The 57,671-nt window shown below is 58.9% G+C and carries 44 protein-coding genes and 2 pseudogenes (1 of these 46 running past the window's edge); 21 read left to right on the forward strand and 25 right to left on the reverse strand.

From position 1 onward, the window contains the following. The 3 genes from HY298_05270 to HY298_05280 all read right to left on the reverse strand — a co-directional run. Window positions 1-1,494 (reverse strand): hypothetical protein (locus HY298_05270; protein ID MBI3849687.1); only part of this gene is annotated, 1,494 nt, incomplete at its 3' end. Window positions 1,495-1,527: 33 nt separating this feature from the next. Further along, window positions 1,528-2,286 carry a prepilin-type N-terminal cleavage/methylation domain-containing protein gene (locus tag HY298_05275; GenBank protein MBI3849688.1) on the reverse strand — a complete coding sequence of 253 codons (759 nt, stop codon included), beginning with the start codon at window positions 2,284-2,286 and terminating at the stop codon, window positions 1,528-1,530. Window positions 2,287-2,540: 254 nt separating this feature from the next. Then, the gene (locus tag HY298_05280; GenBank protein ID MBI3849689.1) at window positions 2,541-4,568 is read right to left on the reverse strand and encodes an Ig-like domain-containing protein; all 2,028 of its coding nucleotides are present in this window, start codon (window positions 4,566-4,568) and stop codon (window positions 2,541-2,543) included. Window positions 4,569-4,845: 277 nt separating this feature from the next. On the opposite strand from HY298_05280, the gene HY298_05285 reads away from it, so the two are divergent. Further along, window positions 4,846-5,814 carry an AraC family transcriptional regulator gene (locus HY298_05285; protein ID MBI3849690.1) on the forward strand — a complete coding sequence of 323 codons (969 nt, stop codon included), beginning with the start codon at window positions 4,846-4,848 and terminating at the stop codon, window positions 5,812-5,814. Here HY298_05285 and HY298_05290 read toward each other — a convergent pair. Together HY298_05290 and HY298_05295 are read right to left on the reverse strand one after the other, a co-directional pair. Next, the gene (locus tag HY298_05290; GenBank protein ID MBI3849691.1) at window positions 5,811-7,091 is read right to left on the reverse strand and encodes a sugar isomerase; all 1,281 of its coding nucleotides are present in this window, start codon (window positions 7,089-7,091) and stop codon (window positions 5,811-5,813) included. The two genes, HY298_05285 and HY298_05290, sit on opposite strands and share 4 nt — an antisense overlap. A 30-nt stretch (window positions 7,092-7,121) precedes the next feature. Next, window positions 7,122-8,168 carry a substrate-binding domain-containing protein gene (locus HY298_05295; protein MBI3849692.1) on the reverse strand — a complete coding sequence of 349 codons (1,047 nt, stop codon included), beginning with the start codon at window positions 8,166-8,168 and terminating at the stop codon, window positions 7,122-7,124. A gap of 17 nt (window positions 8,169-8,185) precedes the next feature. On the opposite strand from HY298_05295, the gene HY298_05300 reads away from it, so the two are divergent. From HY298_05300 to rhaT, 4 genes are all read left to right on the forward strand, one after another. After that, window positions 8,186-8,683, forward strand: coding sequence for a hypothetical protein (locus HY298_05300; protein MBI3849693.1), 498 nt, complete (start codon window positions 8,186-8,188; stop codon window positions 8,681-8,683). A 158-nt stretch (window positions 8,684-8,841) separates the two neighbouring features. Next, complete coding sequence (locus HY298_05305) at window positions 8,842-10,575, forward strand: hypothetical protein (GenBank protein MBI3849694.1); 1,734 nt, start codon at window positions 8,842-8,844, stop codon at window positions 10,573-10,575. Between the two features lie 83 nt (window positions 10,576-10,658). After that, the gene (locus HY298_05310; protein ID MBI3849695.1) at window positions 10,659-12,113 is read left to right on the forward strand and encodes an arabinose isomerase; all 1,455 of its coding nucleotides are present in this window, start codon (window positions 10,659-10,661) and stop codon (window positions 12,111-12,113) included. A gap of 10 nt (window positions 12,114-12,123) precedes the next feature. Further along, window positions 12,124-13,197, forward strand: coding sequence for an L-rhamnose/proton symporter RhaT (gene rhaT, locus HY298_05315; protein MBI3849696.1), 1,074 nt, complete (start codon window positions 12,124-12,126; stop codon window positions 13,195-13,197). A gap of 2 nt (window positions 13,198-13,199) precedes the next feature. Here the strand turns inward: rhaT and HY298_05320 are convergent, their stop codons facing one another. Further along, window positions 13,200-14,624: a sulfatase-like hydrolase/transferase gene (locus HY298_05320; GenBank protein ID MBI3849697.1), complete on the reverse strand. Its 1,425-nt coding sequence runs from the start codon at window positions 14,622-14,624 to the stop codon at window positions 13,200-13,202. Window positions 14,625-14,806: 182 nt separating this feature from the next. Next, window positions 14,807-17,935: a hypothetical protein gene (locus HY298_05325; protein ID MBI3849698.1), complete on the reverse strand. Its 3,129-nt coding sequence runs from the start codon at window positions 17,933-17,935 to the stop codon at window positions 14,807-14,809. 10 nt (window positions 17,936-17,945) lie between these two features. On the opposite strand from HY298_05325, the gene HY298_05330 reads away from it, so the two are divergent. Further along, the gene (locus HY298_05330; GenBank protein ID MBI3849699.1) at window positions 17,946-18,287 is read left to right on the forward strand and encodes a hypothetical protein; all 342 of its coding nucleotides are present in this window, start codon (window positions 17,946-17,948) and stop codon (window positions 18,285-18,287) included. 165 nt (window positions 18,288-18,452) lie between these two features. On the opposite strand, the gene HY298_05335 is transcribed toward HY298_05330, so the two are convergent. After that, entirely contained in the window at window positions 18,453-18,611 is a 159-nt protein-coding gene (locus HY298_05335) for a hypothetical protein (GenBank protein ID MBI3849700.1), read from the reverse strand. A gap of 212 nt (window positions 18,612-18,823) precedes the next feature. On the opposite strand from HY298_05335, the gene HY298_05340 reads away from it, so the two are divergent. The 3 genes from HY298_05340 to HY298_05350 are packed head-to-tail and all read left to right on the forward strand — an operon-like array spanning window position 18,824 to window position 24,233. Further along, window positions 18,824-20,680, forward strand: a complete 1,857-nt coding sequence (locus tag HY298_05340) for a glycoside hydrolase family 127 protein (GenBank protein MBI3849701.1) — start codon at window positions 18,824-18,826, stop codon at window positions 20,678-20,680. Between the two features lie 15 nt (window positions 20,681-20,695). Further along, on the forward strand, window positions 20,696-22,444 hold the full coding sequence (locus tag HY298_05345) for a carboxylesterase/lipase family protein (protein MBI3849702.1): 1,749 nt from the start codon (window positions 20,696-20,698) through the stop codon (window positions 22,442-22,444). A gap of 1 nt (window position 22,445) precedes the next feature. Next, on the forward strand, window positions 22,446-24,233 hold the full coding sequence (locus tag HY298_05350; GenBank protein MBI3849703.1) for a hypothetical protein: 1,788 nt from the start codon (window positions 22,446-22,448) through the stop codon (window positions 24,231-24,233). Here the strand turns inward: HY298_05350 and HY298_05355 are convergent. The 8 genes from HY298_05355 to HY298_05390 form a co-directional block, all read right to left on the reverse strand. Further along, window positions 24,172-24,663: a hypothetical protein gene (locus HY298_05355; protein MBI3849704.1), complete on the reverse strand. Its 492-nt coding sequence runs from the start codon at window positions 24,661-24,663 to the stop codon at window positions 24,172-24,174. The two genes, HY298_05350 and HY298_05355, sit on opposite strands and share 62 nt — an antisense overlap. Before the next feature lie 85 nt (window positions 24,664-24,748). Continuing rightward, window positions 24,749-27,088, reverse strand: a complete 2,340-nt coding sequence (locus tag HY298_05360) for an alpha-L-rhamnosidase N-terminal domain-containing protein (protein MBI3849705.1) — start codon at window positions 27,086-27,088, stop codon at window positions 24,749-24,751. Window positions 27,089-27,274: 186 nt separating this feature from the next. Continuing rightward, window positions 27,275-28,213 carry a hypothetical protein gene (locus tag HY298_05365; GenBank protein ID MBI3849706.1) on the reverse strand — a complete coding sequence of 313 codons (939 nt, stop codon included), beginning with the start codon at window positions 28,211-28,213 and terminating at the stop codon, window positions 27,275-27,277. 93 nt (window positions 28,214-28,306) lie between these two features. After that, window positions 28,307-30,046, reverse strand: a complete 1,740-nt coding sequence (locus tag HY298_05370) for a hypothetical protein (GenBank protein MBI3849707.1) — start codon at window positions 30,044-30,046, stop codon at window positions 28,307-28,309. 51 nt (window positions 30,047-30,097) lie between these two features. Beyond that, window positions 30,098-30,814 carry a hypothetical protein gene (locus HY298_05375; GenBank protein ID MBI3849708.1) on the reverse strand — a complete coding sequence of 239 codons (717 nt, stop codon included), beginning with the start codon at window positions 30,812-30,814 and terminating at the stop codon, window positions 30,098-30,100. A 9-nt stretch (window positions 30,815-30,823) separates the two neighbouring features. After that, complete coding sequence (locus HY298_05380; GenBank protein MBI3849709.1) at window positions 30,824-32,458, reverse strand: hypothetical protein; 1,635 nt, start codon at window positions 32,456-32,458, stop codon at window positions 30,824-30,826. 64 nt (window positions 32,459-32,522) lie between these two features. After that, window positions 32,523-33,350 carry a type II secretion system protein gene (locus HY298_05385; GenBank protein ID MBI3849710.1) on the reverse strand — a complete coding sequence of 276 codons (828 nt, stop codon included), beginning with the start codon at window positions 33,348-33,350 and terminating at the stop codon, window positions 32,523-32,525. A gap of 302 nt (window positions 33,351-33,652) precedes the next feature. Next, a complete protein-coding gene (locus HY298_05390; protein ID MBI3849711.1) occupies window positions 33,653-36,859 on the reverse strand; it encodes a carbohydrate-binding protein in 3,207 nt (1,068 codons plus the stop codon). Window positions 36,860-36,948: 89 nt separating this feature from the next. Here HY298_05390 and HY298_05395 point away from each other — a divergent pair, with 89 nt between their 5' ends. Both HY298_05395 and HY298_05400 read left to right on the forward strand, forming a co-directional pair. Beyond that, complete coding sequence (locus tag HY298_05395) at window positions 36,949-37,194, forward strand: hypothetical protein (GenBank protein ID MBI3849712.1); 246 nt, start codon at window positions 36,949-36,951, stop codon at window positions 37,192-37,194. Further along, entirely contained in the window at window positions 37,187-37,861 is a 675-nt protein-coding gene (locus HY298_05400; protein MBI3849713.1) for a FadR family transcriptional regulator, read from the forward strand. Before HY298_05395 ends, HY298_05400 begins: the two co-directional genes overlap by 8 nt. Before the next feature lie 203 nt (window positions 37,862-38,064). On the opposite strand, the gene HY298_05405 is transcribed toward HY298_05400, so the two are convergent. The 4 genes from HY298_05405 to HY298_05420 form a co-directional block, all read right to left on the reverse strand. Then, window positions 38,065-39,201, reverse strand: a complete 1,137-nt coding sequence (locus HY298_05405; GenBank protein ID MBI3849714.1) for a PD40 domain-containing protein — start codon at window positions 39,199-39,201, stop codon at window positions 38,065-38,067. 11 nt (window positions 39,202-39,212) lie between these two features. Further along, window positions 39,213-39,542, reverse strand: coding sequence for a hypothetical protein (locus HY298_05410; protein MBI3849715.1), 330 nt, complete (start codon window positions 39,540-39,542; stop codon window positions 39,213-39,215). Between the two features lie 186 nt (window positions 39,543-39,728). Continuing rightward, on the reverse strand, window positions 39,729-41,069 hold the full coding sequence (locus HY298_05415; GenBank protein MBI3849716.1) for a hypothetical protein: 1,341 nt from the start codon (window positions 41,067-41,069) through the stop codon (window positions 39,729-39,731). A 28-nt stretch (window positions 41,070-41,097) separates the two neighbouring features. Continuing rightward, a complete protein-coding gene (locus tag HY298_05420) occupies window positions 41,098-42,018 on the reverse strand; it encodes a hypothetical protein (protein MBI3849717.1) in 921 nt (306 codons plus the stop codon). Window positions 42,019-42,572: 554 nt separating this feature from the next. Here HY298_05420 and HY298_05425 point away from each other — a divergent pair. After that, window positions 42,573-43,697, forward strand: a complete 1,125-nt coding sequence (locus tag HY298_05425; GenBank protein MBI3849718.1) for a polysaccharide deacetylase family protein — start codon at window positions 42,573-42,575, stop codon at window positions 43,695-43,697. Window positions 43,698-43,950: 253 nt separating this feature from the next. Here the strand turns inward: HY298_05425 and HY298_05430 are convergent, their stop codons facing one another. The 5 genes from HY298_05430 to HY298_05450 all read right to left on the reverse strand — a co-directional run bounded on the left by HY298_05430 (window position 43,951) and on the right by HY298_05450 (window position 48,531). Beyond that, the gene (locus tag HY298_05430; GenBank protein MBI3849719.1) at window positions 43,951-44,517 is read right to left on the reverse strand and encodes a hypothetical protein; all 567 of its coding nucleotides are present in this window, start codon (window positions 44,515-44,517) and stop codon (window positions 43,951-43,953) included. Window positions 44,518-44,522: 5 nt separating this feature from the next. Then, complete coding sequence (locus tag HY298_05435) at window positions 44,523-45,215, reverse strand: hypothetical protein (protein MBI3849720.1); 693 nt, start codon at window positions 45,213-45,215, stop codon at window positions 44,523-44,525. After that, window positions 45,212-45,643: a hypothetical protein gene (locus HY298_05440; protein MBI3849721.1), complete on the reverse strand. Its 432-nt coding sequence runs from the start codon at window positions 45,641-45,643 to the stop codon at window positions 45,212-45,214. Before HY298_05440 ends, HY298_05435 begins: the two co-directional genes overlap by 4 nt. 673 nt (window positions 45,644-46,316) lie before the next feature. Beyond that, window positions 46,317-47,558, reverse strand: coding sequence for an anion transporter (locus HY298_05445; protein MBI3849722.1), 1,242 nt, complete (start codon window positions 47,556-47,558; stop codon window positions 46,317-46,319). A gap of 73 nt (window positions 47,559-47,631) precedes the next feature. Beyond that, entirely contained in the window at window positions 47,632-48,531 is a 900-nt protein-coding gene (locus HY298_05450) for a LysR family transcriptional regulator (protein MBI3849723.1), read from the reverse strand. 134 nt (window positions 48,532-48,665) lie between these two features. Here HY298_05450 and HY298_05455 point away from each other — a divergent pair, with 134 nt between their 5' ends. The 9 genes and pseudogenes from HY298_05455 to HY298_05495 all read left to right on the forward strand — a co-directional run. Next, a complete protein-coding gene (locus tag HY298_05455) occupies window positions 48,666-48,884 on the forward strand; it encodes a PGPGW domain-containing protein (protein MBI3849724.1) in 219 nt (72 codons plus the stop codon). A 14-nt stretch (window positions 48,885-48,898) separates the two neighbouring features. Beyond that, window positions 48,899-49,261, forward strand: a complete 363-nt coding sequence (locus HY298_05460) for an HPF/RaiA family ribosome-associated protein (protein MBI3849725.1) — start codon at window positions 48,899-48,901, stop codon at window positions 49,259-49,261. 50 nt (window positions 49,262-49,311) lie between these two features. Continuing rightward, window positions 49,312-49,635: a hypothetical protein gene (locus tag HY298_05465; protein MBI3849726.1), complete on the forward strand. Its 324-nt coding sequence runs from the start codon at window positions 49,312-49,314 to the stop codon at window positions 49,633-49,635. Window positions 49,636-49,731: 96 nt separating this feature from the next. Beyond that, window positions 49,732-51,159: pseudogene (locus tag HY298_05470) on the forward strand (HlyC/CorC family transporter). Between the two features lie 177 nt (window positions 51,160-51,336). Further along, entirely contained in the window at window positions 51,337-51,636 is a 300-nt protein-coding gene (locus HY298_05475; GenBank protein MBI3849727.1) for a PadR family transcriptional regulator, read from the forward strand. Window positions 51,637-51,639: 3 nt separating this feature from the next. Further along, the gene (locus HY298_05480; protein MBI3849728.1) at window positions 51,640-53,076 is read left to right on the forward strand and encodes a TolC family protein; all 1,437 of its coding nucleotides are present in this window, start codon (window positions 51,640-51,642) and stop codon (window positions 53,074-53,076) included. Further along, window positions 53,073-54,107: a hypothetical protein gene (locus tag HY298_05485; protein MBI3849729.1), complete on the forward strand. Its 1,035-nt coding sequence runs from the start codon at window positions 53,073-53,075 to the stop codon at window positions 54,105-54,107. Before HY298_05480 ends, HY298_05485 begins: the two co-directional genes overlap by 4 nt. Then, window positions 54,107-54,727 (forward strand): isoprenylcysteine carboxylmethyltransferase family protein, encoded by a 621-nt coding sequence (locus HY298_05490; protein ID MBI3849730.1) that lies wholly within the window; start codon window positions 54,107-54,109, stop codon window positions 54,725-54,727. Before HY298_05485 ends, HY298_05490 begins: the two co-directional genes overlap by 1 nt. Window positions 54,728-54,746: 19 nt before the next feature. Continuing rightward, window positions 54,747-57,671 (forward strand): annotated as a pseudogene (locus tag HY298_05495) (efflux RND transporter permease subunit) (it continues 170 nt past the right edge of the window).

A 57,671-nucleotide genomic window follows, 5' to 3' on the forward strand; every position in this document is an offset into this window, starting at 1 on the left:
CGGCGACAGCTCCAAATATGTCACCACTTCCTGCGCAAAATTGTCCGGGCTGCCCGTCGTCCCCGGTATCCCGGGTATCAGCGCGTCGGGCCGGAAATTCCCCACCCCCCCCATCGGCGCCCCCGGACCGTCCTTGTGATAATTGATCACCGTCTCCTCCGTGTACATAAAATTCCCCGGACTGCTCGGCGTGGCGATGTTCGCATACAAATTCGTGCTGTTCGGCATCGTCCGCTGCCCCGACAACTGCAGGTCTGCCCGGCTCACGCTAAACTCGTCGTCTCCCCACGCCCGGTTCGGATCGATCTGAAAAACCTTCACGACAAAACCCGTTGCACTGAGATTGACGGCCCCTGTCGGCGCCGCATAACTCGACGGAATGGTGACGTAGTTGGCCGTCATGAACGACCAGGTGTTGGTCACCGTTCTCACCGGCAACCCGTTGTCGCTGTAAATGAACGTAGCGGTATGCGCCGAACAGGCCGGCGCAATCGTGGCGGGCATGTACGTGACCGTGGTGACCCCGCCCACCTTGTTCGTGGTGGGCGTGACCAACGCGCCGTCCACCCGCAGACTCACCGAAGTGAGTTGGGTGCTCTGATCCACCAGTTCCACTTTGATCGGCGCCTGCGGGGCCGCGTCCACCGCGTTGGGCTTGGGCGAGACCGACCGGGCGTAGAGCTTCAAAACGCTGGCCTCCCGATACGCTTTGATCGCGGACGGATTGGACAGATCGTTGATCAGAATCCGGTTCGTGCCGGACAACGAGTAAAACTCAATTTCGGAAGCTTCACCCCCGTTACGCCCACTCCCTTCCCACCAGAGTAAACGGACGGGGTAGAGGCCGGCTTGTTGGACCACCACCGAGAATTCCGACTCCGTGAGGAACGTCAATCCCGCCGCGCTTTGGACAGCGTTTCGGCCGCCGTCGAACATCGCCACAGGCAGGGCGAAGGCATCTTTGGGATTGGTACCCACGCCGATACTCAATAGAAAACCTTCGTCGCTGTTGACCCCAAGTTGATTTGTCCCCGCCGGCAAATCCAAATACGTCAGAATTTCCGCCACATAATTGTTGTCGCTAAAATTGATCCCCGGAATCCCCGGCGTACTATCGTCCGGCACAAAGTTACCATAATCCCTGACTGCACCCCACTCGCTCAAGTTGATGACGTTCGTAACCACATAGTTGAAACTCGAATCAGCCGGGTTGGGCGTGGCCTCGTTTGCGTAGGGCAACGCCGTCGTCGGATCAATGTAGCCGTCGGCTAGTTCCCGCTCGGCGTTGGCCAGGCTGTTTTGGTTTCCTGGGAACCGGTTAATGAGCAGGGGAAGTTGATGAATCTTGAGCTTGAAACCCGGCAGGTTGGTGTTCACCGAACCGGTTGGGGCGGCCAAACCGGGCGGAATGACGGTTTGCGCCGAAAGCGAAGCCAATCCGAAAATCACGAACAGGCCGAATGCCGCAAACTCAATTTTGGTTTTGGAATGCATAGTGTATTTTGTTTTAGGGTTGATGATTGTAAATTACTGCTTATCCCAAAGCGCCCGTGGATCTCCCTCTCTATACTGAAAGCCAATCTGACTGGCCTTCATGGTCTCCGCGTGGCTATCTACAAATGCCACGAAGGTCCTCTTGTTGTGCCGGTTCACCACACGATAGGGGGAACTGGTATAGTACGGTTCATTGTTGGGGGTTCGGAAATACAGGTTCCAAGGCGCCTTCGTGTCCGGAATCCACTTGTCTGGCTGCCCTTCATGCGGGTTAAGAATCAGATTGGCGTCGGCGGTGGCAACCGTCAGCGCCGGCTTGGCCACCGAGGTTTCCTTGATGAGGCGATCCGGATCGTTCGGCCGGCTGGCGAAAATATACTGGCTGATATTGCGTTCGTTCAGGCCGATGCCAAAGCCATTCGTCAGAGTCACACTGGGACAGCCGTGGACTTTGGTATTTGACCCCAACAGGGGCCGCAGCAGGTCCGGCCACCACGTATTGTCCAGATCGGGGACGATGGCGTTCGTTGGGGCGGGGATCGAGCCGAAGACCAGCGGGCAAAAAATGCCTCCGCTGTCATCGGTGTACATCTTGAATGCGATGCCAATTTGCCGCATGTTGCTCATACAGTTTATCGCTTTGGCCTTGTCTTTAGCTTTGGCCAGCGCCGGTAAAAGCAGTCCCGCTAGAATGGCAATAATCGCAATCACCACCAGCAGTTCAATCAGCGTAAAAGTCCCGCGGCCATGCCATCCTTGGAAACGCGCTCGACAACCAAACATTGTTCGCATAACTCAAAAAATCATAACCGTTCGAGTTCCTGCAAACCGACAAGGACGGGGCGCCAACCCAGATGAGCGCCCCGTCCTGTAACCCAACTCTTCCCTCCCTCGATCCACAACCCTGCGAATCGAGGCCGCGGCGCGAACTACCCAGACCCGCCACAAATCTGAACTTAAGTCGGCCGACTGATTCATTGTCAGATACCCAAGAGGGGGGCCGGAAAAATCTGCCGGCCTCCTCATTGAGTTTGTGCGTTCTCCGCTTATGGAGCCTGCAGCCGGTAATACTGCTGGTCGAGACCGGCTGAGTTGGTCACCTGGTAATTCAAGCCAACGGCGGTGAGCTTGTTGGTGTCGCTTATCCAAGTAGGGGTAGTGAGGTTCGTCGCGGACCGCAAGGTCAGCCCGGCCGGGATGTTGAGTCCGGGCCACGAAAGGACAACATCCGTCCCGTTAGTGGCCAAACTTAAACTCACTGTTGGCACCGGCGCAACCATCGGAATGTTATACTTGGCCGCCAAATAGCGTTGCACTGCGAAGGCGTCCGCCCCCGACAGGCCGGGGTTGTAGATCAGCAACTCGGCAATTTCGCCGCGCATCTTCCCCCCGAAATTTGACGTCGCACCGATTCTGAGCGGTGTACCCTCATCCACGGCCACGAGCGTGCCAAATGTACCCTTGCCTGAGTTCGCCAAACCATTCCAGTAATGGGTCAAAATGTTCGCGCCAGTTTGCCCGACCAGCGAGTTGGTATCCATGCTAAACCCCGCAACCATGTATTTCTGGCGGGGAACCGGGTTCACCGCACTGGTGACGGTGTCAGTAGCCGGCGCGGGTGCATTGCGGGAGGCCCGGAAGATGCCACTGCCGAAACCCGTGATGTAATACGCCATCGGTCTTGACAGTCCGGTCGCCTCATCTTTAGCCCACACCGTACGGGGTCCGCTAGCGGTCATACCAAAGTCGTCAAACTTGATCACGAAAAAGGACGAAACATTGTTGTTGTTGGTGCCGAGTATGTCCGGGTTGTGCGCCACGCTCATAAAATCGGCGTCCGAATTCAGTACGGCACCGTCGAACCGCACTGTCGGCAGTCCGTTCAAAGCGCCAGCCACATACAATGGGGCTTGCGGGTCGTTTGTCTGCTCCGCGTTATTGCCGTTGCCGGATTGGTCAGCCCAGTTCGTAACAGCCCCGCTGGCGTTGGTGACGACGCCCACTCCGGCATCAAGCCATAACTGCAAACCGTTGGTCACGGTTAGCGAGGGAATGGCGCCAGTAACCGTGAGGCTCACGGGGGCAGAAACGGTCGTCTTGTCCCGGTTGTCGGAAGCGACGGCCGTGAAGGTCGCCGTGCCGGGAGTTTGAACACTGACCGTTAGCTGATATGGAGCAATCGTGGCGGAACCCAACAATTGGCCATTAGCGTAAAATCCGACATCTTTGATTGTACCGTCAGGGTCAGCCGCCGTGGCCGTGAGGGTTACGCTGGTCGGCGCGCCAACCGTGGAGCCATCAGCGGGACTGCTGGCCAGGCTGACCGTGGGCGGAAGATTGGTGATGCCGTATTTGGTTTCCAGATAACTGGCCACGCTGAGACGATCTGCCTCGGACAAGGCGGCGCCATAAATCAACAGTTCAGCGATGTAGCCACGCATAAACCCCGCGCCGTTGCCAATTCTCAACGACACCCCGGAAGCGCTAACCACGTCATCGTTGACCTGGGTGAAGATCGTCTGGTCACTGCGGTAAAAAGAAACGTCCGAGCCTGCCTGCTGGAATCCTATCAGGAGGTATTGGCCGGTTTGAAACACAACCTGGCAGTCCTTTACGCTGGGTCGCCGCAGCCGGGGTTTATTATTACTTTCCAAACCGAAATCATTCACGGCAAGCGGGAAGCCCCATATCGAACGTCTTCCGCCGGGGGGATCAAAATTGACGACGGCGAACAAAGCCATGTCGCCGGTGATCGCGATACTGGCGTTGGAGAGAACACTCATTTGGTTGGTACCAAAAAAACGGAGCGCTGGCTTGCCGTTGATGGCGCTGTCAACGAACAGCGGCGCGGCGGCGTCTGCCGCCGTGGCGTTATTGACGTTGGTGGATTGGTCCACCCAGTTGGTCACGCCGCCGGTGGCGTTGGTGGTGGTCGCTGCGCCGGCATCGAGCCACAGTCGCAGGTCGTTGGTCACTGTCAGCGTTTGGGCGTTCAGCGAGACGGTCAAGGCCATCATGGCTACAGACGCCAAGGCCATTACTTTGAGGTGATGAGTCATGTGATGAGTTGTCATTTTACAATGTAGGTTTGAGTTGAGTCAGCATTATGGGCACGCTAATACTCTAAATTAATTTTGGACGAGATTGCAATGGACAGAATGACCAAGTTGTTGCACTTTTTGCTCAACGAGCAAGACAGCCGAACCGGGGGAAGATGAGCACGCGTCGAGTCCAAAGCGGAGTGAATTTAGGCGAAATGGGTCACATCGCCCGGGGTGACTTCTCCATTTACAAGGTGATCGGTTCTGGTAGATTTTGCGCAACCGTTACAAGCATGGGTTTGCGCCGCCAATGAAAGATCGCAGCACTTATTTCCGATACCTGCCGGTCAGTGCGGAGACCCGCGCTTGGGGCAGCTACATGCCCGATGCCGGCTATGCCCTGATTCCGGAGGGTGGCCAATATCCCCCGTGCCGACATCCGGCCGACCATCATTTTACATGGCAGCGGGGACGGGTATTGCGGTCGTACCAGTTCCTGTACATTACCCGAGGCGAGGGGTTCTTTGAATCCCAGCCCAGCGGTCCGTTGGAAATCAAGGAAGGCGATCTATTTATCCTCTTCCCGGAGGTATGGCATCGGTATCGTCCGCACCCGGACACGGGGTGGGACGAGCACTGGGTGGAGTTGGACGGGGACTACATGCGGCGACTGATGCAACGCCCGGAATTCACGCCCCAACAACCAGTGCTGCACGTGGGGCAACATGGGCAGTTGCTGCAGTTGTTCGATGACGCGGTGGAGATTATGCGCCATGAACCGCCCGATTATCAGTTCATTTTGGGGGCGCTGGGCGTGCAGATCATTGCCCAAACCCTTTCGGCCGTGAAACGGAGACGCTTCGAAGGCCGGCCCGTTCAGGAAGTCATTCGCGAAGCCAAGCAACTGCTGGCCCACAAAGGTGCCCGGCCTATGGATCTGGATCTTTGTGCCCGCCAACTGGGCATAAGTTATTCGTCCTTCCGCCGTCTCTTCAAGCTGGAAACGGGCTGCTCCCCCCGGCAGTTCGCCCTGTACGTCTGCTTGGAACGCGCGCGCGACCTGCTGCTCCACACAGACAAGCCCATTTACTTGATCGCGGAAGAACTGGGCTTTGAATCGGCCTCCTATTTCTCGCGCTTTTACAAGCTGAAGGCGGGCACCCACCCGCGAGGGGTTCGCCAAGCGCGAGGCTTAGCCAATGGTCCCGACCGGCAGAAACTTTCGCTTGCTGTTTCTCCAATACTCAAAGAGTTTTCACATGGTCCCGCGATGGGTTAACATCGTTCGTGCGCCTTCTCCTTGCGATAGCCGGAACGACGATATACTGCGAGCGGATCAACCGCCGCGCCGCATTGGCGACGAACCTCGGCGAGAATGGGCGACACATCGGTCTCGTACGCGACCTTGAGCGTGCGTTCAGCCAGCACCACATCATTCGCTTCCTGGTACGCGGCCAGCGCCGCGCGATCCACCAGCAGCGCCTTCGTAAATGCGCGATGAATCTCGACGGCCGAGAGTATGAGGTCTTCAATCGGGTCTTTGAGGTTGTGCGATTGATCGATCATGTAGGCGGGTTGAAAGCGTGGGCGGAATTTCTTCACTTGCGGATCGCGGGCGGCATCAACCAGTTCGTTGAAGATGAGAAACAGTTGGTAGGGTTTGATCGAGCCGGCGGACAGATCATCGTCGGCGAACTTGGAGTCGTTGAAATGAAAACCACCGAGCCGGTTCGCCGCGATCAACCGCGCTACGACCTGTTCGACATTGCAGTTCGGCAGATGATGGCCGAGATCCACGAGACACGCCGCCTTCGGTCCAAGCGCCTGCGCGATCATCAGCGACGCGCCCCAATCTTGAACCACGGTCGAGTAGAACGCGGGTTCAAACGGTTTGTGTTCCGTGAACAGCCGCCAGTTTTTTGGCAGCGCCGAGTAGATTTCACGGAGTGAATCAATGACCCGCTCCAGCGCGCGGCGCAGAGGTTGTTGGCCGGGAAAGCTGCCGCCATCAGCCAGCCACACAGTCAGGGCCTTTGATCCCAGCGCGTTCCCGATTTCAACGCATTCAAGATGATGTTCGATGGCTTGACGGCGCACGGCGCGGTCGGTGTGAGACAGTGAGCCAAACTTGTAGGAATGCTTTTGGCCAGGTTGATCCTGGAATGTATTGGAGTTAACCGCGTCGAAGCCGAGACCGAGCTCCTTCGCTTGACGCCTGCACGCCGCCGAATCGATCGGCTTGTCCCACGGAATGTGGAGCGAAACGCGCGGTGTGATGCCGGTGAGATCATTGACCACCGAGGCATCGAACATTCTTTCTTCAACGTTCCGCGGCTCGCCAGCGATGGGGAAGCGACCGAACCGCGTTCCGCCTTGAGAAAATCCCCACGAAGGCAAGGCCACCGTGAATCGAGCGGACTCGGTGGTTAAGCTTTTTATATCAATGCCGCGCCGGGCCAGCATTTCGCAGAGCGCACGAAAGTCTTGTTGATGCGATTTTGCCACCGTCTTGTTCGCAGTGGCAATCAGGTCAGGGGCTATTCTTTGCATGAGCAGGGAACGGAGCATGCCTGGTGCGTTACAAAATCACAAGCCCAAATCATACTTGTCGATGTTTTCCTTCGTGAATCGGATCGGGTCAGCCATGATGACGGTCTTCGCGTTCTGCTTGCTGATGACAATCTTGCCATGACCGGAAATTTCCATTCCATCACTCAACGCGTGTCCATCGGCCAACGCCTTGGCCAATCGCACTGTGAGCGCGCCCAACTCCCGCGGGTCCCACAGATAGAATGACTGCAATACGCCATCCTTGATATAAGGACGCATCTTGCCAGGCGTGGAGTTGCCGGTGATGGCGACCTTGCCGATTTTTCCCGCGCGCTTCACGGCTTCGGACGCGCCGGGGACGGAGTTGGAATCGAAGGCAATAATGCCTTTCAGGTTCGGATAGGCGTTCAACAGCGTTTCGATTTTTTGTCGCGCGAAATTCTCGTCCTCCTTCGTGACTTCCGTGGCGACAAGTTTAAGCTTTGGATATTTTTCTTTGGCGCGGGCCTCGGCGTAGCGTCGCCACGTGTTGAGATTGGCGGCGTCGAGACTGGCAATCGCGATGGCCCACTTGCCTTCTTCTGCCATTTGCTGAGCCAGGTCGTCCATCAGCCGCTCACCCAAAACTTTTTCATCAACCTGATTGACGAAGAGGTCTCGCCCGCTCTCCGGCGCGTCGCTGTCCCAGGTCAACACCTTGATGCCCTGCGCCTGCGCTTTCTCGACGAAGCGGCGAATGGTCTTCGGCTGGTTCGGTGCGATGCAGATGGCGTTCACGCCTTGGCGAATCCACGTGTCGATGAATTTGTTTTGCTCCGAGCCGCTCGGTTCGGTTGGGCCGTCGTAAATCAGCGTCACGCCCAATTCATCGGCTGCCTTGCTCGCGCCGCGTTTGCAGGCGTCGAAGTAATCGATGTTGATCAACTTCGGCAACAGGGCGATGACGACTTTGCCGTCGGACTTTTTGGGCGCGTTGCTAGAGGAAGATGGTTCCTCCGAAGCCCTTTTCTCGCCGCACCCCACCATGAGGACGGCCAAAGCGAGCGTGGAAGAAAGGAGAAACGTGCGAAGCTTCGATTGCATGGCGTCAGTGTTTAACCGTGTTCATCGCCGGTTTCAATCCTGTTTTACTCAGAAGGGCATACTGCCCCCGTAGCGTAGGTGTCCAAACCTGCTGTATCGCCGATTTCCAAATCGGCAGCGAGTTGAAACCCTCCGTATTTTCAGGAGGCTGTCACGGGCGCCATCATTATCGGCGTGATTGGACTGGACTGCGCGCTGCATCGCCGCCGCAAACTGCTGGAGGAACTCGCGTGAAGCAATGCATTTTGCCAATGCTGCTACTGGTGGAAATCGCTTTCTTCACCGCAATCGGCGGGACAACGTTCAATTCCTCCAGCGACTTGATTAACTACTTCAAGAGCTATTTCGCCGATCTGCTAACACAATCGACGCCGGTGTTATTGGTTGCGTTCGGAATGACGCTGGTGTTGATGACGTCGGGCCCGGTTTGGCCGACTCGCTGGTTGAGCGAAAAATGCAACAACTTGGTCATTCTGTCCGTTGCAATCCCGCCAACAAGTGATTTAGAATATTAGCGTGCCGAAACTGACTCAACGCAAACTCACATCGCAAAATGACAGCTCATTCCATTATCCACCCCAAACTAGCGGCCATGGCGTCTGAAACCAGCGTGGCTTTGGTTCGCAACTGACGAAATTTTAACCTATAAATCTGAACAGCCCAAACAAACAAAATGAAAACTTACTCACTTCGGATCGTCGGCAGCATCGGGATGGCGGTATGCACCTTTGCGATTTTTTTCCCGCTCCCCGACACGACCGCCCAGTTCACAGTCGTCAATGCAACGGAGTCGTTGGCGAACCTGACAGGCGGCGATCCCGCCCAGTGCGAACAGCTATTGACTGACCTAACGGGAAGTGATCCAGCTACCTTGTTGGAAGGTCTCACGGCTGCCGAGGCGGAAGAGTTGATGGAACTGGTGGCCAACTTGACCGGCCTGGGTCAAAGCACGCCGCTAGGCTCACACAGCGTCGGCGTGGCGAAACCGAAGTTTCGCAAAATGGCGGGCGACCTGGAAAAGCTCATGCCGGATCATCTCTGGTACGGGAATCTGGTGCCACTGATCTTCTACGCCACCGAGGAGCGGACTCCGGGCGAGGTCGTCTCGTGGTTTACCAGCCATTCTCAGCTTTCGAGTGGAATGTATCTGGCCGCCGAATCGTTTCGGTATGCGGTGGCGAAGCACAATAAAAACGGCGCAAAAAACCACGGACAGGGGGTCGTCTGGGACCATGAAGTGAAGCGGGCGAAGGCCAGGATTGACGAACTGCTGACGGGGACTCACCGGGCTATCAACATTGCGAAGAATTGGAAGGGCGCCACCGTCAACGGTGAGCCGGGCATGCTCTTCCGTTTCACTTGGGAAGAGAATAGTCCGATCCCCTTGGGAGGCGCTCAACATGGTATTTATCTCCTGCCTTGGGACGACGGCAAGAAATATTGGTGTCTGGACAACGTTAGCCGCGACATGTACGATGGGGTCATCTTCGGGCTACTCGTCACGTTTGACCTCGTCGGCCCTGACGACCCCGTGTTACAGGCGGTCGTCCGCGACGACATCGTCGCGATGGCTGACTACTATGTGCGCCACGGCTGGTGCATTGTGTATCCGGTGGCGCCAAACACGGAACCGGTTAATCCCAATCCGCTCTTTGTTACTGAGCCTGCGGCCCGACTGCGCATGGTCCACGCGGCGCGCCATGTGGCCCGAGCGGCCGGGACGTTGGCGGATCGGGCCAAGTGGGATGCGATTTGGGCCGAGGAATGGACAACCCAAGAGCCATTTATCGGACCGGGCTATACGGGTTCGAAGCCCCACGATACCTACTACGGTTTCAATTTTTCCCATTTGAGAAATTACGATCTCATCATGTATGAAAACGATCCGGGGGTACGTGCCGGGTTTAGGCGAGACTTCGCCATTATGGACGCAACGACGAGAGATGACGTTAATGCCCATTTCGAAGCCATTACCTACGCGATGACCGGCGAGCCGGGCCGGCTGGATTTGGCGGTAACGCATCTGGGGGACTGGCTCACGTATCGGGACCGGTGGTACGAAACGAAAAGTAACAGCAGCCGCTGCGGGACGGACATAGAGTGTATCCCGGAGGATCAAGTCACCTACGATCAAAAGCTGCCCGATGGATCGACGGCCTCGCTCGTCGTACCCGGCTCGAGCGCTACGAAGCGATCGGCGTATCCGCTGCCTGTTGGCCAGCGCCATGGCCAGTATTTCATCTGGCTCCGCAGCCCCTACACTCTTGATCAACCCGCAAATACCCTCACAGGTCGTGCCGCAGGGCATGATTTCTTGCTGCCTTATTATATGCTCCGTTACTACACCGAGGTGACACTGCCGCCGTTTGATCCTCTGCCCTCTTACGCGGGGCCGACGATTCGGTAACAGGAATGGGAGTCGTTCGCCCGAGTTTTAACCTGAAAACCGGGGTCTGATCCCCCAGCAGCCGCAAAACGCGGTCCGTAACCATGGTCGGAACACCGAAGACCAACCGCTTGAAAAGAGCTTTGCGGGTTGGGCTGTTCGGCATCGGCCTCGACGCCTATTGGCCACAGTTCAAAGGACTGAAAGAACGGCTCGAAGGCTACGTTCAAGTGGTCCATGAGCGGCTGAAACGTCCGGTGGTCGAGATTGTCAATCTCGGTCTGATTGACACGCCGTCGAAGGCGCTCGCAGCCGGACACCGTTTTCGGCGGGAGGACGTGGATCTGATTTTCCTCCACGTCACGACTTACGCGTTATCTTCGACGGTGCTGCCGGTCGTGCAGCGCGCCAAAGTACCGGTCATTATCCTGAATCTTCAGCCCGCGCCGGCCATTGACTACGCCGCGTTCAACCAAATGGGCGACCGCACCGCGATGACGGGTGAATGGCTGGCGCATTGCGCGGCTTGTCCGGTGCCGGAGACCGCCAACGTTTTCAACCGCGCCCGGATCGAATTCCATCAGCTCACCGGCATGTTGCAAGACGATCCGGCGTGCTGGAACCAGGTGGACGCGTGGATCAAGGCCGCGCGAGTCGCCAACGTGATGTTCCACAACCGGCTCGGCTTGATGGGCCATTACTACGGCGGCATGTTGGACATCTACTCGGACCTGACCCAGCACTGCGCGACGTTCGGCGGGCACATGGAAATCATCGAGGTGGATGAACTGGCCGCGCTCCGCCGCGAAGTCACAGCCGCGCAGATCAAGTCCCGCATCGCCGGGTTCAAAAAGGTTTTCGACGTGCAACCTGACTGCGCTGAAAACGAATTGGCGCGCGCCGCGAAGACTTCCGTTGCGTTGGATCGCCTCGTTGCAGAACACGGCCTCGGCTCGCTGGCTTACTACTACCTGGGCACGGGCAACGCTGAGAACGAAGACGCCATCAGTTCCATCATACTCGGCAATTCGCTTTTGACCGCGCGTGGAATCCCCGTCGCCGGCGAATACGAAGTGAAGAACGTTCAGGCCATGAAAATCATGGACGCGTTTGGCGTCGGCGGCTCGTTCACGGAGTATTACGCGATGGATTTCAACGACGACGTGGTGCTCATGGGCCACGACGGGCCAGGGCACATCAAGATTGCGGAAGGGAAAACCAAAGTCCGCCCGCTCAAAGTTTATCACGGCAAAGTCGGTCGCGGCCTGTCCGTCGAGATGTCCGTGAAACACGGCCCGGTCACGTTGCTCTCCGTGGTGCAAACCGTGGACGGCAAATTAAAATTCCTCGTGGCCGAAGGCGAATCTGTTGCTGGTCCAATTCTTGAAATTGGAAACACAAACAGCCGTTATCGCTTTTCAATCGGCGCGCGCAAATTCGTAAATGACTGGAACGCGCACGGCCCGGCGCATCACTGCGCCGTCGGCGTTGGCCACATCGCCGACAAGATTGACAAGCTCGGTCAGTTGCTTGGTATCGAGACCGCGCGTGTCTGTTAAACTTCCAATTATGAATCCATTCCTCGGCGTGGTTTACCACTGGATCGGCGGGCTGGCGGCCGGAAGTTTTTATCTGCCGTTTCGCGGCGTGAAAAAATGGTCGTGGGAAACCTACTGGCTCGTCAACGGCGTGTTCAGTTGGATTCTCGCGCCGCTCGTGATGGCGTCGCTGCTGGTGCCGGACGCGCTGGACATTTTGCGCCACGCGGACAGTGGCGCGCTGGGCTGGGCATATTTCTGGGGCGCGATGTGGGGCATCGGCGGGCTGACGTTCGGGCTTTCAGTGCGTTACCTCGGCATTGCGCTGGGCTACGGCATCGCGCTCGGTTTTTGCGCCGCGTTCGGCACGCTGATCCCGCCGGCCTACTTCGGTGAACTTGGAAGAATCGCCGGCGAAACTTCCGGCCGCTTCGTCCTGCTCGGCGTGGCGGTCTGCCTCGGCGGAATTTTCGCCAGCGGCCTGGCGGGAAAATCCAAGGAGGGCGAACTGAGCGCGGAGCAGAAAAAGGCGCACGTTGCGGAGTTCAATTTTCTCAAGGGCGTGATGGTCGCCGCGTTCGCCGGTGTGATGAGCGCGTGCATGAGCTTCGCGTTCGCCGCAGGAAAACCGATCGCGGCGGCGGCGAAGGCCAGCCTCCTTGCGCACGGACGTTCCGACGTGTGGCAGAATCTCCCGCTGCTAATCGTCATCCTGCTCGGCGGCTTCACGACGAACTTCTTCTGGTGCGTCATCCTCAACGTGAAAAACAGATCCGCGCGCGAGTACCTCGACGCCGCGACGCCGCTGCCGTTGAACTATATCCTCTCTGCGCTGGCCGGCGTCACGTGGTATCTGCAATTTTTCTTTTACGGCATGGGCACGACGAAGATGGGCAAATACGATTTCTCCAGTTGGACTTTGCACATGGTCAGCATCATCATCTTCAGCACGCTCTGGGGCGTGGTGCTGAAGGAATGGCGCGGCACGAGCAAAAAGACCCACGCGCTCATCGCCGTCGGGTTGGCGGTGTTGATTTTGTCCACGCTCATCATCGGCTACGGCAATTTTCTCAAAGCTCGCGCTAGCCGTGACCGAGTCAATTGATGTCATCGGACTACATACGGCGCGGCCGGTTCATCATGGGTTTCCTCCACCCACTGGCGCAGCATCTGCCGGTGCTGCTCCAGCGCTGCCTGGTAAGTCGGATTCTCCGCAAGGTTTTTCATTTCGCCGGGGTCTTTGTCCAAGTCAATCAACTGTTCCCGGTGTTTCCCTGAGTCATAGATGCTGTACTTGTAACGCAGCGACCGCAGCGACCGACCGATTTCGCTCTCGACTACCAGTTGGTCGCGCCAGGATCGCGGCTTCCGGCCTTCCGCCAGCGGCCTGACGCTGCGGCCCGGAAGGCCCGACGGCAGGGCGATGCCCGCGTAATCACACAGGGTTGGGGTCAAGTTCAGTCCGTTGGAAACCAGATGTTCTTTGTCCACTAGCCCGGGCTTGGTCACGCCTTTGAAACTGACGATGAATGGAATCCGCGTGGCCTCTTCGTAGAGAACGCATTTGTGCTCCAAGCGATGGGCCGAGTCCATGTCGCCGTGATCACTGGTGAAGACAATCAGGGTGTTCTTCTCCAGCCCCGCAGCGCGGAGAGCTTGAAGAAGTTTGCCAATTTCGGCGTCCACCCGCTCCGTCAGCCGGGCATAGGCCCAGCGATGCAATCGCCAATCCTCGTCGCCCCAGTGCCGGCGCACATAGACGCGGGAGGGCAGCTCCCGCCGCGCATTTGTTTCAATGACTTCCGCCTCTAAGGCCGGGATCTCATGATTCGACGGGAGCGGCGGACACAGCTTCCGAAAAAATTCCTCCGGGGAAATGTTGGCCGGCAACCGCATCGCCTCGGCCAAATTCTGGGCCGAACGTCCGGCGTACACCTTTTCGCCCTGACTTCGCGCGCAGTCATTGATCGCCATCATGCAGATGTCGTGCGGGTTGATGAAGGACGCCACCAGCAAAAAAGGCTTCTCCCGTTTGCGCCGGATGAAATCCGCGCCGTCATCCGCCAGCCCCATCCCAATCTCCTTGGAGATGTAATCGAAGCCGATTTCTTCCAGGCTCATCGGCAAGTGCACCTTGCCGCCGTAGGCCGCGTCGTAACCGGCGTTCCGGAAGAGCCGGCCCAAAGATCGCTCCAAGATCGTTGCGGGCACTTTCAACTTGGGGGCATCCTTGTTGCTGGGGACATCCTGGTTGAACCTCAGACCGATCGTGCTGGGCATGAGACCGGTCATCAGGCTGAAGCGCGACGGCTCGCAAACCGGGTTGGCGCAATACGCCCGTTCGAACCGTGCGCCCGCCCGGGCCAGACTGTCCATCGCGGGCGTTTTCAAATACTTGTTGCCCGCGCACCTCAACATGCCCGCATGCTGTTGGTCGGTCAAAATCAGCAGGATGTTGGGCCGCTGGCCGGACGGCATGCCGGCCGCCGCCGCCGCGTTGACTTCGCCGACCAAGCCGGCCGCTGAAATCAACAGAAACGGGATGATGGATGAACGATTTATTGAGTTGGATGCTGCCAGGCAGCGGCACTTTCTGTAAAGCCACGGACAGGCGTCAAGTGCGTAACGCCATGCGTGAGTCTCCGGCCTTACGAGTTGAACTGAAAAAAGCCTTGCTGCCGTCGGTGCGCAGCAACTCGGATCGAAAGCGAAATTCAGCGCGTGGAGGGCTGAGCTTCGGCCTTGATGCGCACCGGTCCCAGCAAACCGGAGTGGAGGTGCTCAGCTTCCCGCAAAATGCTCCCGTCATGCCACCAGCGATTGAACTGTCCGGGAATGGCCGAATCGAAGATGTCCCAGCGCATCCGGTTGGCCAGAAGATTGGCGGCCACCACGACCAGTTCGTTCTTCCCGGTCGTCGCGAAGCGCGTGATGTCCACTTCATACGGCGGCCAGGCGAGGCTGCCGGCCAACTTGCCGTTGAGCCACACTTCGCCGGTGTAACAAAGTTCGCCCAGGTCCAGCTTCAGCTTGCGACCGGCGTAGGCTGCGGGTAGGCCGAAGGTCGTTCGATAGACGCCGCGCCCCGAATACCAGTCCAGCCCGAGTGCCTGCCAATCGCCCAGTTCGGCTCGCGCCGGCTGGCAACGAAACACCAGCGGCGCTTGCAGGCCATCTTCGGCACGCTCGATCCGCACGCGGAGGCTGATGACGGAATGTGGCGCGGGCTTTTCGGGCAGCGTGAGCGGACCCGAAGCGGGCACCACGAACGGACGATTGTTCAGAAAGATTTCCCAATCGCCGCGAATGTCCGGCCGCTCCAGCGACCGCGCGCCTGGCGGAAGAACTGCGCGATACCAGATCACCGCCGGCAACGTTTGCGGTTTTCCGCGCAAGGGCATTTCGCCCCACTTGCCGAAGGGCGGGAAAGCGAACTCGAAGGCGGGCAGCCAGTCAGTCGCCTGCGTCCGAACCTGCCACTTCCGGTCCGTCCGGATCGCCACAGTTTTTCCAGCCCCGCCGCTGATCTCGCCCTGCGCCAGCAGATAACCGCCGTCTTTTACGGTGATGGCGATGGTGTTTTTGCCGTGCTTCAACGGCAACGTCTCCAGCGTCACCGGCGTGGCGGAGTTCGTTCCTACGGCAACGAGTGCGTCGTTGATGAAACACTCGAAGGATTCATCGGCGGCGAGCGTGAGCCAGGCGCCGGACGGCTCGAACGGCACATCAAAGGTTTTTTGGAAATGAAGTTCCGGTCCGCCCAACTCGCCTTGAAAGTCCTGATGGATGTAGCGCGTGATCCAGGCCGCATCCCAAGCCGAGAGGTAACGCTCCGCGCCGCGCTGCGGGTTCAGCGTGTCCACGATTTTGATCCGCCGCCAGTCCGACTCGTTGCTCTTGCCGGGTGGGTGGCCGCGTTCGATGCGCAGATCCATGACGGGCAATTCCACCCTTGTTTCGCCGGGGTCGGGCTTCCAAACGTAATCCAGTTCCGTGGGTGCGACTTGAAAGGTCCACGGACCTTTCACCGCCAGCGGCGGGGGTGAAGCGCTCCCGCTCGGACGATCGGCTTTGCCGGCGCTCGTCGTGCCAGCGCCGTGATTGAACACGAGGTAACTGCCTTCCCACGATTTGCGTTCGAGGCGCAGCGTTGTGTGGGTGGAGGACTGCGTTGTGGCGGACACAGCAGTGCTGTCACCCGTCGCCGGGTCCCAGCGTTCCACCGTCCCGGTCGCCGCGAATTGAATCGTCCATGCGCCCGCGCGTTTTTCTGAATTGACCAGCCAGTACACATGGCGCTCGCCAACGCGGCGATGCACGCAGCGCAGCGTCTCGCGTTCGCCGGACAGCACGCGGACATTCGGCGCCAATTCCTTTCCCAAACGCGCCAACAGTTCCGCGCCGTCGGCCCCTGGCCGGTCGCCAAAAAGTTCCCGGGAGATGCGGATGACTTCCGGATCCTCCGCTCCGTTCTCCGCGGAATGGCGCGGCGTCACGCCGACGGCGATGACTTTCAACCCGCCGTGTGACAACTCCAAAATCCGGCGATACGCCGCGAGCGACACGGTGCGCGCCGCCGGCAACAGCAGGACACGATAGGATTCTTTCCCGATTTTCACCCGGCCATCCGGCACCGGCGCCGCCTGAAGTAAACTATCCGTGTCCACCAAGTCGCAATCAATCTGTTGTCGCAGCAGGCGGTCCACCAGTTGTTCGGTGGCGGGCCGGTTGCGCGTATTCGTGGTCGCCAGGCCCGGCACGACCGGCGTGGCGAGGCCGATAATTTCGGGTGCCACCAGCTTGGCGAGGCCGGGGATCTCGACCGGCGGACTGACCTGGAATCCGCGACTCCAAACGTCCTCCACCGGATAGAGAATCACCACGTCCGCCACGTGTTCGCCCTGCCGGCCCATGAAGGAAACCCGGCGCGTGTAATCCGCGAGGTGGCGGAAGTATTTCCAATACGGATTCTGGTAGAACCACGAGTTGGGCCAGTCATCCATCGTCGCCGGCTGATCCATCGAGTAGTGAAACAGGTGGAAGATGAAAAAGTTGACTCCATAGACGGAAAGCATGTTCACGCCGTAACGGGTCTGGTCCAGCGTGATGGCCCAGCCGGCCCCGCCGAGCGATTCCGCCGCGGCGCGCTCCCGGCCATAGACGTGGCTGACGGAACTGAGTTGCTTTGGCTTCCACGAGCCGATGACGCGCGGGAAGGTATAGCGAAAGTCCTCGTTGTCGGTGCCGGGAATCTGCGCGTGTCGCCAGGTGCGGAAATAGTCGCCCTCGTCTCGGAGGTTGCGGAATGCCTCCAGCGTATGTCCCGTCAATTGCAGGTGATGCCGGTCGCACCAGGCGGAGATTTGCTTGAACCAGGCTTCTTCAAAAAGTTGGGTGTACACTTCAAAGTAGTCGCAACGCACTTTGATCGTTCGTGGCCCGCCGTCGAAGTAAAGGAGCGGCAGCGAGGTTGCCAGGTCGTAGCCTTTGACCCGCCGGAATCGTTCCGCCAGTAGCGGGTCCCAGGCGACCGCCGTGTTCCCGATTTCGTCGAAGAACGAACCGGGAATCGTCTTGCCGAAATCTTCGCCGAACTGTTTGGCGTATTCCTCGTAAGTGTTGTCGAGGAACTCGCGGACGGTGGCCGGGTTGAGATAATTTGGCTTGGCCCCATCGCCGTAATTGAGCCGGAAGACGCTCACGCGCCATTCGCCCGGCGGCACCTCCCAGATGCCGCTGCCGTCCGATAGATTCAGCGTCGTCAGGTTGGTCAATGAAGCGGCTTCGAGGCGGTTGGTTCCCCCGCCCGCCCGCCGCGCCGCTCGGCCATTTGTCCTCGTCATAAATCCAGCTTTGGAACCCGACCTTCTTCGCGTGCTCGACGCTGGCGCGAACGCCGTTCCAGAAACCGTCGGAGAAATACGGCGTTTCGCTTTCGTCCAATCCGGCGCGGGCGTGCATGAAGGCGCCATAGACTCCCTGCTGCACCATCTGGTCAATCTGCCAGGTGAGTTTCTCCGGCTTCAAAGTGTCGTTCCAGGACCAGAACGCCATCAGGCTGCATTCGCGCGGCGGGTCGCGGAAGTGTTCCTTGAGTGGGTCGGCGGCAGCGAACACCGGCCACGTTCCCGCCAAGACGGCGAGCCAGACGGCAGCACGCATTGTGCGACGCTCGGTTCGATCGGTCATGGGTGACTTATGGGAACCTCCGAAAACTGCTTTTCGGAGTCGGGTTGAGGTTGGCGGTTCGGTTTTCGGTGTGGCTGGATTCATGGCGGCTCCTGCGGCGGATGTTTTCCTGACAGTTAATCTTTTGTGGTTAATTGATTTTCGGTTATTTCTGGATTTGATCTTCGCTTTTCAGGCGGCGGTCCGTGGCAGTCCCGATTCGGAATCGGGATTCGTAGCGGGCCAGGTTGTCATCAGGTTGATCAAGCCAATCGCCGCCGCCTGACACCGCCGCCCAAGCATCACTGCCAAAGCAAGGAATGTCGTCAACGGAATTGATTGCGTTTTCACATTATTAACTTAAGCGAAAAAAAACACGGGACTATATTGACTACCCGTTTACGTTCGTCAACGCCTTGCTTCCCCAAGCCCCCGGCTCCGACTCCTCACTTTCTTTGCCGCGGCCCGTAGGCGGGCGGGCGGTAATCTTTGAGGTGGACAAGGTCCGAGAACTTTGCGATGGAGGGATGTTTGCGGCAACCTCGACCGAAAGAAGCACAACCATGAACCAACTCGTTTTTGCTCGCGTCCGACCTCCTCGCCAATCGTGGCTGCAGCTGCTCGGTGGTTTGGCCGCCGCCTGTTGCGTGACCACGGCCAGTCTGGCTGCGGACGCCCTGACCCCGCTCAACCTGCGCGACGTTCAAGTCGGCGGCGAGATCGGACGGCGCATCACCATCACGATCACCAACAACTTGCTGGTGCTGGACGCTGACCACGACTTTCTGGCTTCCTTCAAGGCCAAGACTAACGAAGGCGGTTACATCGGCCTCGGCAAATTGATTGATGCCACCGTGAAGTTCGCCGCCGAAACCGGCGATCCGCGCGTGCTCGCGTTGAAGCAGCACCTCGTTGACGAGACGATCAAGGCGCAGGCACCCGATGGCTACCTCGGCCAGCTCGCGCCCGCCCAACGCGTGCGGGGATTCTGGGACATTCACGAGATGGGTTACGTGATCTGGGGTTTGCTGACGGATTACAAGTATTTCGGCGACGAAAGGTCGCTGGCCGCCGCGCGCAAAGGGGCGGATTATCTCCTGCGCAATTGGTCCACGCTCCCGCCGGATTGGGGGCATAAGATCGGCGTGGCCCCGTATGTGGCCGTCACTGGCCTCGAGCGCACGATGCTCGCCCTGCACCGCCAGACCGGCGCGGCGCCGTATCTCGATTTCGTCACGAAGACGCGGGCGCTGCCCGAGTGGGAACTGCCCATCGTCATCGGGCGCCGCCCCGGCATCGAAGGTCACATCTACGCCTACCTGGCGCGCTGCCTCGCGCAACTTGAGCTTTACCGCCACCAACCCGACCACCGCCTGCTCGGCCAGACGGATCGCGCGCTCGATTTCATGCTGAACCATGACGGCCTGCAAATCACCGGCGGCGCCGGCCAGTGCGAGATTTGGACCGACGACCAGGACGGACGCGGCGATCTCGGCGAAACCTGTTCCACGGCGTATCAACTCCGCGTCTATGACAACCTGCTCCGGCTCCGCGGGGACGCGCGCCTAGGCGATCTCATCGAACGTACGATCTACAACGCGCTCTTTGCCGCGCAATCGCCCGACGGCCGCCGCCTCCGCTACTTCTCGCCGACGGAAGGCGGGCGCGTTTATTTTCCGCTGGACACCTATTGCTGCCCGTGCAACTTCCGCCGCATCGTGGCCGAGCTGCCCGCGATGGTATTTTACCGCGCTCACGACGGCCTAGCCGTGAACCTCTACACGACGGCCGAGGCGAAGTTGTCCGTCGGCAAGAACGTGCCGCTCACGATCCGGCAGGCAACCGATTACCTGAACTCAGGGCGCATCCGGCTGCAACTCGATCCCGCGCGACCGGTGAAGTTTCCGCTACAACTCCGCATCCCCGCCTGGGCGCGCGGCGCAAGCGTGACCGTCAATGGCCGGCCCGCCAAAGGCGCTGGGCAGGCAGGCAGGTTCTTTGCATTGACGCGCGAATGGAAGTCCGGCGACGAGGTCTCGCTCAACCTGCAGATGTCCTGGCGACTGGTGAAGGGCCGTCAACGCCAGGCCGGGCGCGTGGCCGTGATGCGCGGCCCGCAACTCTTCTGCCTCAATCCCGCCCAGAACCCCGCCATCGCCAAACTCGACGGCACCGAACTGGGCTACCTCGCGCTCGATCCCGCGTCGCTGACGGACCCGGTGCCGAGCGACGTCGTGCGCCCCGAGGGCCTCGGCTGTCGCGTGAAAGCCTGGAAGGCCGGCTTCGGCATCGAAAAGAAAGCCGACTTCACGCTGACGCTGACCGAGTTCCCGGACCCCGACGGCAAGGCCACTTATTTCCGGCTCCGCGATTTCAGTGTCGCGGTGGATGACGAGTTGCTGGCCGGGAAAAGCAAGTGAACTCAAAAGCGAACCGTGAACCTGAATCGTGAAACTAAGGGGTTGAGTCGGCGGGCCTTGATCAAAGGCGTCGCCGCGCTTGCCGGCGGGGTGATTGTGTCACGCGCGGCCCGCGCCGCCCAGCATGGGCCAGGCGCGTCCGGTTCACCGCCAAAGCGGCGCGTCATCGAGGCGGCGGATGACCGCGCGGTGGCCGGCACCGCAGCCGGGCTGGTGCGCGGGTATATCAGCGGCGGTATTTATACCTTCAAAGGAATCCCCTACGGAGCACCCACCGGCGGCGAGGCGCGCTTCCGGCCTCCAAGCAAACCGAAGCCGTGGAAAAAGGTTCGCAGCGCGATGGCTTACGGACCGACGTGTCCCACGACCATTCACTATCGCTATCTTTACGACACTGAAACCGCCTTTCTTCTCTCGCCGCATTACGATGCGCTCGACGAGGATTGTTTGCGGTTGAACGTGTGGACCCCGGGCCTCGGGAGCGACGGCCGCCGTCCCGTGATGGTCTGGCTGCACGGGGGCGGTTGCACGGCGTGGTCGGCCCAGTTCCTGTCGTGTTTTGATGGCGAAGATCTGAGCCGCGATAGCAACGTCGTCGTCGTGTCGGTCAATCACCGCTTGGGGCCCTTCGGATTTCTCCATCTCGCCGAGTTCGGCGGCGCGCCCTGCGCGCGCTCCGGCAACGCGGGCACGCTGGACTTGATTGCGGCGCTCGAATGGATCCGGGACAACGTCGCGAGATTCGGAGGAAATCCCGACAACGTAACGCTGTTCGGTCAGTCGGGGGGAGGCTCGAAAATCGGCGCGCTGTTGGCGATGCCGTCGGCCAAGGGGCTTTTTCACAAGGCAATCGTCATGAGTGGCACCACGCGCGGCACCACCAGCGCGCGGAACGCGAACACGGTGGCGTCCGGGATCATGGCCGAACTCGAACCCGAACCCGGCGCGAACGGAATCGAAAAACTGAAGAACATCCCTGCGGAACGTCTGCTCGCCGCGGCGGACGTGGCGCTCGATAAACTTGCGCCGCCGGTCAAAACTCCCGGCGGATTCTATCCGAAATCGTGGGACCATGGCTGGGGACCGACCGTGGACGGATCGCTGCTGCCGGAGTTTCCGTTCGATGCGGAGGCGCCCGCTTGCTCGGGGCACGTCCCGCTCATGATCGGGACGGTCTTGAACGAGTGCATGCCGCCCTTCTTCAGTCGGGCCGAGGAGAAGTTGACCGAGTCGGAACTTCAGGACCGACTCGGCCCCGCCTGCGGCACGCGCACTGCCAGTTTCCTTGCCGCGTATCGGCGCGCTTATCCCGGCGTGAAGCCCATCGAGCTGTTGGCGATCATCTATTCGACTTACGTGAGGCGGACCGCGGTCTCCTGGGCGGAGCGCAAGGCGGCCCAGAAAGCAGCGCCGGCGTATCTATATTGGTTCACGTGGCACACGCCCATGCTTGACGGCCGGCCGCGCGCTTTTCACTGCCTCGATCTTCCGTTTGTGTTCAACAACACTGATCGTTGCGCGAGCATGACGGGCGGCGGCGACGATGCGCGCACGCTGGCGAAAAACATGAGCCGAGCCTTCGCGAGTTTCGCCCGCACGGGCAATCCGAATCACGGCCAACTCCCGCGCTGGCCGGAGTTCAACGCCGCGGACGGGCTAGTGATGATTTTCGATTCGAAATGCGAGGTCAAAAAGCACCCGGATCGCGAGCTTATCCTTCTGTTCCAAGACGTGCTTCGCGCTCATCCCTCCGTGGCGATCTGATATGAGAGCGTTGACCTTTTGCGCGGCGGTAGCGGCAGTAGCTTCCGTTTGCTCCGCAAAGCCGGTCACTTCCGCGGCCCCTTCCGGGTCGTTTCGGCTTGAGGCGCTGGTTGACTTCGTTGACGACGCGCTACGCGGTGGCCGCACCCTGACAGCACGCGATATTGACGCGATGATGACCCGGTTGGCCGGGCTGGGCATCCGACGGGTGAGTTGGGCCTTTTACGCCGATGGTCGCGGCGGATATTTGAACCCAACCGACACCACCGTGGACTACCGAGGCGGCTGGAAACACTATGACGCGACGTACCGCGAACTGGGTAATCCGCTCAAGGTCGCCGTGGAGTGCGGCCATCGTCACGGCTTGGAAGTCTATGCTTACTTCAAGCCGTACGAGAATGGTCCCGGCGTGATGTTTCCGGCCGGCTCTCCGCAGGCCAAGGAGTGGGGGTTGCTTGACTGCATCGGCGGGAAACTCGCCTGGATGGACCGGTTCGTCCGCGACCATCCGCACCTTCGCATCCAGCGGCGGGCCGACGACCTCCCGGTCACGGCGACGAACGCTGCGGTGCGCGGCATTCGCTTGACCAAGCAAGACGCGACGCCGACGCGGCTCACTCGGGAGCACATTCAAATCTGGACGAGTCCCGACAATTTCCGCTACCGGCGGGCCGAAGTGAAATTCACCTGCCACGAAACCGTGGAAGCAGCCCCGCGCGAGGCGCGCGATCAATTTGGCAAGGTGATGACACGCAAAGGCGATCCGGTTCGCGTGCTGACGTTATCGGGCTTGGACCTGACCGATAACTACATCCTCGTCACCAGCGACTTTACCGGCGGCAAGGGTGATTTTGTCAACTCGGGCCTGGCGATCTTAACCACGCTGGACGCGCAGGGACGCGAGATTCCCGGCGTGTTCGCGTCCGGCGGCGCCGTGTGGAATCGTAATCTCGTCAATTTCCGGGAAGGCGGTTTGATGTTTGACTACGGGTGGGGCGCCGCGCCCGTGCGACTGGATGCGCCGAATGCCGACGGGCGTTCCGGGTTTATCGCCTTTGCGCGGGGTCGGAACGAATACTTGCCGGGTGCGCTTTGCGAGACCGAGCTGGACGTGCAAAAGTTTTGGCTCGGGTGCTTGGAGGAGATCATCGCCGCGGGTGTGGACGGCGTGGATTTTCGCGAGGAGAATCACAGCACGCACACCGATTATCCGGAAGATTATGGATTCAACGCGGTCATTTTGGCCAAAGCCCGGACCCGGCCCGGGGATTTGCTGGCAAATATCGCGGAGGTCCGAGGCGAAGCGTACACGGATTTTCTGCGCGAATGCAATCGCCGGCTGTCGCGCGCGGGAATCGCGATGCGCTACAACCTGCAACTGGATTTTTTCCGGCCCGATCCTCCACGCGACCGACTGCTGGCGTACCCGGCAAATATCCGCTTCGACTGGCAACGCTGGGTGGACGAGGGCCTGATGGATGAAGCGATTCTTCGATTCTACAGCTTGCCGTTTTCGGCTATTTTCAACGACGCCACCGCTCAGGAAATGATCCGTGGGTGTCGCGCCCACGGAATTCCCATTACGGTGAATCGCTATGTAAGGCAGGCGGCGGACCAGCTTCCAGTCGAACTGCAGCGCATCCGAACCGACGGGCGTTTTAGCGGTTTCATTTTTTACGAAACCAACGAATACCTTGATTTCGGCGCCACCCCCGGCACCTGCCGCGTCACGTCTCCGCCTCTGTTGAAAGCACTAACAGAAGCAATCGGCGGCACCGGCCTCCGGTAGAGGCGAGCCGCGCGCCTTGGATTTGCGGATACCGGTCCACCAGTCGGCGGACTTGCGCCATCCGTTGCTCGTAAACGAACGGTCGTCCCTCGCCCGTGCCGTCGGCGGAAATCTCCCAGACGAGTTGCGGAAATTCCGCAACTTCCTTGCTGAGACGATCGGCTTCCGGGTCGTCGTTGGGAATGCCGTTGCCGGCCATGACGACGTTCGGCACGCCGAGCAATTGAGCGCGCTGGGCGGGGCTGGCCTCGGCGAAAGTGGCGACGGCGTGTGGTCCCGCTTTCGTCATCTCTGGATTACCCCAGACCCAAAGCAGGTCGCGGATGGTTTTGAGTTTGGTTCGTTCCGTTGGCCGTGGCTCATGCCCCTGCGCGAAGCTGCGGCACGCGCTTCCGCCCAGCATCACTGCCAGGGCAAGGAATGTCGTCAACGGAATTGATTGCGCTTTCGTTTTATCGTGTGCGCCGCGCGATCCCGGTCACGAGGATTTCCCCGCGCGCCGCTTGCAGACTTTGTCAGCCGGGCGGCCGGGCTGTTTCCTTCAGTGTCTGCCTGCCGCTGCGCAACGGTTTCGTTTCGCCGGAAGGCAGGATGGCCATCGCGTTGACGCCTTTGGGAATTTCCGTTTCGAGACGAAATGTTGCGCCGTCTTTGCGCCAGCGGCTTACGACCCGACCGCGCGGCGTTTGGAGCGTCGCCTCGGCGTTGGCCAAAGCCCCAGGGTTCGGAGCGATGAGGATTTTCTGCCAGCCGACGCTCCCGGGTTGCTGCCGGATGCCGCCGATGTAGCCGTAAAACCATTCCATCACGTGTCCCAACATGCAGTGATTGAGCGATTGGCGGCCGTCCATCATGGCGTCCCACGTTTCCGGTAACGAGGTCAGCCCCTTGCTCAGGATGCCGCCGTAACTGCCCGTGCCGTCGCGGGAGTAAACGCGGTGCAGAATATCCGAGCGTCCGGCCTCCGCCAGCGCGCGGAGGAAATAGACGTGGCCAACGTCGCCCGGCGTCTGCTGCCAGCCACGTTTTTCCAGGTCCGCGATGATGTCCTGCACCAGCACCGCGCGATCGGCCTGCGGGACGAGATCGGCGCACAAGGCCATCGAGTTGGCGCACTGCGGACTGCCGTTGTGGCGAAGTTTGCGCGTGACCGGGTCCTGAAAGTGCCGCTGGAAATCCGCCGTGATGCGTGTGTGCAATTCGCGATACTTCTTCGCGTCCTCCGTTTGCCCCAACGCCTCCGCCGCGCGCGAAACCGTCAGGGCGCAAAGCCCCCAGGTGGCCGTGGCGGACAACTCCGTCGGCGTGAAGCGAGAGGGACCGGGCCGCTGGCCGTGACCGTAATCATACCAGTCGCCGAGCCCGCCGGGCGCGAGGCCGTCCTTGGCCTCGGTCTGGATGTAGTCGGTGAAGCGGCGCATCATGTCGAAATTGTCGCGCAGGATTTGGAGGTCACCGAACCATTCGTAGTGATGCCACGGCACCATCACCGCGGCAGCGCCCCATTCGACGGTCCAGTTGTCCGCGCCCGGAAACCGCCCTGCCGGATAGCTCGGTGCCACGGTCAGCACGCGTCCGCTTGGCTCCTGCGCGTCGCGGATGTCATGCGCGATCTTGCTGTACCAGTCCCGGCCTTCGTAGCGATACAGGAAAGTCGGCGCCAGCAGATACGAACATTCCAGCCAGCCGAGCTTTTCGCGATGCGGACAATCGGTCATCACCCAGTTCATGTTGGCGCGCACGGCCGCATCAATGAGTTCGTGCGTGCGGTTGTACAGGTCGCTGGAGCTGTGGAACGTGCCGACTTGAGGCAGCGCCGCACGAACCGGCACCAGTTCCATCCGGCGAACGACAGGGAGATTTTGCGGGTTTGAACGCCCTTTCGGCACCGCGCCGGTGACTTCGACAAACTGCATGCCGAGGTAAAACGAAACCCATTGATGCGTCAACGGCTGTCCATCGGTGACGACATCGCAGCCCACGACGTAGCCGCCGAACAGGCGGTCCTTGTCGTTCTTATGCTCGCCGCAGCGGAATTGAACGCGGTCGCCGGATTGGCCTCCTTCCAACTCGACCCGCAACTGCGCAGCCACGTTTTTCGGAAAGCTGTAGAGCAACACGCCCGGTGACGGCTCCTTCACCGAGACCGGCGCGTGCCGCCCGAACTTTCCGATACCCGGGAAGAACTGGCGCTCCAGTTTGCCGGCGGGCGCAGTCGCGAGGCGCGCAGCCTGCCACTCGCGGTCATTGAAGCCGGCGCGATCCCAGCCCGCCTGCCGGCGGCGGGCATCAAAGTCCTCACCGGCGAAAATGTGAGAGAACGCGACCGGACCTTCGGCGGTGCGCCAAGTGGTGTCGCTGCCGATGTGTTCGGTTGAGCCGCCTTTCGGCTGCAGCATGATCTCCGCGCACAGTAGAAGCGGATCTTCCGCTTTTCGCTGGGGGCCTTTCTTGTTGTAGCGGCCTGCTGGCGGGTTGGGATTGTGCCAGAACGAATTGTTCAGCATCACGCCCACGCAGTTCGTGCCGCGAACCAGCGACATCGTGATGTCGAAGTCGCGATAGTAAATCGTTTTCTCGTACTGCGACCAAGGCTGGTTAATGCCGGTTTCCGCCAGCCGCCGGCCATTGAGCGAGATGTCGTAATCGCCCAGGCCGATGATCCGGATGGTGGCGTGTTCGGGCCTGGCCGTGACGACGAACTCTTTCCGAAAGAGCGGCAGCGCGGCGTTGGTCGCGGTGCTTGACGGTGGCGCTATCCAGCGGGCCTCCTGAAATTGCGCGGTTGCCGCGGAAACCACAGTGAACAGGGCGAGCGTGGTTGCCCAGTTGGTCGGGATTGTTTTCGTTTTCACGGCTCACATTTTCGAGATTCGCGGACCCGATGTTCTGGTGGCTTATGGGACCTGCCCGGGTGGGTCAACGTGACGGTCCACTTTTCGACCAACCGCTGCAGCGAGCACCAGCGTCAATGCGACGGGCAGCGTGAAATGCATTCTTCCTTTGCCCGGGACTTTTGCGCGCTGTTGAGTCACTTCGATTCATACACCGATCACTTTCGCAAAATCAAAATCCGCCAGCTTGCCCTCTAAGAAAAAGATTGTCCCGTGAATGGCCGCCGCTTCGCCCGGCTCCAAGTCCTTGAACTTCGGGTCGGCGTGCATGCAAGGGTGGTAGGGGTTACCAATCATCGAGAGTGTGTCCTTGTGCCAGGTCATGCCCACCCAGCGCTCGGCCAGATTCGAGCGCGTGACCATGACCGGCCAGTCCGCCACCCGCTTGCCTTTGGTGCGCCAACCTACGCGGTAAGGATTGTTGCCCGGCGGCAGCTCGCGCGCCTGGTTCAGTGTGACCCAGCCGGCGACTGGTACGTGGACGAACTTGTTGTCGCGCGTGAAATCCGCGAGCTCTTTGATGCCGCGCAGATACGCGCAGGTTTGCAAAGTGATGTCTTTCAAGGGTTGGGCGGTGCCATTCTTGAGGTGCAACTCCAGCGCCACCCTGGTGTCGTTCTGCTTCGTCACGCTGCCGCCGAAACTGACACCGTTGGGCAGGGTCCGCTCGAAAGCGATTCCGTTGGTCACTTTCTGCCACTGCACCCTGGGCAATTCCGCGTACACGGTGGGTGCGTCCGGACTGACGTGGCTGAGGAAGAGCAGCGTCTTGCCGATGAAGATCGCCTCGGGAAAATCCAGCCAGAAGTAATCCTGGCTGGGCCACGCCGGGCTGATCCACGCGATCTGTTCCCACGGGTAGTGCGGCCGCCATTCCCCCGGGAAGATGCGAATGCCTTTGGCCTGGGTTTCGTAAGTGTCGCCGGGCTTGCTGCTGTTGGCCGCATTCGCTTTTGGCGAACGGTTCGTGGTTTGGCTGAAAGCCGGGAGGCCACCCGCCAGCGAGAAAAGGCTCGCGGTGGCCCCGGCTGATTTCAGAAACCGGCGACGGGAAATCGCCTCGGTTGTTTGGTCACTTTGTTTCATATCGTTTTTTAAAGTTGCGTTTCATTCAAATGGTGGCGCTTCTTTCCGACGGGCCGCCAGCTTCATAAAATGATTCTGAAGAAAACTTGTCCACTACTCCAGTCGGAATCGCACATCCTGGAAGGGGATGTCGTTTTCATCGGTGATCCTCAGGGAGAATTCCCATTTGCCGCGCAAGTTCAAAGACGTAACTGACAATTGCGACTTACCTTTGGGCAGCGTGAACGCGATGCGCTTCTCGAACTGGTGCTTGTCGAGGTAAAGCATTCCCTTGCCGCGCGGCGGGTAATCGCTCGCGTCGAAAATGACCTGATCGCCGAGCTTGATGAGGATGCCGTCGCTCCAACCGGTGTGCAGAAACGCGCTTCGCTCCGACGGACTATGCACAAACGAAACAAAGTGCGCGGCGGCGTTGTCCGTGTTTCGAAAGCCGAAGACGTCTTTCATGCACTGGGTGACGCCGCGCGCGTCGAGATTGTCGTAAGCGAACCAACGGACCAGGCCGTCCCGTCCGTGGTAGGCGGTGCGCGGATTGATCGGCTTTTGCAGCGATTCCACCGCGGCAAATTGTGGCTGCGTGTGCGGGTTGCCGACCCGACCCAGCACCCACCACCGGCCGGGCGTGCCGAACGCGTCGCAAAGTTCCTCGCCGGAAATTCGCCCGCGATCAAACCGCCGGACTTTGTTCAACACTGGTTGGAGCGGCGAGGATTTGAGTTCGGGTTTGTCCCTCAGTAGTTGATGCCAATCGCGCAAGTCAATGTCCGGCCGCTTCAAGTCTTGTTTCGTCAGCCCGTATTTTTTCTCCAACTCGGGCGTGTGAACATACCAGGACGGCAGGCCGGAGAACGACCAGACGTAGCGTTTGGAAGCGGCGCGCAGAATGGCCATCTGCTGACGCAACTCTGCGATCTCCTGTTTCCACTGCTGCATCGGGTAATCCTTGCCGCCAGTTTCGATCATGTGCGTTGGCCATACGCCGGGAGCAATGGTGCAACGTCGTCGCCAATAGTCAGCGGTCCTGGCGTCGGTCAGGTTGGGCATGCCGGGGTCTTCAAACCGGGTGGTCGCCAGCGCGGTGACCGGGTCGTGCAAACAGTAAGTGTATTCGGTGCCGAGATGGTAACCGCCCGGAGCATCGCGATCAGCCATCGCTTTGAGCATGCCCAGCATGTAGGCGCGCCCAATGGGCCGGCCCCGCATATAACCTGGCAGGATGATTACCGGCGCGGCGGGAAAAGCGTCCAGCAATGCAGCGGCGCATTCGTAACCCTGTCGGCCGGCCGCAGCCAACAAGTCGCCGACGGTGTAATTGGTGTAGGTGTAAATCTTGTGGTCAATCGAGTAACGCAGATAGGGATACTCGACATCCACGCACACGCCGCGAAAGCCCAACTGCTTGGCCACCGTGCCGAGGGTGGAAAACTCCGCAGCCATTTTCCGCGTGTAAGGCTCGGAAAGGAGCGTTGCGGCTGAAGGCCATTCCCCGCTGTCCGAGAAGTAAACCGTCAGAAAGTTCTCCGTCACGCCGGCCTTGCGCAGCGCCTCCAAATTCGCGCGCGCCGCCTCAAGCCAGGCTTTGTCTTTCGGCTCTGTTCCTCCGGCTCCGAGAAACCGCTGGGCGCAATCCTCCCAACTTCCAATCGTGAAGAAGAAACCGTCGTAGATTTTCTTGATGTCGGCGGCGTGGTCGTTGAAATACGGGTTCGGCTGGGTGGAGTAACAGATTGTCGTCGGCGCGGCTCCGCCGCGGGCGGGTGAAGCAAGGACAAAACCGGTGGCGAAAACAGTCAGCCAACTGGCTGAATTCTCAATCAATCGCATCGTTATCATTCTTATCATTCTCCGCTGGACTGGTTGGTTCAGCGGGTGTGGTTCGGGCCATCATTTGGCTTTCACGGTGGCGGTGCCCTCGTCACGAACGGGGATCGCGACGCGCTCGAATCGGTTATTGTGCAGCACGACATCCGAGGCGCCCGCGCCAATCTCGATTCCAAGCGGTCCCTCTTTGACCGTGTTGCCCTCAATCAGCGAGTCACCGATGACGTTGACCTGGGTCGCCGACGCCGGGCCGGAATATCCGCCGCGCAGTGCGATGCGCGCGCGGTTCTCAAGCCGGTTGTTCCGAATAATCGTCCCCAGCGAGGACAGCACGGGTATCCCTTCTCCCCGATCCACGCTGGTGATAAGCCCGATCAGCGCCAGGCAGACGTTGCCATCGGACGGCCCCTGGTCATAGACAAAACCATCGTCCACCCGGTTGTTGAGGAACTGCGCGAAGTAGATGGGCGACGCCGGCTGGTAATCCCCCTTCTCCTTTGGGGGCACAGCCGACCCTCGCATCCCGCCAGCGCCCCAGAAGCCCCCGGCACGCAGGCTGTGGTTGCCGTCAATGACAACGTTGTAGGCCGGGCCCCAGAGTTGCACGCCCACGCTGGCGTCTTGCGCGTCGTTGTCATAGACAATGATGTCGCGCGGCAGGGTTGCCACCGAGAATACGCTGGTCGCGTCCGGCAGAATATCCCAAGGGCGATCCATGGCGGCCTGATCGGTTTCGCTAGTGACGACCGTGCGGCACTGGCCGATTCCTCTGCCATGCACAATCAGGCATTAGAGGCCGGCCAGTTCCCCGGGTTTCCAACTCGCGCCCGCAAAGGAGAGTTTCTCCGGCTCAATCCGGCTGGCATAACCCAGCCATTTGCCACGAATGTTGTTGTTGTCAAACGTGAGGGCCTCGCGCTCGCAGCCGTAGATGTTGCGATAGCGGTTTCCGCCAGCGTAGATGCGGGCCAAATCCCAGCCGCCCCGGTTAAAGCCGCCGCTCGTACCCTCCAGGTCACGCGCCTCGATCAGATTGTTTTCGAAGATGACATTCTGGCCGCCGTGAATGCCATACCAACCACTCCGGCCCGTACCCAGCACGTTGCCAGTGATCCGACTAAACCGGGTGCGCCGCAGCGACAGCGGCATGCCCCAACTGACGATATCGGAGTCGGTGATCTCCAAACGGTCGCCCGCGAGCGAAATCGTCTCGCCACCCCAGTCGCCCGTGGACTCCCGCCGCTTGTCGTTCGGATAGACACGGGAGGCGAAGCGCAAATGGCGGATATTGCAGCGCCGGATGAACACTTCACCCGCCTGACGCATCCGGTTGCCCGACATTCCGCCCAGCGGATTATTTTGCTTCGCCCCTTCGGGATCGAACGGCGCGACAATCCCGTGCAGCGGCATTTGAAAAATCAACGAAAGGTCTTCGAGGCCGAACTGCCGCTCGCCGGTGATCACCGCCGGAATGTCCGGCATGTCCTTGAACGTAGTGGCTTTGGGCCAGTAAAGCCACACGGCTTCGCGCCCCGCGCCGCGCAGCACCGTTTTGGGCGGGACGGAAAGCATTTCGCGCAACCGATAGACGCCAGGCGGAAAGAAAACGACCCCGCCACCGCCGGCCTGGGCTTTGGCCAGCGCCGCCTGAATGATGGGCGTGTCGTCCGCCGAACCGTCGCCTTGTGCGCCCAAGGCTTTCACGTCCAGAATGGTCTGCGGCCAGAGCGCCGCTCGCGCGACCTTGAGGGGCAAGGATTCGCCCCAGCCCGCTTCGCCACCTTGGCCGTTGTGCAGCCAAACGCGGTAGTCGCCTTCGGGCAGGGCCGACGGCAGGCGGAACTTCAACCGATAAGGGTTGGCGAGCGAAACCTCCGCCGAATAACTGCGGTTGTCCTTCACCAGCACGACGCGAGTTCCTTTGACCTGCCAGTCGGAAACCAGGTTTTTGCCGACGACCGATAATTCCGAGCCGGGTTGTGCGCTTTCATCGGACAACCATTCCGGTCGGGCGCGGTTGAGGAAAACCGGGCGGCTCCAACTGGAACCATTGCCGATCCACACGACGAAAACCCCAGCCCGCCAATTCTCCGGTATGACCGCCGTGACACTTTGTGGCGTGACATTCAGGAGCGTGAGCGCCGACGCGTTGTCCGGCCCTTTGACCGACTTGGATTCGTGAGGAACCCGCGTGGCCTTTGGGTCAGCCAGCCGCACGCCCACAACTCTGGTCGTCCCCGCCTTGAATGTACCGCCGAAGAGCATGACGGACTGGCCCGGCGCAACGGAATCGGAAGTCCAGAAAACGGTCGGCGGTTCCGCGGTTCCGATCTCGCCATCGCTTCGCGCCCAAGCTGTCGAACACAGGAGAAAACCGGCGGTGAGCAAACGGGAGGTTGTCAAACGAGAGAAACAGGAACGCATGGTCGAGATTCCTTTTCGGTGCATTGCGGCGACAAAACGTTACAACGTCAGTCCCCTCCCAATCTTACTTCGGTGCAGTAGTTCGTTCCGCGACCCAAGCGATGTCAAGGTTACCAACTTGAGTTTGGCCAAAGTTGAATGTAGTGGCGTACGTGGTTGTCATTGAACGCCCGAGTGTGCGCCCGTCCTTCCATTTCTTGATTTCGGAGTGCCCATCGGCAAAACTGAATCCACAACCGCCCCCGTGATACGTGGCGGGACCATCCTGCCACCTCCAGGCGGGGCTGCTTGGGTTACCCATGACCACCGCGAACGCCGCATCATTCACGCTGTCTGGATTTTCGTCGATAATCACCCATAATAGGGAGGGCGGCGGAACAGTCATGTCTGAAGTTTTCCCGTAGATTCGCCAGGGTGGTGAACTCGAGTGGCCGTCATTCCATGTCCTAAACATCTGGCTCATGGAAATGCTGCGTACCCGAGGTAAGCCCTTTTTTCCAGAACTCCGGCTTTGGTCGGCGGGGCATTTGTAAACGCCTGTGTTTCTTACATAAGGTCCCAACAGACCTTGCTTCAATAAATCAACATTAGTGTTATCGGTGTTAGGGGGAGTGCCATCGTAATTGAGCCCACCTCCCACCCAATCAAAGGCATTCGCGACTTTGCCTTGATAGTCATCGGCGTACATCAACCAACCGATGAGAAGCTGTCTGCCGTTGTTCATACAACTCAAGGCTTGGGCTTTGGTTTTTGCCCTGCTCAGCACTGGCAACAGCAATCCCGCCAGGATGGCAATGATGGCGATCACCACCAGAAGTTCGATCAACGTGAAAGCACGAGCGCGGGCAGAACGCGACGAAATCTTAAATGCAGGGTCGTTAAGTTTTTGCATAAAAACCAAATTACAACGCATTTACTGGGTTCTTGTTTAAGCCAACAGGTAAATCGTTTTGTGACAATATACCTTTTTACGCATTTCTCGTCGTCGGTTTCGCCGCAGATAACAGGCAAAATGCATTGTGAAGCGCTGGTGACTGGAATGAATCGAGTATGATGCCCGCCACTCGAGAAAATTTGTAGTCACTTCGCCTTTAGAAAAGTGCGCATCGCGGCTTCCCGCGCCGGAGAGGCCCATCTGCTTCAAATTTGCAATTGTCCTCATCCTCAATGTTTAATCGAAGCGCTGCCACCGAATCATTGCGCCCGAACTCGATAGAATCGTTTGCTGGTGGCATTGGCCGGAGCGCTGAAGGTATGGGTGCTTCCGTCTCCAGCAAACCCCGTCACCCCCTGTGTCCAACTGTCTGCGATCGCATCCTTGTAATCCACATAGTAAGTGTAGCCAAAAAGAGTGGGGTACGAGAATGTGACATTCGTGCCAGCCACTTGCGGGTTGAGGATGAGTTGGCTCGTTAACGGCAAGACCGGGCGATCCAGATAGGCCTTCACTGAAGCTCCACTGGCCGCATTGATCAACGTTGACACTCCGGTGGTGCGATCAACTGAGTACCATTCGATATCGCAAGGTCCGGCGTCTTGGAAGAAAATCAACCGGAAAGGATAAACGCCATTGGCCTGGACCATAAAATCAAACTCTGTCGTAGCGGTTCCATTGTCAAAGTTAGGTGTTTCAAAAATACCCAACGTCAAAAAGGCGCCGGCGCGGCTGAAATACGGGCCGGCCGAGAGTTTGAAGCCATCGTTCCTGCGCACACCAAACCGATGCAGTCCAGCGGACAATTCGAGGTTCGCGGTCACGGCCATAGCGATATGCCTACGAGCGCCGGGACCGATGCAAGGGAACGGGCCGTCACCGGGGAACGAGCCTCGGTCCGCGGAGTCATTGCTGTAATTGATGACCAGAGTTTCCGAGAAGATGCCGACCGGATCGCAACCGGTCGCGTTATTCACATAGGGCTGGCCAGTAGCCACATCATTCAGCAGGTAGCCGACCTGGTCTTCCGCCCGAGTCGCGTTGTTCAGGAAAAGGAAGTCCTGTGCTTCCTCATGATAGTGGATTGCGACATTGAATCCGTTGGTCAGACCAGAACCGGGCGCCGTGGCCCATGCGGCAAGCAGCACCGGCAGATTGGCCACCCTAAACGACCAGGTGTTGGTGAATAGTCGCGTGCCATCGCCGAAGACCAGGCGGTTGGTGTGCAGTGAATTAAGGGTCAACTGGCTTGGCGGCTGATACGTAATCGACGCCCCGGCTGCGTTGCTGCTGATGATAGCCGAGCCAGTCACATCGACGGCGTCGAATTGGTAGTTGATCGTGTTAGTTACAACCGCCGTGTCGCGATTTACAATCCCGATCACGATTAGCGCATCTGGCAACCCGTTGGTTGAATTCGGCGCAGGCGACGTGAAGCCCACAACGGGCGGATTCGTGACTGCGCTGACGAGGGGCACGAGGACAAGATAATTCTCCTGGAGATCCAAACTGGCGTCCGGAGCGGTCAACCGCAGAGTTTGGACGCCAGACAAGTTGACCACGAGATTGCTGCCGAAGGCATCTCTCAGCCGTGCGTAAGTGTGAGCACCACCACTGTTTGGGACCGGGAACGTGCCCAAGAAAGCTGTGGTCTGATTGGGCTGGGTGCGATCTCCCGTGACGAGGTCTAATCGGACTGACTGCGCCACTGTGCTGGCGAAACGCAAATAAACATCATATTTTCCAGTTGGGAAGGTCCGTGTATAGTTCTGCCATTCACCTTGCTCTACGGAAGCAACATCATAATCGTTGGCGCTGGCAGCAGTAAACTTGGCGCGCGCGGTGTCAGCACTCAACGCCGTGTCCACCGCGTCTGACCCGCGATAAGCGCCCAGGGTTGAAGGAGTGACATCGTGGAAATCCACCTCCGGCGTGCCGACGGCGTTTGCATAACCGTTGGGCGCGGGGTTGTCCATGAAGTTGCCGTTATTGGTGTTGTAATCTTCCGCTTCGATGACCAACGCGCTTGGCTCAGTGAAGGTGTCGAACAACAGGGGAAAACTAACTAATTGGCCAGCGGAGTCCTGTACTGTAATTCGTCCGGAGTAAACCGTGTTATTCACCAAACCATTATAGGTCGCGGTAACATTGGACGTACCGCCCCCAGTGACGATCAGGCCGCCGCCGACATTGACTCCATTCAAAATGAGGTTGACACCCGAGGAGGCAATGGTGTTGGACCCAAACGATGTCGCGGTGAAGGTAACATTGCTGCTGATGGGCCAGAACAGGTTCCCTTGGGAAGGAGAATTTGGGGAAACGTCAGTGATGGAAGGCGGGAGACCTCCCGAGCCGGGCGGAAAAACCGCCGCGAATTTATAAGCTAAAAAGTCGATATCGACGCAGCCGCTTTGCGCAGTTTGTGTCATGCCCATTTCGATGTGGTTGGGCCCTCCGCCACCGGCTTGCCCCGACGCACTGGCTGCGGTCACATGGAAGATTTGGGCATTTACAGATCCGTTTGTGTAAACGAAGAGCACATGGGTGCCTAGGGCTGAGGGGTCCCTCTGCACTACAATCCAGAATTCATTCCAATCCGTCGGGTCAAGCGGTAGGAACTGCGCTGGCGATTCATTGAAGTCGATGTTGTTATTCGGCGCAGTTCCATTGAGTCCGTTTACCATAAGGCCCTGGAAGTTGGCTTTCGGAACTGCAGTAAGGCCACCGAGCGTGTCGTTGCTCGTAACCAAAGAAAAGCCGAGCTTTCCTATCGCCGCTTGATGAGGGTTGAAAAAGCCATTGGAGTCATCGGCAATCAAGTAACCATCCCCACCGGCAGGATAGGGTTGAGGACCGCTCCCGCTCTCGCCGTTGGGATAAAGAGGATCCAATGGCTGAGTCGTCTTGGCCGGGGTGGGAACTCGAGCGCGAAAAGTAATCGTGAACCCATCATCCAGGAAGGTATCCGGGGCACCTTCATCCGTCATGTCGTGGACGAATGCGATCTTGCGATTACTTGGCCCTCCCAAACTACATCCGTCGCATCCATTATTGGTTAAAGTAGAATACTGAGGCGGGTTGCCCGTGTCCTGAATCCGCAGATAGGTCACGTTACTTCCTGGATAGGTCAGGTCACCTTCAATGTAGGTCCCCACGCCCCCCGGCTTGTTGGTGGTGGCAATTGTTGGGCCAAGGGGGGACCCATCCCATTCACTCGTGCCAATGCTTCGGTTCCAAGTTCCATCCAGAGAATCGAAGACTCCAGTCCCGAAGGCTGCAGCATCGCCAGTCAGAGTATAAGTCCAACCGCCGGGTGGAGCGGGATAAGCAAGACCGGCTTTAACGGACTGGCTGGTGATCGTAAGGCCGAGGAGAATCAAAGAGTGGTAGAATATTCTTTTCATAAGTTTTGCGCGGATGATACTGAAACCAATCACAACCAGCAATTGAAGGAGGCGATTTTTCATACAATTTACGCTGTTAGGGTTAATGGTTAGGTAGTAAATGCACCAAGCATGCCGTCCCGCGAATCACAGAAAAAACGTGGATTAACCGAATGCACAAACTGGTCATACCACTTTTATCGTCGGCTCAGTCAGTATTGTCAATAAAGAATCTTCGAAAGAAAATCGTCCACGAAAAACTCTCTTTGGCGTCGAACGTGATTCGAAGCTGGAAAACGAAAGAATTGCCAACGGTTCGGCTGACATGTAAACAAGCGCTGTTCCGTTACCAAGATGAAACACGTGCAGGCATCCAGCTCAAGAACCAAAGCCGGCCAACGGCGGCGGCCAGTGATTGAAAAAGTCTGCGCCGATTTAACCAAACGCATCCAGGAGGCGATCAGGAAAGGACAGGTGTGGCTGCCGACCGAGCGAGAACTGGCCGTAAAGCTGGGCGTGAGTCGAACCGTCCTGCGCGAAGCCACGAAGCGGCTGGAATCGCAAGGGCTCCTTCAGATCGAGCATGGGAGAGGGTTGAGAGTGGTGGATCATCTGCACAATCCGCTGACAAAGTCTATTTCCTTGCGTCTGCCTGATCGGCTCACACGTCTCGAACAACTTGCGGAAGTGAGGCTTTTTTTGGAACCGGAAATTGCCCGTCTGGCCGCGCTCCGCCTCAAGCCAGAGGACTTGGCTGCGTTGAAAGCAAATCAGGAGGGCCTCAGGAAGGCGACAACGACGGAAGAGGCGGTGACGTTTGATGCGGGTTTTCATCAGGTCCTGGTACGGTCTGCGGGCAACCAGATTCTGCGGTTGCTCTTGGAGGCCTTGGCAGATTCGAGCCGGGAGAGCAGGATTGCCACAGGACCATGCTTCGGCGACGAGGGGGCCCATATGCAGCATGAGAAGATCGTGGCCGCATTGGAGCGAAGGGATGCCGACGGGAGCGCGGAAGCCATGCGTGAACATATTCACCATGTGCTGCGCGATTTGGAGCAGTTGCGCCGCATGCAGGCTGTAGGTTAATTAGCCCGACTTTCGCAAGCCTTGAGTCGGTAGGGGCGCGACCCAAGGAGCGCGAACTTCAGTCCGCAAAAGGGCACGCATTTTTGCAGCGTGAGAAAAATTTCATTCATCATGGCCAGCCATCGTGTGTCACACGGCAAATTGGATCGCAACGAGCAACGGCTGGCTCGATGAAGTCTCGCTCGATTATCGCGTATGCCTTTTTACTTGATCCAGTTGAGCGGAGGCAATTCGTTCAGGTCGATGATGGCGATGGTTTCGTGGGTGTGGCCAGTGTGAAATTGCACGTAGCGTCCGAGCCGATCGAAGGAAGCGTGGGCATGGACCGTGCGGACCGTGTCACGAATGCCGGTGGCCAACAGGCGCGTGTTGCCCGTGGCGGTTTCCATCAGCCAAAGTCGTCCCTGCATATCGTCGAGTACGAGGAGTCTTCCATCGGGTCGGGCGGCAGTGTGCCAGTAGTGTCCTTCGCGCACCATGCGCGCGGTGCCATCTTTCTTGACCAGCATGACGCCCAGTTTGTCGTTGATCATGGTCATGTCGCCGGTGTCTTTCACCCACGACTCGTGCGTGACCCATTCCTTGAGCGGCGTGAACCAGGTTTTGGGGTCGGTGCGAACGTAAAACGGACGATTGCCGCTGCCATCCTCGTTGACAATCCAGGAACGTTGCGGCGCGTAGCCGCTAGAATCCCAAGCGTAAAAGATGAGCGGATCAGTAGGACTGTGCTGCACGTGGCCGATGCGGAAGCCTTGCGTGACCACAGTGCGATACTCGCCGGTCTCGGTGTTCATCAGTCCGATCTCCCAGTTGGCGTCATCACGTTGTTTGCCGAGCGCGAGCCATTTGCCGTCGCCGCTGAGCGTGGGCTGCTGGAAGCCGCCGACATGTGGCTCCGGGATTTCGCCTACCTTGCGCGTGGTGACATCGAGGATGTCCAGTGCGATCACCTCCGCGCCGCGCAGGTGGTAGAGTCGGCGGGCGTTCGTGTGATCGAGGCAGCCGGTGCCGGCGTTTACCTGCGGATCGTCAGTGAGCTGCACGAGGCGGCCGGTCTCGACCTCGGCACGGAAAAGCTGCCAGGAGCCGGTGCGGTTCGAGAGGAAGATCAGGTAGCGATTGTCAGCAGTGAAATTGGAGAAATGGTAATAGAGATTGTTGGCAGCATTGGTGCCTTTGGTGAGTTCCCACACGCGGACACCCGTGACTGGATCAAGGCAGGCTTCGCGTTCGACCCCCCAATCCTTGCCGGCTTTCTCGTGAAGCGCAGGCGATGCAGCGATGGCGAGGTTTAAGCAGGCCGCTGTCAAACAGAGCCTGACCTTGGGATTTTGTGTCATGGTGCTGCGCCTCATTGGTGACTCCTTTTGATCTCGGCAGCGTGATCGTTGAAATAGGCGTTCGGCTGCGCGGAGTAACAGATCGTGGCCGGAGCGGCGCGAAGCGCGACTGCGGTGCAGAGAAGAAAAACACTGCCAAAGACGCGGATGCCCTTAGCGTGGGTTTCGTAAGTGTCGCCACCTTTGCCGCCAACGGCCGGATTCGCTTTCGGCGGACGGTTCGTGGTTTGGCTAAAAGCTGGGAAGCCACACGCCAGCGAGAAAAGGCTCGCGGTGGTGCTGGCTGATTTCAGAAACCGGCGACGGGAAATCGCCTCGGTCGTTTGGTCACTTTGTTTCATATCGTGTTGTGAAGTTGCGTTCTGTTCGACATGCTACGCTGCTTTCCAACATGCCGCCAGCCTCATCACCACCGAGTGTTGCGGCGGATGAATACGGCGGATCGTCAGAATAAAAGCCGCTTTCGATTCGGCGCGCGTGCCTCGACATTGGTTTAGCAAATACCCCGCAGCTTGGTGCGGGAATACTTAAGTTGGAATCAACGAACGTCTAAATTGCCTGTACAAATAAAGCCCATAGATCTCAACGATGACGAACGAGATGGTGTCGAGCCAAGCTGCGATATTGAACTGTGCGAGTTTCCCGGCCACGATAAATGGCGTGACAAAGTTAAGGTAGTTAACCGGGAGCAACACAATAAAGGCCAGCAAGCATTTTTCGCGAAAGGATTTCTTGAACCAAGCCACACCAATATCGCCGCGCCGATAGAAATAATACAAGGGCAGGGCAATGACGAGCAGAACCGTTTGGATGGTCCGCTGCGAGGCGAACGTTTCAACGCCCAACCACGTGCAGGCAATTCTTAAGCTCCCAGCCAGGCTTTCCTGCAATCCGTAGAGAACGGCAAAATACAAGGCCGTTGCGTAAATGAGGAACTGGCCGAACTTTCCCCCTTCGTCAATAAACTCCGGACCCGGGGGAATATCGCTCTCTTGCAATTCATTTTCGGTCAACCGGCTATAAAACCAAAACAGCAAGCCGCCGATAATAAATCCACTGGAATACTCCCATAAGCTCCAGCCGGGAAGGTGCTTGAGTTCGAGAATATTCCGGCCAATGGGATGCCAGACCGCCGCCCCCGATAAACCAAGTCCAAAAATGACCATCACGCTGATGGCACGTTTTACGAAACCCCGGTCCTTGATCTCAAAATAGACATAGAGCAAAACCGGAATCACGGCCAAAGCCGTGGCGAGATTGCCGCGCATGGACAGATAACCGCGCCGCGAAATACCGGTCAGGAAGATTTCCTGATAATATTCGGGTGCGAGGACCGGGATGAGCAGTTCCGCAATATATCCGCCAATGTATCTCCCGGAGATAAACAGGATGACGCCGGCGGCCAGGTGCTTCAGGGTGTATTTGAATTTCGTAAAAAAGTAACCTCCAAAAATGAGCGAGGGAACACCAGCCCAGGAAAGCCCGACAATGAACAGCCAGAAATACCCCCGCCACCAGGGAACGCCGACATCGAATCCCGCTCCACGAGCGTTTTCCGCGGCATCGGATACGACGTGTCCAGGGTAAAGCCCTGGAATTCCGGCTTGCCCAACAAACGTGCCCCAGCCGGTGCGCATGATCCCGAAGACATAAACGGCGATGGCAAAAATGATCAAATTAAATTTTTTCCGCGGCGAGTAATGGATGGATAGGAACAAAAGAAAAAGCAAAATAACCACGGAAGGATCGGAAGTGCCGTTGCCTCGAATCTGCCAGGCAAACCCCCAAAGCAGCGCCCCCATCAGAATGGTTAAAAACCTATTCTCTTTTGGGTTGAAAGCGGATGGTTGTGTTTGAGTGGTAGTCATTGGAAAACATTCCGGTTGACGTCCGCGCTCATCCGCGGGGGTCCCCACTCTTTTTCAAGAACGCGCTGAAGTCGTCCAAGGTTCCCTCGAAAAAGATGATTTCTCCGTGAATCGAAGCCTTTGCTCCGGGGACCAGGTCGGGGAATTTCGGATCCGAGTGCATGCAGGGATGCCGCGGGTTGCAGACCAACGAGAAACCGTCCTTGAGCCAGGTGAAAGCGACCAGCCGTTTGCTCTCGTTCGAGACGGTCGCCATTATGGACCAGTCCGCCAGCGCCCGTCCCGTCCGCCAGCCCAGCCGGTACCGGCCCGCCTCCACTTTGGCCTCGTTCGCCTTGGGATACGATTGCCAGCCGAGGTCGGGCAGATGGACAAATTTGTTCTCGTTGGTGAAATCCGCAAATTCCTTGATCGTGCGCAGATACAGACAAGTTTGCAGCTTGATGTCGGTCAGGGGTTCTTGGCTGCCGTTCTCAATGTGGAGTTCCAGCCCAACCGTCGTATCGAACTTGCGCACCACGCTCCCGCCAAAACTGACGCCTTTCGGCAGACGTCGTTCAAAGGCCAGGCCGTTGGAAATCTCCTGCCAGGGCACCGCCGGCAAATCCGGGAAGACACCGGGGAACTTTGGATTCACATGGCTCAGAAAAAGCAGCCCCTGGTTGGAGAAAATCTCTTCGGGGAAATCCAGCCAAAGATACTCCTGGCTGGGCCAGGCCGGGCTGATCCACGCGATCTGTTCCCAGCGGTAATGGGGCCGCCACTCACCCGGCAGAATCCGAATACCCTTGGCGTGGGTTTCGTAGGTGTCTTTGACCTTCTGTGCACCAGCCGCAGGTTGACAGCAAACCGGAAGGCTGCCGCCGATGGCGACGAATGCAGTGGTGAGGCCGGCTGATTTCAAAAACGCGCGGCGTGTGAGGTTTTCTGGATTTGCATTGGTTTTCATAAAGCCGTTTGTGCTTCGGCAATCTGGAATTCCCTCAAATGGCGAAGATTTGGAGCGAACTGGAGCGCCGGTTTGCAACCGGCTCTGGATGTTCCGCCCGCCAGAAACGGGTGGATACCGTCGCCAGTTGCAGCGAAACCTGACGACAGTCAATAGGTGGCTCAATCATGTTCAATGGGCGGCACGAATTTCACGTAGTTTTGTTGTTCACGGCAAGAGAAAAATACTGGGGCTCCGCTTGTAACACGGAGGACATCGCGCTCTGGGGAAGGCATACGAGGAGTGATGAAAGATGATTGACTTTCCAAAGATCAACCGGCATCTACTCTCCGGCTTTGCAGCCGAAGCCGGACGAATTGGACGACTGGTCGGCGTTGTGGAAAAAGGCTCGTCACCTCGTCAGACCTTGCTCGGCTGACGGTTTGGCAGATGGAAGCCGATGACCCAGTGGCGCAGCGATTAAATGCTTGGTAGATGATCGAGCAAATACTAAAACTACAACTGTGAGCCATCCTCTCAAATTACTTCGCCCCTGGCTGGCAGCGCTGACCGGTTTGCTGGCGATTATCCCCGCGCCGTTTGCATTGGCGCTCGAACCGATTCCCGACAAGCTCGTCGTGCTCACGTTCGATGATTCCGTGGCTTCGCAGTATTCGGTCGTCCGTCCGCTGCTCAAGCGGTACAAGTTTTCCGCCACGTTTTTCATCACCGAGGGTTTTACGTTCCCGACGAACAAGACGGATTACCTGACCTGGGAGCAGATCGCCGAGTTGCACAAGGATGGTTTTGAAATCGGCAATCACACTCGCGACCACGCCAGCGCGACCGCGAAAAATTTTGAGCGACTGCCTGAGCAAATCGAGGCCATCAACGCCCGTTGCCGGGAGCACGGCATTCCGCGTCCGACGAGTTTCGGATATCCGGGGAACAAGATCGATCCCGGCGCGCTGCCCATCCTCAAAAAACTCGGATTCCGCTTTGCCCGTCGCGGTGGGGCGCCGGAGTATCCGTACGAAGGCGGGCGCGGCTTCGCCTATGAACCGGGGGTTGACCATCCATTGTTGATTCCTTCGGCGGGTGACGCGCGGCCTTACTGGACACTTGAGGATTTCCAGCGCGCGGCGCAACAGGCAAAGCATGGCAAGATCGCCGTGCTTCAGTTCCACGGCGTGCCGGACAACGAACATCCCTGGGTCAACACTCCGCCTGAACTGTTTGCCCAATACATGAAATATCTTCACGAGAATGGCTACCAAGCGATCGCGCTGCGCGACCTGGCCCGGTACGTGGACGCCGATAACGCACCCGCCGATTCCTTCGCCATCATCGAGAAGCGCAAAGCCGCGCGCCCCGAAACGCTGGTCAAAGGCGAAGTGCTCGACGCAGATACTGGCCGTCCCGTGGCGGCTCACATTCACGTTCAGGATGAACACGGGGCATGGCATCGGCCTTTCACCACCGCGAACCCAGACCCCGCTGCCCGAAACGAAAAAGGAAACCCGGGCGGCACAAATGCCCCGGCGATGCCCCCGACGCTCTCGGCCGAAACGTTCGCCGTTTTCCTGGTGCCGGGCCGCTACACCGTCACGGTCGAGCGCGGCAAAGAATATCAGCCTCTCAAGCGCGAAATAGTGGTGGGCAAAGAGGCGCTCGAATTGAAATTGCCGCTGCGCCACTGAACCGGCCTGGCCTGACTGGGTTGGTATTCGGGCGACAGACATGTTCACCGCACGGTAGCGGAATTGCCAAATCTCCTGCTGGCCGAAGACCTGAACGTCGCCTTCATGCTAACAAAAGCCGTTCCGTTCGAGCACGCCATATAGCAAGACTTCTCCGTCCTAGCTTGGAAGCGAGACGATTTCGAGTCTAGGTGGCGCGATGTCCACACGCAGCTCGGTTGAATCCGAAGTATCAGATGCCTTCCGGGAGACCTCAGCGTAGTCGCCGCCAAACAGAAAACCATTTCGCAACCACGCCATCCGATTCCAGCGGCGGGAGCGTCACGCGGCGGAAGCCGCGTTCGCAATGGACGAGGACGCACTCGTGGTCGCGGAGATTGCGGAGCTTGTGCGGCTTGATTTTGTGTTCCTCGGTTTCGGAATAATTCACGTTGCGCTTGCCGGCGCTGAATCCCCATGAGCGTTTCACGACGCGCTTCTTGCCGATAAAGTCGGCGGCGCGGAAAATCAAACGGTTGCGCAGGTTTAAGGTGAGCACTTTTGCTTTGTCGTTGCCCAATGGTGGCACAAGCGAAGTCGTGCTCTGCGCTGCTGCGACTACTGTTGCACCCGCCTCGCGGATCACGTCCACGCAATTGTAATCGCTTGTTCCATCCTCACTGGCCGTCATGAATCGCTGCGCTTCGTCGGCCCAGAGGATGAGCAGATTGTTTTGGGCGCGGTCGGCCTTCGCTTTGTCGAAGCGACGCAACGCGTGATTGTAGTAAAGCACGGCCTCGTCGAACTCCTCGTCGAAGTTGGGCTGTTCGTTGTTCGACATGGGGATTACTTCGCCGGCAATAGCAGGTCAGCGACGGATTCAATCTCGCCGTAGAGCTTCCGCTGCCAGGTTTGGAGTCGTTGACGGTCCAGCAAGCCGAAGGAGGGATGCTTGGTCGCCGCCGTGATCGTCAAATTCCCCCCGTTGAGTGCTTCAACCAGCCAATCCTGCAAACGAGACATGGCGATTTCCCGTCCACCGAGTTTGTCTTTGAGTTGCAAGCGCACTTCAGAGGACTCGAACAAAGCGAAGCTGTCGCTGTGCGCGGCGTTGCGAATCACGACATAGTTGCACTTCTTGCCGAACTGGTCGGCGAGGCGCTGCACTTGGTCCACGCTGTCCGATTCGTGGTTCACCGGCACGACGAGCGTGAGCGTCGCGCCCATTGCGGACAACACGGCGGGCAGGTCAATCTCGGCAAAATAGTCAATGAATAGGTCGGTGGACGCCGCACGGCAGTCCATTACGACCAAGTTCGCCTTTTCCAGCGCGGAGAAGATGCCGTCGAGTTCACGGCGGTGGTCCAAGTCAAGAAATCGCGTGTCCGGGTGAAACCGCTTCAACGTCGAGTTTTCGTTGTCGGAATCAATTGCGACGTGAGCGATGCCCTTGTCTTTGAAGAACTGGACGAAGTTGACAGCGAAGAAGCTTTTGCCGACACCGCCTTTGCCATTGAGAATGAGGTCGAGACGTTTCATGTGCTTTGAGGTTTGAGCATCCGAACTTGGGCGATGCGTGGGCCACGCGTGCGAGCTGGCGGCGCTTCGTCGCCATTGGAGTTGGAGGACGGTTCTGCCGCTGCGTTGGCTTCGCTGATTGGCATTGGGTGCGAGGCCGTTTCAACCCCATTCGCCGGCGTGGAAGCAGGCGGACGCTTTCGGCCTGGGCGTTTGCGTGGCCGGACGGTTTCTCCAAGCACCTGATGACAAAAAACGGCAATGGCCGTCTTGCTGATTGGCAGACAATGTTGCGTGAGCAGGTCAGCGATGGAGCGATACGACGCGCGCCTCTGTCGCAATTCCGCGATGACATCCCTCGCCGGGAGCAAATCCTGGAACTTCTGTGGACGGCGGGGCGTAAATTCTTCGACCGCCTTGCGAAAGGTGGTTGGATCAAACGTGGACATAAACTGGAATGATTCGGATGTGAACCGGGAAACCGGTAAGCGTTGAGACGGACACGACGATGCTGCGACGTGGATGGCTCTCTGCCTGTCGAGGTTCGTGGACAATTCCGGTCAGTGATGAGGTTGCGGACGTGGACAGTTCGAGCCTGCGGACTGTCTGCGGATAGCGTCCGTTCCGGGGGAATGCCTGTTTGCGAGGCGTTGAGGCCGTTGCGAGTTCGCGGATGCGGACTGTTTGCTGCCGCGCTTGTTGGCGTGGACCGAACACGGATACGCACTGTTCGTGGACACGGACGGGTTGAGTCCGCGCCCTGTATTGGGCCTGTCCGCGTTCGCGGAATTGCCGCGCTTGCGGCCATGAATCACTGACATTGCGCGGCTGTTCTGCGCCTTCACCGCGACTGCTTCGCGGACGCAGAAACCTTAGCGAGCTAAGGAGTAAGGCTTGTCCTGTCTTAAACATGATGACAAACACACTGTTTCTTTTGCTCCAACAACTCGTCGCGCCAGTTCTTCAGTTGCGTGGCGACAGTTTCAATGCGGGTGGTCTGTTCAATCGCGCCCACTTCGATGCGCCCGGCGTAGTGAGCAGCTAACATCCGCCAACTCCGCTCTCCATTCCAAGCGAATGCACTCCGCGGAAGGAAACTGCTTTTGCCCAGTCTCCATTTGCTTATTCGAGCAACAAGAGAATGCACATACCCACAATTGTCGTCAGAATGGTGACCGGAATACCGTACCGGGCGTAGTCCCAAAAGCCGAATTGCACGTGCTTGCGTGCCGATTCGATAACGATGATGTTGGCGACAGAGCCAAGGATCGTGAGGTTGCCTGCGAACGTCGTAGCCAGAGCCATGACTTTCCACATCAATTCAGGATGGGTGAAATTGTTCATCCATTTCGCTGCCAAAAGGACGAATGGAACGTTCGAAAAAACGTTCGAGCCAAGTGCCGAAAACCACGCGAAGTTCCAACTCTGACTTGCCGCAGAAGATCCAAAGACGCCGTGAATGTGCTGATAAATTTGGTCGGGCAGCCCTGTACTGTCCAGTGATTCCACCACGACGAATAACCCGGCGAAGAAAACCAATAAATGCCAGTCCACGAGCTTCAGTACTTCGTGGGTGTCGCGTCGGCCCAACACCATCAACACTGCTCCCCCAGCCAGCGCGGTCCACGACAGATTGAGACCTGCAATGAAACTCGCGAACACGAGCACGAGGACAGTGCATGTCAACAGCAGGAGTGAGCGATCCACTTTGGCTGGTTCAGCCTCCGGGCGGTGAAGCATAGCGCGGCCCAGGATTTTGCGAAAACCGATCCGCAGAATGACGTACTCGACCAACAGCCCGACGACAGCGGTCGGCAAAAGCGATACGGAGAACCGTAGAAAAGGGATGTCGGAGAGATGGCCAATGATCATATTCTGGGGATTTCCAACAAGCGTCGCCACGCTGCCGATATTGACACTCTTTGCCAGAGCCAACAAATAAGGCGGCAGGGGCAGGTTGCCACGACCGATGACTGTCACAACGAGCGGTGTGAGCATGAGGCAAACAGCGTCATTGACAAGCAACGCCGATAGAATTCCTGAAGCCAAGAGCAGATATAACAGCAGGGATTGCGGTGTCTTGGCGTGATGCAAAATCCAGTGCGCGGCCCAATCGAAGAATCCCGCCAGAAACAAATACGCGGAGATAAGCATCATTCCTAGCAGCAACACCAGCGTATCATAGTCCACATAGCGATAAGCCTGCTGAGGAGTTACGACTCCGCAAGCAACCATCAGCACCGTGCCCAACAGGGCTGCCGCCGGCCGGTTCAGCGGTAATATCTTCAGACTCCGCCCGCTGATGAGCAGATACGTGATGCAAAAGATGATGATGGCCAGGACTTCTTTCTCGGCTGCTTTCACAAATGTTTAACCGGTTTCTCCGTTGCCCGGCGGTCGTGCCGGTTTCTCGCGATTCCACCAATGAGCCAATCTGTCAGCCTGACAGCGGCATTTTCGCTCGTGATGTAATTGCCAACACTGCCGGATGCGTGAGCTTGCGCTCCGGCGTGATCGCATAGAATTGTTGCTTGCATTCATCCGTTCGCCCGATGGTGCGAAAACCGAAGCGTGCGACGATTTCCTTCACGACAATCGTCGGTACTGTCATGAACCCCAAGCCGTGTAGTGCGAGCACATTCACCAAGGCTGGGTCGTAGAATTCTCCGACCAGACGCGGGCGAACGCCCACGCCATGAAACCACTTTTCCAGCGAACGCCGCAATCCTGTGTTCGACATCGGCAATAGTGCGGGCGCTCCATTCAACGACTTCGGAAAACCGCGCCGGAGTTTCGCGGCCAGTTGTGGCACTGCGCAGAAGGTCACGCCGGATTCGCCCAGAAAATGGTTGAAGACATTCGTGGTGACTCCGCTGGAGGCTGGTTCGTCCGCCAGCACAAGGTCGAGCCGATATGAAGCCAATTCCACGAGCATGTCGGACACGCTGGTTTCCCAGCAGGAGACCTGCACCGGCTGCGGAAGGCGAAAAACAGGCTCGATGATGTGGTAAGCAACCAGTTTCGGCAGCGCATCGGCGACTCCGAGATTCACCCGCAACGGGCGCGATGTGGGCCGCTGTTTAACCGCGCTCAACAAGTCCTGTCCGAGTGAAAAAATTTCCTCCGCATAGCTCAATACCTGTTGGCCTGCATCCGTGAGGGCAAGATTGCGACCGGCCCGTCGAAACAATTTTCCACCGAGCATCCCTTCGAGTGCCTGAATCTGCGCGCTGATGGTGGGTTGCGAGACGTGGAGCTTGGCTGCGGCCTTGGTCAGGCCTCCTTCTTTCGCGACGGTCCAGAAGTAACGCAAGTGGTGATAATTCAGAAATTCCACCATTCACGTTCTTTCACTTAAACCTAAAAGTCCAATCGAGAAATCGTATTGGTCTAAGCCTCGTTCGAGCGAGAAGTTTGGAGCGATGGAAAACGTGTCCCCGGAAACAGGGGACTAACGAAGCGAACGAAACTATGAAACACATCAAGCGCATTGTGGTAATCGTCGTGGGCGGGACAGTGCTGGCTATCGGCGTCGCGTTCATCGTGTTGCCCGGCCCGGCGTTCATCGTGATTCCGTTCGGGTTGGCGATTCTTGCGGTTGAATTTGCATGGGCGCGGCGATGGCTGCACAAAGCCCGCGAACTGCTCCAAAGAAGGGGCGGAGCCGTTGAGCAAAAGGAGGTCGCATGATGACGTCGAACTCCATGAAAATTCAGTTCCACATTCGCGGTCTCAATATCAACGCCGGTTCACGCCGTTGGCTGGAGCAATCCCTCGGACGATTGCAGAGCCTCATTTCGATCACGGCCGCTGCGGTGGTGCTGGAACATCGGCGGGACGAAGCCCCGCCTTTCCGCTCGTTCGTTTCGTTGGCCGTGCCCGGACCGGACATCCACGCCGAAGCCCACGACCACACGGCGGAAGCGGCCTGGCTCAAAGTCACCGCAGACCTGCGCCAGCAAATTGTGGAGCGCAAAGGCAGTCAACAACTCCGGCGCAAGGGCCGTCGCCAGCATCCGTTAACGGCCAGTCCCTGGTGCGGTGCGCCGGTCGCTGGCCGGGCTTGAGGCCCGGTTAATCGTCGCGGCAAGAACAAACAAACGAGAAAGGTCAAAACATGAAGAACGGAACGAAAAAGAACGGAACGAACGGCAGAACCGATGACAAGCCCGGACCGAAGCGGATTCATTTTGAATTCACTTCGCCGACCGCCGAATCAGTTGCCATCGCCGGCACGTTTAATGAGTGGAAGCCGAGCGCAACTCCGATGATCGCTCTGGGCGAAGGCCGCTGGGCGAAGGACTTGGCCTTACCGCCCGGCGACTACGAGTATTGCCTGGTGGTGGACGGCCAATGGACGCCCGATCCGCAAGTTACGGAGACCGTGCCCAATCCATTCGGCGGCGTGAACTCGGTTCGCAAGGTGGGCAACGGCGTCTGATTGCCGCAGACCACGCAGATTACCTGGGAAGGTTTGCGAGCTTCGCGTCGCCAGCGGTAGTTAGATTCGTCTGCGGCTGGACGGCAAAGGTCACACATGAACACCAACGAAATTCCGATGACGATCTTGCAACTGGCCGCCGTGCCGTTGTTGGTGCTGCTCAATGGCTTTTTCGTCGCGGCGGAGTTCGCCTTGGTCAAAATCCGCGATACCCAACTCGAAACCCTCGTGTCAAAAGGACATCGTCGGGCGAAGGTGGCGCGGCGCATTGTGCGAAATCTCGACGCGGCCCTCAGCTCCACTCAACTTGGCATCACGCTCGCCAGCCTGGGCCTCGGCTGGGTGGGCAAACCGGTGTTCGCGTCCCTGTTAGCGCCGGTGTTGAAATACTTCAACGTTGATCCGGCGCAAGCGGACTGGCTTGCCTTCGCGGTCGGCTTCACAATTATCACCTTCCTGCACATTGTCGTGGGGGAACTCGCGCCCAAATAGTTGGCCATTCAAAAGCCACTAGCGACCTCCCTGTGGGTCGCGACACCGCTGCAATGGTTTTACAAACTCTTTTATCCCGTCATCTGGCTTCTCAACCACGCTGCGTTCTGGCTGCTGCGCCGCTGCGGGCTTCAACCAGTCAGCGAAACTGAGTTGGTCCACTCCGAGGAGGAAATCCGCCTGATCATCGGCCAATCGCGACGCCACACCAACGGCCCGACACTGGGACAGGACATCGCGCTGAATGCCTTCGGGCTGCGGCTGCGGCACGCGCGGGAAGTGATGCGTCCACGCCACGAAATTGTCGGGTTGGATACAGAAGCCACCGTGGCCGAGTGTTTGGCCTTGGCTCAGCAAACACGTTATTCGCGCTTTCCGCTGTGTGAAGGCGGCGATTTGGACAAGACGCTCGGCGTAATCAACTCCAAGGACATCGTCGCCTTGCGGCACGAGGCCAAATCTGGCCGTGACCTGGTCAAGGTTGCCCGCAAGATCATCTTCGTCCCGGAAACTGCCCGATTGGAAAAACTGTTGAGCCTCTTTCTTCAACGCAAACAGCACTTCGCGATCGTCGTGGACGAATACGGCGGCACACTTGGGCTGGTGACTCTGGAAAACGTTCTGGAGGAACTGGTCGGACCGATTGAAGATGAATTCGATCAGGAAGAACCGCTCATCCGACGAATGGGCGAGGACACTTGGGAACTGAACGGATCGTTGCCCACGCACAAATTGGGTGAGTTGATCGGCACACAATTGGACGCCACCGGCGACGTAAGCACTGTGTCAGGATTGATGACGCGGCACTTGGGCCGATTTTCACGAGTCGGCGACTCCGTGACGTTTGGCACATGGGAATTGCGGGTCGAAGAAATGACCGGGACTCGGGTAGTGCGATTCAACCTAACCCGGCGGGCCGAGACTGATGAACCCACTCTCTCCGAAACCGTCACGCTCGTCGCCGAGCCGACCGATCTAGGCCCAACGAAGCCTGGCGCTGGGCAACGCCAATTGCTTTCGACCCGAAAGTGAATTTGTGGGGCATCCGCCTCGCAGGACGCGCCGGTCTGCGATTGGCCATCGGGCCGCACACTAAATATGGATTGGAAGCGGCGGTTCTGAATCTTTCGCGAGCGCGGGCTTGACCAACTTCTCACTTCCTTCATATCGTCAGCGCGTCAGTATCGGAAACCGATAACATGCGAAGACATGATTGACCGCGATTTCATGCGGGGTTTTGCGAAGCTCTACACGCTCTGGCGGGCATCCAAGGGCGAGGTTTACGGCCTGGAAATCATGCAGGAGATGCGCGGCCTCGGTTTCAATCTGAGTCCCGGAACGCTTTATCCCACCTTGCGTGCGTTGCTGGAAGAAAAAGATGTGAAGGTGACGAATCGCATTGTGAACGGAAAGGTCCGCAAATGTTACCGCGCCACGGCGAAGGGCCGGAAGGAAGTCGAGGAAGTCATCGAACGGTTGTCGTTTCTAATGCGGAAAGTGTTTCGCTGAACTATGGGCAGACTCGCAAATCGAACCAGTATTGCCACACTGACGCTCCTGTTGGCGTTGGCGTCTGGCTGTGTTCACTACAAGCCGAAGCCGCTCGCGCCGACTCAGTTCATCAGTAATCTCGAATCACGCACGCTCACCGATGGAGGCTTGCGAGCGTTCATCGAGACGAATGCACCGGAGGCCGCGAAGGATTGGCCGCGCCGGTCGTGGGATTTGTCCACGCTCACGCTGGTTGCGTTTTACTTTCATCCAAGCCTCGACGTGGCGCGGGCAAACGTCGGCGTGGCGGAGGCGGGCGTCATCACGGCGGGTGGGCGGCCCAATCCGGCCTTGTCATGGTCGCCGCAATACAGCGCCAATTCTCCCGGCGGTGTCTCGCCGTGGACGCTTGGATTCAATCTCGACATCCCGATTGAGACGGCAGGCAAACGCGGGTATCGCATCGCGCACGCGAAACAACTCACCGAAGCGGCGCGGCTGAAAATCGCCGAGACGGGTTGGAAGGTGCGGAGCGCCGTTCGCGCGGCGCTCTTGGAACACTTGCTGACGCGACGTGACATCGAATTGCTGCACACCGAAATCACCGCCCGCTCGAACGTGGTTCAATTGATGGAGCGGCGGTTTGCCGTCGGCGAAGTGTCGCGCACGGAAGTGGACGCGGCGCGGACGCAACTGGTGCAAACGCGCGTGGCCCTGCGGGCGGCGGAGGGGCGCGTGCAGGAAAGCCGCGTCGCTATTGCCACGGCGCTCGGCGTCACGCCATCCGCTGTTGAGAGCGCGAGCTTCGACTGGCCCGACTTGGAGAAGTTGCCAGGTGAGCAATCTCTCTCTGTCGAAACCGTTCAGACGGCTGGGCTGCTCAATCGCCTTGACGTGCGCGGCGCTCTCGCGGACTACGCGGCAACCGAGCGGGCGTTGCAACTCGAAATCGCCAGGCAATATCCCGACGTGCATTTGCAGCCCGGTTACACATTTGACCGGGGCGAGAATAGATTCGCGTTCGGCCTGTCGGTCGAGTTGCCGGTGCTCAACCAGAACCAAGGCCCGATTGCCGAAGCGACGGCGCGCCGCGAGAAAGCCGCCGCCGATTTTCTCGCCTTGCAGGCGCAAATCATCGGTGAGCTTCACAAGGCCCGCGCTCAATTCCAGGCGGCGCTGGCCGAGTTGAAGGAAGTCGAAACTTCTTTGACCGAACTTCAAGACCGCACGGAGAAGCTCACGCGACGCGCCGTGGAACTTGGCGAAGCCGACCGGCTGGCGCTGGCGAGTGTGCAACTGCAACGACTCCTCGTGGCGCGGGCGCGGCTCAATGCGCTGCGCCGGGCGCAGACGGCGCTCGGTGCGCTTGAAGACGCAGTGCAACGTCCACTCGCGCCAGCGACCGCACTGCCCGCAGTTCCACTCATGCAGCATCGCGAAGCTAAGGAATCGAAATGAAGAAACCTATCAAGTGGCTCATCGGGATCGTAGCCGTGGTTGGCATCGTTGGCGGCCTGACCTTCGCCTTCGTCGAAGGTCGTAAAGAAATGGCGCGCGAGCGTGAGCGAGAAAAACCAGTAAAGACTCCACCGCGCACCAGCCGGACGCCCGGCGGCGAAGCCGTCATCAAGCTCGATGCCGAAACCCGCCAGCGCGTCACGATTGCCGTTGCGCCGCTGGCGGCGGCCACGCACGCGCCGGAAGTAAAGGCGTTCGGCAGTGTGCTTGATCCCGCGCCCCTGCTGGCGCTGCACGGCGAACTCGTCGCCGCCGAAGTCGCGCTGACCAATTCCACCGCGCAATACCAGCGCACCAAGGCGCTGTTCGAGGACGACCAGAACGCCTCGCGTCGCGCGCTTGATGCCGCGGAGGCGCAGCAACGCACCGATTCCGCCCGGCTGCTCAACGCCCAGCAACGCTGGACGCTCGCCACGGGAGACGCCGCCGCGAAGATGAATTCAGCCGAACGCGACCAGTTCGTGACGAAACTCGTGAACCGCGAACTCGCGCTCATTCGTGTCGAAGTTCCTCCCGGCGACAAGTTGGTTTCGCCAACCGGCGGTCGCGTCACGTTGCAGGGCGATGAAGACCAGTCCATCACCGTTCGCTCGGTTTACTCCGCTCCCACCGTGGACGAGAAGACGCGCGGTCAAGCTTCCCTGCTCGTCGTGGAACAGCCCGGCCCGCGTCTGCGTCCCGGCGCAGTGGCGACCGCGTTCTTCAAGTTGCCCGGCGACGAGGCGAGCGGCGTGATGTTGCCTTCGCGCGCGGTGGTCCGCGCGGCGGGACTGGCGTGGGCTTACGTGCAAACGGCAGAGAATGAATTCACGCGCCGCGAAGTTTCCACCAGCGCGCCGATGCCGGACGGCTGGTTCGTGACCAAGAACTTCAAACCCGGCGAGCAAGTCGTCGTGACCGGCGCGCAGACGTTGCTTTCCGAAGAATTCAAATCGCAAATCAGCGTGGGCGACGAAGCGGAGAAACAGTAATGAAATCGGCAACAAAGACAGGATTGGGTTTTCGCAACCGGGGAGCCATTGGAGTCGCGTTGCTCGGTCCGGCGACCGTCGTTACCGTCATCTCAACCCCGGTGATTGCTGAGAGCACATGGTTAGACCCTGCCGTGGACCTGTTGGCTTGGGGCGTGTTCATTCTAGGATTGTTTTTCAGGATTTGGGGCACGCTGTATGTCGGAGCGCGCAAACTCCACACCTTGGTCAGCGAAGGCCCGTATTCGATTTGCCGGAATCCGTTGTATGTGGGTTCTTTTTTGGTCGCGGTTTCAGCCGGGCTATTTCTCAAGAGCCTGATATTCGCTGCCGCGTTGGGATTCGCAATGGCCGCCTACGTCTGGGCCACCGTTCCCGCCGAAGAAAGACAACTGCGCGAAACGCTTGGGCCAGCCTACGACGAGTATTGCAAAAATGTGCCTCGCTACTGGCCGCGCTTCTCCCTGTTTCATACACCCGAAACTGTTGAGGTGAAAGTCAAAGGACTGCGTATGGAACTCAAACGGGTTCTGGTCTGGATTTGGCTTCCGTTTCTTGGCGAGCTCATCGCCCATTTGCGCGTCGAGCCGTGGTGGCCGCATTTGTTTCATCTTCCATAGCCAATCCCTGGATTCACTCATGCTCAACGCCATCGTTCGCTTCTCTCTCCGGTTTCGCGGCGTCGTCATTGCGCTGGCGTGCGCGCTTGTGGCCTACGGGCTTTACGTGACGACGCGCGCCAAGCTCGACGTGTTCCCGGATTTCCTGCCGCCGCAGGTCGTCATTCAAGCCGAAGCGCCCGGTCTCTCCGCTGAAGAAGTCGAGCAGCTCGTCACGCGCCCGGTTGAGAACGCCATCAACGGCGTCGGCGATCTCGACGCGCTACGCTCGCAATCCATCCAGGGTCTCTCGGTCGTCACCGCCATTTTCCGCGACGGCACGGACATTTACCGGGCGCGGCAACTCGTCGCCGAACGCCTCGCCGAAATCAGCGGCAAACTCCCGTCCGGCCTGCCGCCGCCCCGCATGTCCCCGCTGACTTCCTCGACGAGCATGGTGCTGGCGTTCGGTCTGACTTCAACCAACCGTTCGCTGATGGAGCTTCGCACGTTCGCCGACGCGGTGTTGCAGCCGCGCCTGCTCGGCGTGCCGGGCGTGGCGAAGGTGTCCGTGTTCGGCGGCGAAGTGCGGCAATTGCAAATCCAGGTGAACCCCGAGCGTCTGCGCGCGTTCAATCTCTCGCTTGACGACATCGTGAGCGCGGCCCGGAACGCGACGGGCAAACGCGGCGCGGGCTTTGTGGAAGACGAGAACCAGCGCATCACACTGCGCAGTGAGGGCGCGCTCCTGACGGCGCAACAACTCGGCGAAGTCGTCTTCGCGCATCACGCGGGGCGCAGCTTGCGGTTCAAGGACGTGGCGACGGTGACAGAAGGGCCAGAACCGCCCATCGGCGCGGCGTCCATCATGGGCAAGCCTGGCATTCAACTCGTGGTGTCCAGCCAACTCGGTGCGAACACGATGGAAGTGACAAAACAACTCGAACGTGCGCTGGACGAACTCAAACCCGCGATGGCCGCGCAGAAAATCACCTTGCACGAACGGCTGTTCCGCCCCGCGAACTTCATTGAGACGGCCATCCGCAATGTGCGCTTCTCGCTCCTGCTCGGCGGCGTGCTTGTGGCCGTGGTGCTGTTTCTGTTTCTCGCCAACTTCCGCACGGCGGCAATTTCGTTCACAGCAATTCCGCTATCGTTGCTTGGCGCGGTCATCGTCCTCGACAAGCTCGGCATCTCGCTGAACACGCTCACACTCGGCGGGCTGGCCATTGCCATCGGCGAGGTTGTGGACGACGCCATCATTGATGTGGAAAACATCCTGCGCCGCCTGCGCGAAAACGCCGCGAGTGCCGCGCCCAAGCCAGTATTTCAAGTCGTGCTCGATGCGTCCCTCGAAGTCCGCACCGCCGTCGTTTACGCCACGTTTATCGTCGCGCTGGTGTTCGTGCCGGTGCTCGCGATGGGCGGCATCCAGGGCAAACTCTTTTCGCCCCTGGGCCTCGCTTACATTCTGGCCATCATGATTTCGCTGGTCGTCGCGCTCACCCTGACGCCCGCGATGGCCTTCGCTTTCTTCCACAAGAAGCTGCCGAGTCGCGGCGAGCCGGGCTACATGCTCAAGCTCAAAAGCGGTTATCGCAATCTGGTCGCGCGCATCATGGCTTACCCACGTCGCGTCATCGCGGGGGTCACAGTGATGAGTCTGCTGGCCGTGGCAGCGCTGCCGTTCTTCGGCGGTGCGTTTCTGCCAGAACTGCGCGAGGGCCATTTCATCGTCCACATGAGCGCCGTGCCGGGAACGTCGTTGCCGGAATCGCTGCGCCTCGGCGCGGCGGTCACAGCGGAACTGCTCAAGAACCCGCACATCCGCTCTGTGGCGCAGCGCGTGGGCCGCGCGGAACTCGCGGACGACACCTGGGGATCGCACTACAGCGAGTTCAATGTGGACTTGAAGCCGCTCTCCGGCGAGGAAGGCGAGTTCGTGCAGTCGGAGATTCGTGATGCGCTCCTGAAATTCCCCGGCGTCTATTTCGCCATAAAACCGTTCCTCACCGAGCGCATCGAAGAAACGATTTCCGGCACAACCGCCGAAGTCGTCATCAAACTTTTCGGTGAAGACCTCGATCAACTTGACGCCACGGCGCAGCAAGTCGCCCGCATCGTCGGCGGCGTTGAAGGCGCGGCGGATGTGCAGGTCGAATCACCGCCCGGCGCGCCACAACAAGTCATCAAGCTTCGGCCAGACAAATTGCGCGAGTTTGGGTTTGCGCCCGTGACTGTGCTCAACGCGATTGAAACGGCCTATCAGGGCACAGTCGTCGGCCAGACTTACGAAGGCAATCGCAGCTTTGATGTCACCGTGCTTCTCGACGCGAAATTCCGCAAGCGACCGGAAAATGTCGGTGCGCTGCTGCTCCGCAACGCCGACGGTGCGCTCGTGCCCGCCACCGCCGTCGCCGACATTTACATGGGCACGGGCCGTTACCTCATCACGCACGAAGGCGCGCGGCGTCGGCAAGGCGTGACTTGCAACGTGCGCGGACGCGACGTGGACTCATTCGTCGCCGAAGTGCGCGACAAAGTTGCCGCCGCGTTGCCGAAAAGCGTCTATGCCGAATTCACCGGCGTGGCCGAAGCCAAAGCAGCGGCGCAACGCGACATCTTGGTTTACTCGCTGCTGCCGGCGTCGGGGTCGTGCTGCTCTTGGGCATTGCGTTTCACAACCCGCGCAACCTGTTCCTCGTGCTGGCGAATCTGCCGTTCGCGCTCGTCGGCGGAGTGCTGGCGATTTTCTTCACCGGCGGCTGGCTCACGGTCGGATCGCTGGTCGGACTCGTGACATTGTTCGGCATCAGCACGCGCAACTCGATCATGCTCGTCTCGCACTTCGAGCATCTCGTCATGCAGGAAGGCTGTACGTGGAATCTCGACACCGCCTTGCGCGGTGCAGCGGAACGCTTCGTCCCCATTGTGATGACCGCGCTCGTGACCGCGCTCGGCCTCG

Source organism: Verrucomicrobiota bacterium (assembly GCA_016200005.1).
In the GTDB taxonomy this organism is placed as follows: Bacteria; Verrucomicrobiota; Verrucomicrobiia; order Limisphaerales; family PALSA-1396; genus PALSA-1396.

Bases quoted from the DNA above. Each gene is read 5' to 3' on its own strand.
- HY298_05395 (MBI3849712.1), top strand. From the start codon at position 36,949: ATGCACAAACTGGTCATACCACTTTTATCGTCGGCTCAGTCAGTATTG.
- HY298_05370 (MBI3849707.1), bottom strand. From the start codon at position 30,046: ATGATAACGATGCGATTGATTGAGAATTCAGCCAGTTGGCTGACTGTT.
- HY298_05285 (MBI3849690.1), top strand. From the start codon at position 4,846: ATGAAAGATCGCAGCACTTATTTCCGATACCTGCCGGTCAGTGCGGAG.
- HY298_05480 (MBI3849728.1), top strand. From the start codon at position 51,640: ATGGGCAGACTCGCAAATCGAACCAGTATTGCCACACTGACGCTCCTG.
- HY298_05410 (MBI3849715.1), bottom strand. From the start codon at position 39,542: ATGAAACAAAGTGACCAAACGACCGAGGCGATTTCCCGTCGCCGGTTT.
- HY298_05485 (MBI3849729.1), top strand. From the start codon at position 53,073: ATGAAGAAACCTATCAAGTGGCTCATCGGGATCGTAGCCGTGGTTGGC.
- HY298_05465 (MBI3849726.1), top strand. From the start codon at position 49,312: ATGAAGAACGGAACGAAAAAGAACGGAACGAACGGCAGAACCGATGAC.
- HY298_05350 (MBI3849703.1), top strand. From the start codon at position 22,446: ATGAGAGCGTTGACCTTTTGCGCGGCGGTAGCGGCAGTAGCTTCCGTT.
- HY298_05490 (MBI3849730.1), top strand. From the start codon at position 54,107: ATGAAATCGGCAACAAAGACAGGATTGGGTTTTCGCAACCGGGGAGCC.
- HY298_05405 (MBI3849714.1), bottom strand. From the start codon at position 39,201: ATGACACAAAATCCCAAGGTCAGGCTCTGTTTGACAGCGGCCTGCTTA.
- HY298_05325 (MBI3849698.1), bottom strand. From the start codon at position 17,935: ATGACGAGGACAAATGGCCGAGCGGCGCGGCGGGCGGGCGGGGGAACC.
- HY298_05305 (MBI3849694.1), top strand. From the start codon at position 8,842: ATGAAAACTTACTCACTTCGGATCGTCGGCAGCATCGGGATGGCGGTA.
- HY298_05435 (MBI3849720.1), bottom strand. From the start codon at position 45,215: ATGAAACGTCTCGACCTCATTCTCAATGGCAAAGGCGGTGTCGGCAAA.
- HY298_05440 (MBI3849721.1), bottom strand. From the start codon at position 45,643: ATGTCCACGTTTGATCCAACCACCTTTCGCAAGGCGGTCGAAGAATTT.
- HY298_05275 (MBI3849688.1), bottom strand. From the start codon at position 2,286: ATGCGAACAATGTTTGGTTGTCGAGCGCGTTTCCAAGGATGGCATGGC.
- HY298_05415 (MBI3849716.1), bottom strand. From the start codon at position 41,069: ATGACTACCACTCAAACACAACCATCCGCTTTCAACCCAAAAGAGAAT.
- HY298_05385 (MBI3849710.1), bottom strand. From the start codon at position 33,350: ATGCAAAAACTTAACGACCCTGCATTTAAGATTTCGTCGCGTTCTGCC.
- HY298_05380 (MBI3849709.1), bottom strand. From the start codon at position 32,458: ATGCGTTCCTGTTTCTCTCGTTTGACAACCTCCCGTTTGCTCACCGCC.
- rhaT (MBI3849696.1), top strand. From the start codon at position 12,124: ATGAATCCATTCCTCGGCGTGGTTTACCACTGGATCGGCGGGCTGGCG.
- HY298_05420 (MBI3849717.1), bottom strand. From the start codon at position 42,018: ATGAAAACCAATGCAAATCCAGAAAACCTCACACGCCGCGCGTTTTTG.
- HY298_05460 (MBI3849725.1), top strand. From the start codon at position 48,899: ATGAAAATTCAGTTCCACATTCGCGGTCTCAATATCAACGCCGGTTCA.
- HY298_05455 (MBI3849724.1), top strand. From the start codon at position 48,666: ATGAAACACATCAAGCGCATTGTGGTAATCGTCGTGGGCGGGACAGTG.
- HY298_05475 (MBI3849727.1), top strand. From the start codon at position 51,337: ATGATTGACCGCGATTTCATGCGGGGTTTTGCGAAGCTCTACACGCTC.
- HY298_05280 (MBI3849689.1), bottom strand. From the start codon at position 4,568: ATGACAACTCATCACATGACTCATCACCTCAAAGTAATGGCCTTGGCG.
- HY298_05390 (MBI3849711.1), bottom strand. From the start codon at position 36,859: ATGAAAAATCGCCTCCTTCAATTGCTGGTTGTGATTGGTTTCAGTATC.
- HY298_05340 (MBI3849701.1), top strand. From the start codon at position 18,824: ATGAACCAACTCGTTTTTGCTCGCGTCCGACCTCCTCGCCAATCGTGG.
- HY298_05310 (MBI3849695.1), top strand. From the start codon at position 10,659: ATGGTCGGAACACCGAAGACCAACCGCTTGAAAAGAGCTTTGCGGGTT.
- HY298_05295 (MBI3849692.1), bottom strand. From the start codon at position 8,168: ATGCAATCGAAGCTTCGCACGTTTCTCCTTTCTTCCACGCTCGCTTTG.
- HY298_05430 (MBI3849719.1), bottom strand. From the start codon at position 44,517: ATGTCGAACAACGAACAGCCCAACTTCGACGAGGAGTTCGACGAGGCC.
- HY298_05365 (MBI3849706.1), bottom strand. From the start codon at position 28,213: ATGAAACAAAGTGACCAAACAACCGAGGCGATTTCCCGTCGCCGGTTT.